48 protein-coding genes and 8 tRNA genes (1 of these 56 running past the window's edge) are annotated in these 57,671 nt (G+C 44.0%); 6 read left to right on the top strand and 50 right to left on the bottom strand.

Annotation, left to right across the window (positions count from 1 at the left end; translation table 11 throughout):
- The 3 genes from CHX35_RS13105 to CHX35_RS13095 form a co-directional block, all read right to left on the bottom strand.
- Positions 1–727, bottom strand: the 5' portion of a protein-coding gene (locus CHX35_RS13105) for a S8 family serine peptidase (RefSeq protein ID WP_091838109.1). It extends 1,973 nt beyond the left edge of the window; the window shows 727 of its 2,700 coding nt (coding positions 1–727); its start codon is at positions 725–727; its stop codon lies beyond the left edge, outside the window.
- Positions 728–995: 268 nt separating this feature from the next.
- Positions 996–1,667: a helix-turn-helix domain-containing protein gene (locus CHX35_RS13100; protein ID WP_091838107.1), complete on the bottom strand. Its 672-nt coding sequence runs from the start codon at positions 1,665–1,667 to the stop codon at positions 996–998.
- A 12-nt stretch (positions 1,668–1,679) separates the two neighbouring features.
- On the bottom strand, positions 1,680–2,942 hold the full coding sequence (locus tag CHX35_RS13095; protein ID WP_176392079.1) for an MFS transporter: 1,263 nt from the start codon (positions 2,940–2,942) through the stop codon (positions 1,680–1,682).
- A gap of 213 nt (positions 2,943–3,155) precedes the next feature.
- Between CHX35_RS13095 and CHX35_RS13090 the strand changes: the two genes are divergently transcribed.
- Positions 3,156–3,527 carry a DUF423 domain-containing protein gene (locus CHX35_RS13090; protein WP_091838104.1) on the top strand — a complete coding sequence of 124 codons (372 nt, stop codon included), beginning with the start codon at positions 3,156–3,158 and terminating at the stop codon, positions 3,525–3,527.
- Positions 3,528–3,572: 45 nt separating this feature from the next.
- Here CHX35_RS13090 and CHX35_RS13085 read toward each other — a convergent pair whose 3' ends face one another.
- The 14 genes from CHX35_RS13085 to CHX35_RS13020 all read right to left on the bottom strand — a co-directional run bounded on the left by CHX35_RS13085 (position 3,573) and on the right by CHX35_RS13020 (position 16,932).
- A complete protein-coding gene (locus tag CHX35_RS13085; RefSeq protein WP_091838102.1) occupies positions 3,573–4,418 on the bottom strand; it encodes a YihY/virulence factor BrkB family protein in 846 nt (281 codons plus the stop codon).
- 42 nt (positions 4,419–4,460) lie between these two features.
- Positions 4,461–5,135 carry an LrgB family protein gene (locus tag CHX35_RS13080; protein ID WP_091838100.1) on the bottom strand — a complete coding sequence of 225 codons (675 nt, stop codon included), beginning with the start codon at positions 5,133–5,135 and terminating at the stop codon, positions 4,461–4,463.
- Positions 5,132–5,509, bottom strand: a complete 378-nt coding sequence (locus tag CHX35_RS13075) for a CidA/LrgA family protein (RefSeq protein ID WP_091838098.1) — start codon at positions 5,507–5,509, stop codon at positions 5,132–5,134. The genes CHX35_RS13080 and CHX35_RS13075 overlap by 4 nt, the downstream gene beginning before the upstream one ends.
- A 151-nt stretch (positions 5,510–5,660) precedes the next feature.
- Positions 5,661–6,131, bottom strand: a complete 471-nt coding sequence (locus CHX35_RS13070; RefSeq protein WP_091838097.1) for a CBO0543 family protein — start codon at positions 6,129–6,131, stop codon at positions 5,661–5,663.
- A gap of 428 nt (positions 6,132–6,559) precedes the next feature.
- The gene (locus CHX35_RS13065; protein ID WP_091838095.1) at positions 6,560–7,411 is read right to left on the bottom strand and encodes a C40 family peptidase; all 852 of its coding nucleotides are present in this window, start codon (positions 7,409–7,411) and stop codon (positions 6,560–6,562) included.
- A 263-nt stretch (positions 7,412–7,674) separates the two neighbouring features.
- Entirely contained in the window at positions 7,675–8,595 is a 921-nt protein-coding gene (locus CHX35_RS13060; RefSeq protein ID WP_091838093.1) for a cation diffusion facilitator family transporter, read from the bottom strand.
- A 152-nt stretch (positions 8,596–8,747) separates the two neighbouring features.
- A complete protein-coding gene (locus CHX35_RS13055; protein WP_245838816.1) occupies positions 8,748–10,361 on the bottom strand; it encodes a DHA2 family efflux MFS transporter permease subunit in 1,614 nt (537 codons plus the stop codon).
- A 42-nt stretch (positions 10,362–10,403) separates the two neighbouring features.
- Entirely contained in the window at positions 10,404–11,039 is a 636-nt protein-coding gene (locus tag CHX35_RS13050; protein ID WP_091838092.1) for an HlyD family secretion protein, read from the bottom strand.
- Positions 11,040–11,071: 32 nt separating this feature from the next.
- On the bottom strand, positions 11,072–11,833 hold the full coding sequence (locus CHX35_RS13045) for an HlyD family secretion protein (protein ID WP_176392077.1): 762 nt from the start codon (positions 11,831–11,833) through the stop codon (positions 11,072–11,074).
- Positions 11,833–12,291: a MarR family winged helix-turn-helix transcriptional regulator gene (locus CHX35_RS13040; protein ID WP_176392076.1), complete on the bottom strand. Its 459-nt coding sequence runs from the start codon at positions 12,289–12,291 to the stop codon at positions 11,833–11,835. Before CHX35_RS13040 ends, CHX35_RS13045 begins: the two co-directional genes overlap by 1 nt.
- Positions 12,292–12,446: 155 nt before the next feature.
- Positions 12,447–13,886: a cardiolipin synthase gene (gene cls, locus CHX35_RS13035; protein ID WP_091838087.1), complete on the bottom strand. Its 1,440-nt coding sequence runs from the start codon at positions 13,884–13,886 to the stop codon at positions 12,447–12,449.
- A 96-nt stretch (positions 13,887–13,982) separates the two neighbouring features.
- A complete protein-coding gene (locus CHX35_RS13030; protein ID WP_140413621.1) occupies positions 13,983–14,708 on the bottom strand; it encodes a GDSL-type esterase/lipase family protein in 726 nt (241 codons plus the stop codon).
- 140 nt (positions 14,709–14,848) lie between these two features.
- Positions 14,849–15,358, bottom strand: coding sequence for a DinB family protein (locus CHX35_RS13025; RefSeq protein ID WP_091838084.1), 510 nt, complete (start codon positions 15,356–15,358; stop codon positions 14,849–14,851).
- A gap of 200 nt (positions 15,359–15,558) precedes the next feature.
- The gene (locus CHX35_RS13020; RefSeq protein WP_091838082.1) at positions 15,559–16,932 is read right to left on the bottom strand and encodes a sialidase family protein; all 1,374 of its coding nucleotides are present in this window, start codon (positions 16,930–16,932) and stop codon (positions 15,559–15,561) included.
- A gap of 526 nt (positions 16,933–17,458) precedes the next feature.
- Between CHX35_RS13020 and CHX35_RS13015 the strand changes: the two genes are divergently transcribed.
- Positions 17,459–18,301: an enoyl-CoA hydratase/isomerase family protein gene (locus tag CHX35_RS13015; protein WP_091838080.1), complete on the top strand. Its 843-nt coding sequence runs from the start codon at positions 17,459–17,461 to the stop codon at positions 18,299–18,301.
- Between the two features lie 95 nt (positions 18,302–18,396).
- Here the strand turns inward: CHX35_RS13015 and CHX35_RS13010 are convergent, their stop codons facing one another.
- From CHX35_RS13010 to CHX35_RS12965, 10 genes are all read right to left on the bottom strand, one after another.
- On the bottom strand, positions 18,397–19,770 hold the full coding sequence (locus CHX35_RS13010; protein WP_091838079.1) for a sialidase family protein: 1,374 nt from the start codon (positions 19,768–19,770) through the stop codon (positions 18,397–18,399).
- A gap of 340 nt (positions 19,771–20,110) precedes the next feature.
- Complete coding sequence (locus CHX35_RS13005; RefSeq protein WP_091838077.1) at positions 20,111–20,941, bottom strand: DUF1259 domain-containing protein; 831 nt, start codon at positions 20,939–20,941, stop codon at positions 20,111–20,113.
- 271 nt (positions 20,942–21,212) lie between these two features.
- Positions 21,213–21,620, bottom strand: a complete 408-nt coding sequence (locus tag CHX35_RS13000) for a hypothetical protein (protein WP_091838076.1) — start codon at positions 21,618–21,620, stop codon at positions 21,213–21,215.
- Between the two features lie 128 nt (positions 21,621–21,748).
- A complete protein-coding gene (locus CHX35_RS12995) occupies positions 21,749–22,153 on the bottom strand; it encodes a hypothetical protein (RefSeq protein ID WP_091838074.1) in 405 nt (134 codons plus the stop codon).
- A gap of 220 nt (positions 22,154–22,373) precedes the next feature.
- Complete coding sequence (locus CHX35_RS12990) at positions 22,374–22,778, bottom strand: hypothetical protein (protein WP_091838073.1); 405 nt, start codon at positions 22,776–22,778, stop codon at positions 22,374–22,376.
- A gap of 170 nt (positions 22,779–22,948) precedes the next feature.
- Complete coding sequence (locus CHX35_RS12985; protein ID WP_091838071.1) at positions 22,949–23,353, bottom strand: hypothetical protein; 405 nt, start codon at positions 23,351–23,353, stop codon at positions 22,949–22,951.
- A 310-nt stretch (positions 23,354–23,663) separates the two neighbouring features.
- Positions 23,664–24,068, bottom strand: a complete 405-nt coding sequence (locus CHX35_RS12980; RefSeq protein WP_091838070.1) for a hypothetical protein — start codon at positions 24,066–24,068, stop codon at positions 23,664–23,666.
- A gap of 250 nt (positions 24,069–24,318) precedes the next feature.
- The gene (locus tag CHX35_RS12975) at positions 24,319–24,723 is read right to left on the bottom strand and encodes a hypothetical protein (protein WP_091838068.1); all 405 of its coding nucleotides are present in this window, start codon (positions 24,721–24,723) and stop codon (positions 24,319–24,321) included.
- A gap of 171 nt (positions 24,724–24,894) precedes the next feature.
- A complete protein-coding gene (locus tag CHX35_RS12970; RefSeq protein ID WP_091838067.1) occupies positions 24,895–25,299 on the bottom strand; it encodes a hypothetical protein in 405 nt (134 codons plus the stop codon).
- Between the two features lie 13 nt (positions 25,300–25,312).
- Entirely contained in the window at positions 25,313–32,389 is a 7,077-nt protein-coding gene (locus CHX35_RS12965; protein ID WP_176392075.1) for a DNRLRE domain-containing protein, read from the bottom strand.
- Positions 32,390–32,625: 236 nt separating this feature from the next.
- Between CHX35_RS12965 and CHX35_RS12960 the strand changes: the two genes are divergently transcribed.
- Positions 32,626–33,153: a hypothetical protein gene (locus tag CHX35_RS12960; protein ID WP_091838063.1), complete on the top strand. Its 528-nt coding sequence runs from the start codon at positions 32,626–32,628 to the stop codon at positions 33,151–33,153.
- A gap of 26 nt (positions 33,154–33,179) precedes the next feature.
- Positions 33,180–33,671, top strand: a complete 492-nt coding sequence (locus tag CHX35_RS12955; RefSeq protein WP_091838062.1) for a GNAT family N-acetyltransferase — start codon at positions 33,180–33,182, stop codon at positions 33,669–33,671.
- Between the two features lie 64 nt (positions 33,672–33,735).
- On the opposite strand, the gene CHX35_RS12950 is transcribed toward CHX35_RS12955, so the two are convergent.
- Together CHX35_RS12950 and CHX35_RS12945 are read right to left on the bottom strand one after the other, a co-directional pair.
- Positions 33,736–34,227 (bottom strand): GNAT family N-acetyltransferase, encoded by a 492-nt coding sequence (locus tag CHX35_RS12950; protein ID WP_091838060.1) that lies wholly within the window; start codon positions 34,225–34,227, stop codon positions 33,736–33,738.
- 76 nt (positions 34,228–34,303) lie between these two features.
- Positions 34,304–35,782, bottom strand: coding sequence for an FAD-dependent oxidoreductase (locus tag CHX35_RS12945; RefSeq protein WP_091838058.1), 1,479 nt, complete (start codon positions 35,780–35,782; stop codon positions 34,304–34,306).
- A 263-nt stretch (positions 35,783–36,045) separates the two neighbouring features.
- On the opposite strand from CHX35_RS12945, the gene CHX35_RS12940 reads away from it, so the two are divergent.
- Positions 36,046–37,845, top strand: a complete 1,800-nt coding sequence (locus CHX35_RS12940; protein ID WP_091838057.1) for a multicopper oxidase family protein — start codon at positions 36,046–36,048, stop codon at positions 37,843–37,845.
- 298 nt (positions 37,846–38,143) lie between these two features.
- On the opposite strand, the gene CHX35_RS12935 is transcribed toward CHX35_RS12940, so the two are convergent.
- The 4 genes from CHX35_RS12935 to CHX35_RS18100 all read right to left on the bottom strand — a co-directional run bounded on the left by CHX35_RS12935 (position 38,144) and on the right by CHX35_RS18100 (position 43,056).
- Positions 38,144–39,436: an MFS transporter gene (locus CHX35_RS12935; RefSeq protein WP_140413619.1), complete on the bottom strand. Its 1,293-nt coding sequence runs from the start codon at positions 39,434–39,436 to the stop codon at positions 38,144–38,146.
- A 357-nt stretch (positions 39,437–39,793) separates the two neighbouring features.
- The gene (locus tag CHX35_RS12925; RefSeq protein WP_091838052.1) at positions 39,794–40,279 is read right to left on the bottom strand and encodes a GNAT family N-acetyltransferase; all 486 of its coding nucleotides are present in this window, start codon (positions 40,277–40,279) and stop codon (positions 39,794–39,796) included.
- Between the two features lie 98 nt (positions 40,280–40,377).
- Positions 40,378–41,997: a HEAT repeat domain-containing protein gene (locus tag CHX35_RS12920; protein ID WP_091838050.1), complete on the bottom strand. Its 1,620-nt coding sequence runs from the start codon at positions 41,995–41,997 to the stop codon at positions 40,378–40,380.
- Between the two features lie 372 nt (positions 41,998–42,369).
- Complete coding sequence (locus CHX35_RS18100) at positions 42,370–43,056, bottom strand: methyltransferase domain-containing protein (protein WP_342743136.1); 687 nt, start codon at positions 43,054–43,056, stop codon at positions 42,370–42,372.
- Positions 43,057–43,252: 196 nt separating this feature from the next.
- Between CHX35_RS18100 and CHX35_RS12910 the strand changes: the two genes are divergently transcribed.
- Positions 43,253–44,764 (top strand): FG-GAP-like repeat-containing protein, encoded by a 1,512-nt coding sequence (locus CHX35_RS12910; RefSeq protein ID WP_091838047.1) that lies wholly within the window; start codon positions 43,253–43,255, stop codon positions 44,762–44,764.
- Positions 44,765–44,914: 150 nt separating this feature from the next.
- On the opposite strand, the gene CHX35_RS12905 is transcribed toward CHX35_RS12910, so the two are convergent.
- The 17 genes from CHX35_RS12905 to CHX35_RS12825 all read right to left on the bottom strand — a co-directional run bounded on the left by CHX35_RS12905 (position 44,915) and on the right by CHX35_RS12825 (position 57,467).
- Entirely contained in the window at positions 44,915–45,373 is a 459-nt protein-coding gene (locus tag CHX35_RS12905) for a GNAT family N-acetyltransferase (protein ID WP_091838262.1), read from the bottom strand.
- 47 nt (positions 45,374–45,420) lie between these two features.
- Positions 45,421–45,708, bottom strand: a complete 288-nt coding sequence (locus CHX35_RS12900) for a Vgb family protein (protein ID WP_091838045.1) — start codon at positions 45,706–45,708, stop codon at positions 45,421–45,423.
- A 137-nt stretch (positions 45,709–45,845) separates the two neighbouring features.
- Complete coding sequence (gene glmS, locus CHX35_RS12895) at positions 45,846–47,678, bottom strand: glutamine--fructose-6-phosphate transaminase (isomerizing) (RefSeq protein WP_091838044.1); 1,833 nt, start codon at positions 47,676–47,678, stop codon at positions 45,846–45,848.
- Positions 47,679–48,137: 459 nt separating this feature from the next.
- On the bottom strand, positions 48,138–49,487 hold the full coding sequence (glmM, locus tag CHX35_RS12890; RefSeq protein WP_091838042.1) for a phosphoglucosamine mutase: 1,350 nt from the start codon (positions 49,485–49,487) through the stop codon (positions 48,138–48,140).
- Between the two features lie 29 nt (positions 49,488–49,516).
- On the bottom strand, positions 49,517–50,716 hold the full coding sequence (locus CHX35_RS12885) for a CdaR family protein (protein WP_091838040.1): 1,200 nt from the start codon (positions 50,714–50,716) through the stop codon (positions 49,517–49,519).
- Complete coding sequence (gene cdaA / locus CHX35_RS12880) at positions 50,709–51,521, bottom strand: diadenylate cyclase CdaA (RefSeq protein WP_091838039.1); 813 nt, start codon at positions 51,519–51,521, stop codon at positions 50,709–50,711. The genes CHX35_RS12885 and cdaA overlap by 8 nt, the downstream gene beginning before the upstream one ends.
- 160 nt (positions 51,522–51,681) lie before the next feature.
- Entirely contained in the window at positions 51,682–52,314 is a 633-nt protein-coding gene (locus tag CHX35_RS12875) for a sigma-70 family RNA polymerase sigma factor (RefSeq protein ID WP_091838037.1), read from the bottom strand.
- A gap of 243 nt (positions 52,315–52,557) precedes the next feature.
- A complete protein-coding gene (gene ppc / locus CHX35_RS12870; protein WP_091838035.1) occupies positions 52,558–55,335 on the bottom strand; it encodes a phosphoenolpyruvate carboxylase in 2,778 nt (925 codons plus the stop codon).
- Between the two features lie 144 nt (positions 55,336–55,479).
- Positions 55,480–56,394 (bottom strand): arginase, encoded by a 915-nt coding sequence (rocF, locus tag CHX35_RS12865; protein ID WP_091838033.1) that lies wholly within the window; start codon positions 56,392–56,394, stop codon positions 55,480–55,482.
- Between the two features lie 417 nt (positions 56,395–56,811).
- Positions 56,812–56,886 (bottom strand) — tRNA-Gly (locus tag CHX35_RS12860).
- A gap of 8 nt (positions 56,887–56,894) precedes the next feature.
- Positions 56,895–56,970: transfer RNA gene (locus tag CHX35_RS12855), tRNA-Lys, on the bottom strand.
- A 4-nt stretch (positions 56,971–56,974) separates the two neighbouring features.
- Positions 56,975–57,049: transfer RNA gene (locus CHX35_RS12850), tRNA-Gln, on the bottom strand.
- A 12-nt stretch (positions 57,050–57,061) separates the two neighbouring features.
- A tRNA-Tyr gene (locus CHX35_RS12845) sits at positions 57,062–57,146 on the bottom strand.
- 7 nt (positions 57,147–57,153) lie between these two features.
- A tRNA-Val gene (locus CHX35_RS12840) sits at positions 57,154–57,229 on the bottom strand.
- Between the two features lie 3 nt (positions 57,230–57,232).
- Positions 57,233–57,308: transfer RNA gene (locus CHX35_RS12835), tRNA-Glu, on the bottom strand.
- A gap of 4 nt (positions 57,309–57,312) precedes the next feature.
- Positions 57,313–57,389: transfer RNA gene (locus CHX35_RS12830), tRNA-Thr, on the bottom strand.
- Positions 57,390–57,392: 3 nt separating this feature from the next.
- Positions 57,393–57,467: transfer RNA gene (locus CHX35_RS12825), tRNA-Asn, on the bottom strand.
- Positions 57,468–57,671: the final 204 nt, after the last annotated feature.

The following is a 57,671-nucleotide window of genomic DNA, read 5'->3' as shown; positions in this document are numbered from 1 at the left end:
CCAAAATGGATGCACCCGGGGCAACTCCCTTTACTTTTCCATTCGCTGCAATCGTACCCGCCACATGGGTGCCATGCCCATCCCCATCTTGTGGGGTTTTATCATGGTCGACAACGTCGTACCCACCCACTACTTTTCCCTTTAAGTCCGGATGTTTTGCATCGACACCCGTATCCACCACAGCCACCCGTATGCCTTTACCGTTAATCGCAGATCCACGGGAATCTTTCTTCATCCAAACATCCGGAGCCCCGATCAATGGAACACTTTCTTTCAAGTTGGCCTTATAACGGATATTGGGCCAAATCCGCTTCACACCAGGTAGTGAGGCTAATTTTTTAACATCTTGACCCGCAAGCGTTGCCGAGAAGCCCGCGAATACCGTTTCATAACTATTTTCAGTAACGAGATCCGTGACTTTCTTCTCCGCTCCATCGATCACTTCATTTTTTTGTACGGTTAATTCCTTCTGCAATTGCGTTGCGGAGGTACTTTTATCAATGGTTGCGAGACTCGTGGGGGAAGCCGCCAACTCTACGATGACCGTGGTTCGCTTTTGGCCAGCAGTCTTCACACCCTTCGCAATTTTATTTTTTAACCAATCTTTCTGCAGTACTTGCGTTTGTTGCTCAACATTCCCCTTCATTGTGGACTGAGCAGCGGCTGTCCCTACAGCCCCTGTGATCAGTGCAAGCGATAAAGCAATCGCGCCCATCTTCTTCTTCAATCGAACTCCTCCAGTTCTTTATACCAATCTAAAATGCACTTCTATTAATTCAACTGGTTCATCCAAAATCCTCCTTCATTAAAAAAAATATTTTTCAAGTTTGCATAGGTTATCGACTCATCCCCCATAAATAGGAATTGCTATCTTGCATTTTCCTCCACACAAAAAAACCCCCTCACCAAATGCAAGGAGATTCTTTCGTAAGGAAACCCTATGAGATGATTTGATCGACGCAGAAAACCCGATATTTCATCTTTTCATATAAGAATCATTTCTTCTTTTTCTTTTCTTCCTCTTCCGCAACCGGTGAAAATATCCCCATCTTAAGCCCATCCTCGATCCGATAACTGATTAATAGAAATTGATACGATCCTTTTTCGTCACCCGTCTCATGGAGCAGATTCTTTACTTCCTCCGGGTATACCGATTGGTCACCATCCTCCGTGTGTTGCCAAGCGTCATGGGTACGCTGAAGTGCCTCCAGCCACTCTTTTTTGGTCAAGTGGTTCGTTCCACTGTCAAACACGACATGGGCAGGAAAGGGGATCGATTCATCCACATCGCCTTTTCGCTCCTTCCATAAAGCCATCGACTTTATCGCTAACTCAAACCCCTGTTTGATATTTTCTTGATACTCTTCAAACACAGTTTGATACTCATTTGCCAACAATGAGCGATCAAGGTAGGATACTTCACCGATATTGCGAGTCCGAAACAGTTTCTCTGTTAAATTGCCATGCTTTCGTGTATCCACCACTTCGAGTTTCTCATAGTCAACCAGTTTCTTGACATGATAGTAGAGACGGGAAGGTTCTTCCCCAAGCTTTTGTGCTAGTTCCTTAACTGATAAAGCTTCCTGTTCACACAAATGCATAATTTGAATGCGCCTTGGATCGGAAATCACCTTTAAAAATTCCACATCGGTGATCTTTTTTGCCATCACTCATCACCCTCAATCCATCTCACGTAAGATTCGATTGGTAAACAGCATCCCACTTAAATAAAGAATCGTCAACAAACTTGCCCCCTGCATAAGGGTCGAAATCGGAACGCCTATTGACACACCTACAGAAGCTAGGCCATAGGAGAGAGGGATCAACCCCATCGATGCGGTCATCAATACGCTCATCACACGCCCGATCTTATCCTCCTCCACCTGCTCTTGCAGAATCGTGAAGGTGATCGTATTCCCTATATTCACTGCTATCCCGTATAACGCTAGTGTCACCATTCCTTGCCATACTGCTGTCACCATACTAAACATCGCCATCGATCCAGCGATCACCATTACTAAAAGACCATTGATCAGCATGCGTTTTCGGCGCAAGGTAAGCAATCCGATAAGCAGTCCCCCTAATACCATCCCAAAGGATAACGCCCCTTCGATGTAACTAAGATCCAAGGCATCTCCCTGTAACTGTTGTTTTACCACCAGGGGTATCCCCATGGTTAAAGGACCCACTAATAAAAGATTCACCAAGAGAGTAATTGGAAGGAGCACACGCAACCAAGGGGTTTTTAACACATAGTGAATCCCTTCTTTTAACTCCTGAAGCGATGAACTCTGCTCCTTCGTTACCCTTCCCTGTTTCTTCAGCGGGGGAATGATGAGTAATGTGATGACAGCGATCAACAAGGCGACTCCAGAGAAAGAAAAGGCAGCCGTAAAGGATCCCCACGTCATCATTACCCCTGCTAGTACTGGACCGGCGATGGTTCCTATGTACTGGATGGTCTGCATCATCGCCGTGGCCTTCATGAGCTCTTCTTTTTTGACGATTTGCGGCAATATAGCTCCCCTTGCCGGCCAAAAAAAAGCATCCAATCCCCCAAAGAATATTGCAAAAATCAGTAGCCAGGGTAACGACAACTGATCGATTCCCAACAAAAATACCATTCCCACTGTCATGATACTGCGCAATCCATTGGTAACGAGCATAATGCGAACTTTATTAAATCGATCGGCGATAACGCCTCCCCACATCATCAAGATCAGGCGCGGAATTGCGGTCACCATCAATACGATCCCCAATGCCCATGGCATTTTCAAGCCTGTCAATACGTACCAGGATTCAGTCGTAAGGTAAGCCGAAATGGATAACCCCGCACACAGTGTTGCCACCCATATACCAACCAATTGATAATTTCTAAATAAAGAAAATCTTGATACGCCAGGTTGCTGTACAATCGGTTGTTCTGCCACTTGGCTCTTCATTTTCCATGATCCCCTTCCCTTCATACCCAGACAATTAAAATAAATTTTATCGCTAAAATTTATTTTAATGACTCGGAAGCCACCTGTAAAGAGAAAAATAGGGAAATCCTAACAAAATCATTTTCTTTTGCAATCGACCTTGTGGCAAAGCCGTGAACCTAGCTGATTTTAAGTAAACCCCAGATTATAATACGGGAAAGGAGTGATCTCGTAATGAAATTGTTTATCGTCCTTGGTGCAATCAACATGTTTTTAGCCATCGCCTTGGGAGCATTTGGTGCCCATGGCTTACAAGGAAAGATCTCAGATCGAATGATTGCCAATTGGCATACCGGCGCGCAATATCATATGATCCATGCCTTAGCCCTTCTTTTCATTGGTTTTCTCGTCTCAAAAGTCGGGTCCTCTCCCCTCGTATCAACAGGAGGATGGCTTCTACTCACTGGGATTCTATTGTTCTCAGGCAGTCTTTATGTGATGGCGTTAACAGGTGTCAAACAGTTAGGTGCGATTACACCGATCGGAGGGCTTGCCTTCCTTGTCGGTTGGGTATGTATCGCGATTGCCGCGATCAAGCAGCTCTAAGGATAAAAAAAAGAAGGAGGCTGAGATCTCAGCCTCCTTCTTTTTTTAACTTCTACGCAAAATCCATCGATGACGATGAATCGCCGCGTTAATGACTCCACCCATAATCAAGAACATCCCCGTAAGATAGAACCAAATCATCAGGACAATGACACCGCCTAAACTACCGTATGTAGCGGAATAATTGCTAAAGTTACTTACATAAAAGGAAAAGCCGAGCGAACTAATCTGCCAACCTGTCGCTGTTACCAAAGCTCCAACAATCACCTCTTTTAAAGGCAACCGTGTCGCAGGGGCAATCTGATAAATCCCCACCAACACAATCACCGTAAGAAAGAGTGAAGCAAACCATTTCATAATGGTAAAGAGTCCGCTTATTTTCTCCAAGGGGATAAAGTAAGCTAAGTGATGGAGAAGCACATCGCCAAATACTGAGAATACCAATAAGATCGAAAGCCCTACCACCAGCCCGACTGTTAAGCTCAAGGATAATAAACGCACCCGCACGATGTGACGATTCTCTTCCACTTCGTAGGCGATATTCAGCATACGAATAATTGCACTTACCCCATTGGATGCCACCCATAAGGTTGCAAGCAGACTAAAGGACAGCAAACCTTCTTGCCGCTGGCTCACAATTTCGCGAATCGTACCATCAATCGACCCTTGTGAAATCACAGGAACAATTCCGTTGACAAAGCGAACCGCTGAATCGGGATCGATCTGTAGATAAGGCAAAAGAGTAACCAAAAAGATCATCATCGGAAACAAGGACAATAAAAAGTAGTAAGCTAAGGCCGCTGCGAGATCCGTGACACCATGTTCCATCACGGATCGATATACATGCCGAATCACTGGCCAAAGAGCCCCACGTGCCTCCCTTGCCTTCATCTCTTCACCTACCTTTTTTCGTCAAATACCTCCATCAACCACCTACAGGATTTCGAGAATCCATATGCTGACTCCTGCAGTGACTAACGCTGTAAGTGTCATTGAAACCGTACTCACTGCTCCAACAACCTCTCCCTCTTCAAATGCTTGGGCCGTACCAATTCCGTGGGAGGCGCTACCCAATCCAATTCCCCTCGCCAAAGGATGATTCACACCGAGCCACCGATAAAGCCATGGCCCCAATACAGCACCACACATCCCAGCAAATACGACCATGACTGCTGTTAACGATGGAATGCCTCCTAATTCTCGAGACAAATCCACTGCAACCGGCGTTGTCACTGATTCTGGTAACAAGGTATGAAAGATTAGGGGTTGTAGTTTGAGGATCTTGGCCCAACTGGTCACCATGATCAAGGTCATTAACACAGCGATCCCAACGCCACTCAATAACGGTAGCCAAAAAAGACGTAGCAGGCGCCGGTGACGATACATGGGATAGGCAAAAGCCACCACAGCAGGACCCAACAAACGATCAATCCATTGTCCACCAACCATATAGGTATGATATGGGACATGGCAGTAAGATAGAAGAAGGATCAGAACAAAACCTGAGGTTGCAATGGGTGAAAGTAGAGGGTGTTTCAGCTTATGGTATAGACTTCTAAATAACCAGTATAGTCCGACAGTAATGCCTCCAAAAATCAATGCCGTCAATCCATCTCCCCCTCTTGACTATATCGTCGCCGAAGGAGCCGTTGGCTCATCAGGGAAGATATCATCATGACGAAGAGTGTATTAACCAAAACGACACCTGCTAACGTCCACCCCTGCTCCTTTAAAAAAGGGAGAACCCCGAGAACCCCTGCGATCGACGGCAGGAAAAAAAGGGGTAACCACCGAAGCAACCACTCCGAGCCAATGGCAAACCAACGTTCAGGAATAATACCCGTCAATAAGAGGCAGAGCAAAAGGATCATGCCAATTAAACTCCCTGGAATAGGAATTTGTAAAAGGTCCTTTATCCAACACCCACTCTTATAAATTCCCCACAGTCCCGTGACTTGTACTGGTATTAACCATGTCCTCACCTTCGCTCCACCTCCTCCATCTCAAGATGCTATCACAATACAGACCTCCCTGCTCGCACGGTTTTATATTACCACCATGATCACCCGAATGTATTCGAATGGGACAAGATTTTATTCTTGCATGGATGCAGGTGCAACAAAGGTTAAAGACTTATCCCCCAGGATGACTAGACTCTAAACTTCCAACGTTACGTTCCACCATAATAAAATGAACCCATAACAACGTTAACAAGATCACATTCGCGATGGCTGACCACCCAATATTCCAACCGTGGTGGTACGTCATGTGACCTAATGAATACAAGTTATATTCTACCGATAAAAGAATAACGGTTCCGGTAAGCACCCAACCAAACCAAGCACGGATTGTCTTAGGTAATCGCTGTACAAAAATCCATGCGCCAACAGGGTATAAACTGATATTGAGGAGGATATTGGGCCATAATCCTTTTAACAAACCATCATCATAACTCCAGAATCCCCCACTGACAAAGGCTGCATCTAATAGAAAGGAGCCAAGGCTTCCCGCAATCGCTGTCGCATAGCCGACTCGCCACTGGTTCCAATCAATATATAAGCCACCAATGATCCACCACACAATTGTCCACCATATAAAGATCACGATTGATTCCTCCATTAACACTCGAATTCATCCCAGTTTTGTTTCACTATCGCTTCACTGACTTCACCATCATTGTTCCCTTCAACATTCCACTGATATGCTCTTCACCGATAACCAATCAAACACAACAAAAAGAAACCGGTAATCAACCGGTTCCAGATAAGAACCATTCTGCCTCTCTACTGCTTCCTATTTAAACTCCCAGATCGAAACTGGGATTTAAACGTATTATTTGAAAATTCATTTATTTTAACGGTGTGATGGGGGAAAGAATCCAGTCTCAGGGAGAAAGGGTTCTTTAATGTTGGTGTTTTTTCTTTAGCCCCTCAGCATTCACTTGTATTGAATCATGATGGAATGGTGGGAGCATCATCAATGCCTTTGGTTAAATCCCATCAAGCGATAGGAATAATGACTGAGATGTTCAATTACCGGAGCACTCGACGTGCAGTTACATACCGCTGACTCCAATACCGTTCGCCCAAGTTACTAATGTTGATATCATCTCGTGGATTGGAAGCGTGAATCATCTTTCCTCCGCCCATATAGATCCCTACATGACTGATCCCACCGCCACCGGTTCGGAAAAACAACAAATCTCCCGCACGAAGATTGCCCTTTGAAATAAATTTTCCAACGGATGCTTGCGCTGAGCTAGTCCGAGGCAGTTGTTTTCCTACAATTTTATCATATACATATTTTGTAAAACCAGAGCAATCAAATTGATTGGGGCCACTGGCACCATACACATAGGACGCATTTAAATGACGCATCGCCTCATTAACGATCGATGCTCCTTTGCCAGTTCCCAAATAAGGGCTTGAAGGCTTTTCTGTTGAGGGTTTCCTGTCAGGAGAGGCCTTTTCTTCAGATTCCTTAGACCCCTTAGATCCCTTGAGAATACGGATTTTTTGCCCAATATAAATCCTAGCCGGATTTTTAATCTGTCGATTCATCTGAATCAGTTTTTCCAAATGCATTTGATACCTTGTTGCAATTTCAGAAAGTGTATCCCCTTTTCTCACAATGTAATACGTCCCCGCCTCAAGCCCTTCCTCATCCACATGCGCCCGAATCCCCGTTGAAGCGACATGATATCGCCATTTCGAAGGTGATTCTTGAACCGCCACCGCCTGATTCACCTGATAAGCCGTCTCTTTGGAACCTGTATCTGTTTGTTCTGGGTTAGCCGAAGCATCTGCTACTTGAGGACTTACCACCAGTAGCGATCCGGCCACCGTCAGAGTCGTCATCACCTTCTTGTCAGGATATACGGACATAAATCAAATCTCCCCCGTTCATCATTTTTAGGTCTTGGGTTGCGCTGCATCGCCCCTCCTTTCACCCCATAAACCCCCTCACCCAGGATTATCATGGAGATCTCCCCCTCGTCGTCACAGCTCAGTCCATGACGTACAGGGGTTACAGTTTCTAGTTTTATTGATGAGACAAGCTAAAAATGCCTTTTTTCGCGAATTCCTACCCAGCAAATTAAAAAAACCCCCACTGGGGGAGTGAAAACTCACAGAAGAAATCGCACCGGTCACACCCATAAGTCCCGATGCTGCAGGTCAGATTTTTCTACTTGAATCGTTGTATGATGGATCCCAAAGTCCTCTTCGATTTTATGGATGGCGGCTTGCAAAACCTGCTGCCCATCATGATCATCTTTGATTTGTAAGTGACAGGTTAATGTATCCATTCCCGATGTGATGGTCCATATATGAAGATCATGTACATCCATCACACCACTGATGCCTAAAAGGGTCTCTCGAACTTTTTCTTCATTGATGGACGAGGGTGTACCCTCCATCAGAATATGAATACTTTGTTTTAATACGCCATACGCACTTTTTAGGATCAATAAGGATACAAGCACACTAATAATGGGATCTGCTATGTACCAAGAAAAGAAAATCATGAGCAATCCCGCTACAAAAGCCCCCGCTGAGCCAAGGGCATCACCAATCACATGGAGATAAACACCCTTGAGGTTTACATTCTCTTTGACATCACCTTTTCGTAGTAAAAACCACGCACTGGTTACATTCGCCACTAAGCCGATCGCTGCCAGAATCACCATCGTTCCACCCGCTACCTCAGGCGGCTTGCGGAAACGATCCACCGCTTCCCACAGAATTACAGCTGCGATAATGAATAGTGTGATTGCATTAAACATCGCAGCCAAAATTTCAAATCGATATAAACCATAGGTTTTTTGTGAAGTGGTTGGCCGATTGGCAAACCCCATTGCTACAAGTCCCAAAACCATTGAGGCCACATCACTCAGCATATGTCCAGCATCCGATAACAACGCCAAACTGTTGATGATCCAACCACCCACGAATTCCATAATCATAATTCCGGTTGTAATGGTAAGCGCAATGATAAGTCCTTTGCGATTGCCCTCCCGTTGTTCCGTAAAGGAGGCACCCTGTTGATCTTGTCCGTGGTGTTGATGCATTCCGATTCTCTCCTTCATCGTATTGGCAATACCCCTATACGATTGACTCCCCTTTACTTTTTACTTTTACACATCCATTCATCCCTCCTGTTTCCCTTCATCCATAAAAAAACCTCGAGCAACAAGCTGCTCGAGGTTTTTTTGCACTGAAGTTAAGAAACCGCCACTTCTTGTTCTTCATTCCGTGTTGATTCCTTGCGTTCCTCAGGTGAAACTTTCTTTTTATCCTTGCGCACATCACGTAAGAATAAGCTGAGTAGGAGTCCGAGTAAAGTAAAGCCAGTTGCCCAATAAAAAGCATCATTGATACCCATGGTAGCGGCGTGTTTCGCTACATCTCCAAAAAATAATGAGGAGAATACTTCTTTTGCTTGATCAATCGGTAACCCAGAGAAGGAAGCAAATTTTTGCAATGCCCCTTGGAAGGTTTGCATAAAGGTCGTATCATAGGTGTTCATTCCTTGCGTCATGGTCGCAAAGTGATTGCTTGTATTGGTAGTATAAACGGTGGTCAAGAGTGCTGTCCCAATCGAGCCAGCAATTTGTCGCATGGTATTACTCATCGCATTCCCATGACTGTTTGAAGTTGCCGGCAACTGATTTAAACCAGCTGTCATAATCGGCATCATCAGCAAGGACATAGCAAAGGAGCGCACCGTATATAACATCACAATGAAAGAGTAACTGGTCTCCAACGTAATCTGAGTAAACTCAAATGTCGTTGCTGCGGTCAATGCCAAACCAACAATGGCTAATGGACGAGGACCAATCTTATCAAAAAGTATCCCCGAAATCGGCGTCACCAATCCAGCAATCAATGCGCCAGGCAAGAGAAGTAGTCCCGACTCAAAGGGAGTAAAGCCACGTAAGGTTTGAAGATAAATCGGTAGCAAAAACATCCCCGCATAGAGTGCCATGGTGATAATCATGTTGATCACTGTGGACAGGGTAAACATATCATACTTAAATACCCGAAAGTCTAACAGTGGCTGCTCGATGCTCAGTTGTCGTATCACAAAGAAGAAAACACCGATTCCACCAACCACTAAGCTAACGATTACTTCCATACTGCTCCAGCCTTCAGGACCTGCTTCACTAAATCCATAAAGAATCCCACCAAAACCGATGATCGATAGCACAACGCCCAGTACATCCATTGGGATTTTACGTTTAGGAGCCACATCCTTCATAAAAAGAATCCCTAGAAATACCGTAATCAACCCCATAACCATCATGCCATCAAACATCAAACGCCAGGTGTATTTCTCCAGTACCCAACCCGCAAGCGTTGGGCCTACCGCTGGAGCAAAAATCATCCCAACCCCTAGAATCCCCATTCCGCGGCCTCTAAGTTCTGGAGGAAATACAAACAATACCACGTTCGTTACAAGGGGAACGATTACGCCTGCCCCCATCGCTTGAACAATTCGACCCATCATCATCACGGAGAAGGAACCAGCCACTCCACAGAGGAGAGAACCGATAGTAAAGAGGCTCATCGCGATGATAAAAAGTTTACGTGTTCCAATCGTCTCCATCATATAGGCAGAGATTGGAATCAAGACACCATTGACCAGCATGTAGCCCGTCAGTAACCATTGTGCGGTATTAGCTGAAACAGCAAAATCCGTCATCAACCGAGGAATAACAACATTTAGAACGGTTTGGTTAAGAATTGCCAAAAACATACCCAAGATACTAATCCCAATCAATGGGGCATGGCGGCCCATTCCCAACCCTTTCCGTGAACCTACCGTTTCACTCATCTGCGTCTCCTCCTTTCGTCAAAATCATTCCCATCCCCTTCATCATCGGTCGATTTCAACACTTGCGTTCAACCCTGGAACTGCTTCACTTGGAATGTTATCCATGGAGATGCGTACAGGAACGCGTTGTACCGTTTTGGTATAATCACCACTTGCATTTTGATCAGGCATAATGGAGAAAGTAGCCGCCGTAGCTAAACCAATCTCTTCTACTTCCCCTTCAATCTTCGTATTTTCATTTGCGTCAATTACGATATCAACATTCGCACCCTTTTTCACATCTTCAAGGTCGGTCTCTTCAATGTTTGCCTCAATGTACAGTTTATCCATATCAGTTACTGAACCGAGATTTTGTCCAGCAGCAACCATTTGTCCTTCTTTGACTTGATTACGAATCATCGTCCCATCAACAGACGCTTTAATTGAGGAAGTACCCGAAGCACCTTTAATTTTTCCAATGACATCCCCTTCATCAAACTTCTTACCTTCTTCGCCTTTCCAAGAAACCAATTTCCCTGCGGTGTGTGCTGCAACGGGGGTAATGTCACCTTTTACTTTGGCATCATCCGTCGATACATAATTCACCGTGTGATTGTAATACGCATATCCACCTAATCCTGCACCTGCAATGATTACCAGAATCAGGATATTGAGCAGGATAATTCGAGAGGTCTTCATGTTAGAACTGCTCCTTTCCCAATCGGGGTCTATTATTTATGAATTTTAACGGTCGCATTTAACCCAGGAATCGCAAACTGGTTATCCAGTTCATCCACTTCAATTCGTACCGGAACACGTTGTGTTTCCCGATCTTTGTTTCCCTGGGATGCTTTGTTATCAATCGCTTGTTGGGTCATTTTGTTACCTGCTTCATACCCAATTTCATCCACTGTTCCTGTAAAGGTTTCACCCTTATCCGCATCCAAGGTCACATCGACTTCCTGTCCTTTGTCAACATCCTCTATATCCTCTTCATCAATATAAGCCACGATATAGGGATGTTTTAAATCAGCAATCAATGCGAGGGGTGTCCCCTTTGCTACTACGAGTCCTTTTTGTCCACTTGTTCCAATCACCGTGCCATCCAATGTCGAAGGAAGGCTAATCTTCTCTGGTTTAGCGGTTTTCGCTTTTAATGCGAGTTGCGCTTTCATGAGGCTCGGGTTACGAAGCCTCATCGATTGGTTCGCCTTTGAAGCAGCCAACCTTGGGTCTTTCGTTTTAGCATCTTCTTCAGTGGCTTGTGCAGCTTCATAGCCAAGCTTGTCGCCGACTTCAACCGTGTCACCGACCTCCACTGACCATTTCGTCACCAACCCGGATTTGGGTACAACGACCGTAGCTGTATCAGCAGATACCTTCGCATTGTCTGTCGAAATGTATTTTTCATGATGAACCCAAGTGACAACGCCTGCCGCCGCCGCTCCAACAACAATCAGGAAACTCAAGGACAGGAGGATCGCTTTCCGCATCATTTTTCCTCCTTTCCACACCGGTTCAATTCTTCTTCCATAAAACGATAAAACTTCTTCAACTGCTCTACAAGTAACGTCACATCTTCCTCAGGCATCCGACGCAACAATTGTTTAAAGTGATCCGAGTTCAGAGCCGGAACTTGACGCACAAGTTCCTTACCTTCATCAGAAAGCTCAATCCAAACCACCCGGCGGTCATTTTCATCACGCCGACGTGTGACCCAATCGTTTGCTTCCAAGCGATCGACAATTCCACTAACCGAACTCGTCGTCATTCCTGCTTGTTCACTAAGGTTAGCTAAAGAATAAGGTCCATCCATCGACAAGGTCTTTAAAATGATGCTTTGAGGGAACGTTAAGTTATATTGTTTTAACTCCTGGAACGAGCGCTGTCTGAACGCTCGTGCCGTCATTCGCATCAGGACAATCAACTCGTCCAGGGTTTCATCCTTCACGGTCATTCCTCCTATTCCAATCGCAACAACAATTTCGCATGCGAATGTTTAGCCGAACTAACTACTAGATTATAATTACTTCGCATGCTAATTGTCAACAACCCGAAGCATCCAAAAAAAACCACACCGAAAGCGGCATGGTTCGTACGATATCTTTATAAGATCGGGGATACTAAGCGGGAGATCGACTCTTTAAAACGAATGGTTAACGAGCGTTGCATATACTTCTCCCATGTCAGAGGAGTGGATTGAATCATATCTTGATGAAAAACATTAGCCAAGTTACCTGCACTCTGTTCATGGTACAAGAAGGCATTCACCTCAAAATTCAAACGAAAACTACGTACATCAATATTGGCTGTTCCCACAGAAGCGATTTTACCATCCACAACGATGGTTTTGGCATGCAAAAAACCGTTTCGATAGATATAAACTCTGCCTCCAATTTTCAATAGCTCTCCCACATAAGAGTACGTCGCCCAGTAAACAAAAGGGTGATCCGGCTTATCAGGAATCATCACCCGGACATCGATCCCGGAAAATACCGCGATGCGAAGCGCATCCAATAAACTATCATCCGGAATAAAATAGGGTGTTTGAATATAAATGTACCGCTTGGCTGAAAGAATCATTTTAATATAGCCATTCTTAATCTGTTCCCACTCCGCATCGGGTCCGCTAGAGACTATCTGTATATTGACATCACCATTTTCCCGCGCTTGTGGATAATAGTAATTTTGAAAAGAAAGGTGACGATGAGAGGCCTGATTCCAATCCAATATAAACCTTGCTTGTAAGGAATGAACCGCTCCACCTTCAATTCGAAGATGGGTATCCCGCCAATAACCAAAGCGGGGATTCGATCCTAAGTATTCATCCCCGATGTTGAAACCACCGATGTAACCTGTTTGACCATCGATGATCACGAGCTTCCGATGGTTTCGATAATTCATGCGCGGATTAATTAATGGTAAACGCGATGGAAAAAAAGCCTCCACTTCTCCTCCAGCTTCTCTCAATTTTCGAATGAACCGCTTGCTTAACCCTCGCGATCCAAGATCATCATAGAGAAGTCGCACACGCACTCCCTCGCGGGCTTTGCGTGCAAGCACCTCACCAATCTCTTGCCCCAATCGATCATTACGAACAATATAGTACAAAAGATGGATATGATCCTCTGCCCTTTCAAGGTCAGCAAGCAAGGCATCAAACTTTGTTCTACCATCCGTAAACATTTGAAGTTCATTCTGATACGTAAGAACCGCCTGATCATGATTTAAGTGCATCCGTATTAATTCACGATACTCTTGTAGAATGGGGTCCCGTTTTGCTCTTTCATTTAACCCTTCTTTTTGTGCCGTTACCACACGTTGTAAACGCAAACGGCTTTGCTTATCCCAAGTAAATATTTTCTTATGGCTTAAGTTCCTCCCGAAGAGTAAATAAAGAATAAACCCGATCACTGGTATTAAGCTAAGAACCAATAACCATGCCCACGTTGAACTCACATCGCGTCGTTCTAAGAAGACGACGACAACCGCCAGCAGGATATTCATAATCAACAGGGTCCCGAATAAAAAAGCGACCACACTCACAGACTCTCTCCCCTTTTCACCTTCGCCGACACCTGTTACTTTTCACAACTCATTTGCGGTTATGGATTCCCTTGTCCCATCCAACATCATTCCCACTTACCCCTTCACGATTCTTCCCTTACGCAATAACTGTTGTACAATGAGCTGATAGCCTTGGTGGTTAGGATGTAATTCATCACTAAACACCTCTCTTTTTGATCGATGTTCAAAAAGGGATTGCGTGGGGACAAATCGTGTTTGGTGATAATGCTTGATCACATTACGACTCGCTTGATTCCATTTAGCGATATAAGGATCACTCACTACGCGATTTGGATAGGGATCATAAAGACCTAACAGTGTAATAGGCGCGTCAGAATTCTGTTTTCTCAACTGAGTTAAAATGCGATGAAGATGGTGTACAAATCTCTTTTCGCCCTTCGCCAGACGATTCCTGTATAGATGTGTCATGTTCCCACCAGTACTTTGGATAAAATCATTTGTTCCAATAAAAAGAATAATTCCATCCGCTTGTTTCACTGATTGGGTCATCTCCGGCTTCGCCAACTGCTTTAGAACCCCATCGGTTCGTAACCCGTAAATTCCAGCATTGGTCGTCCTATACTGTGTGTCGCTATCTTCACGATTTAATGCTCGCTTTAAACCGCCAACATACCCCTCATGCTCCCGATCACCATAACCATACGTGAGCGAATCGCCAAGGGCAAGAATCCTTTTTTCCTTGATCGTTTGGGCTGAAGTCATTGGGTGGTAATGTTCTGCCCACCCGATCGACACAATCACGATGATAACCAAGGGTATCCCCCATCTACGGATATGCAACCGCCTCTCCCCTTCCTTAATAACTTACTGGTTTTTTCCCTTCCTTAAGCAACAATTAACTCAAAAATGATATCTCCTCTTCATACCAAAGGGAGCGGAGGTGCTTCACTGCACCTCCGCTCCCTTTGGTATGAAATTGTTCAAACTGTGCTCTTCTCCGTGGCATAAAAGACATAATCCAGGGATGCCCCTGCTTGATCCATTTGACGGAACATGGCTCCGATATTACCTCGATGGTAAGTACCATGGTTCACCACATGAAAAATCATATCGGATAACTTCATGTCTAATTTCCCTTGGGGATGTTCTAATACATATAAACGATCTAAATCCTCCTGCTCTGAAAAAAAACGACGAAACTCCTCATATAGAGTAGCAAATAAATCCTTTATCTCCCCAGTGCTCTTACCTGCCACTTTTTCTTTTTGTCCTTGTGCAAAGGGGATAATTTGCTCATACTTATCCCCTTTCATGACTTGTAGCCAAATTCGGTCTGTTACATATTGGTGCTCTACTACAGCAGATATCGAGGGGAAGACACTTTTTAGCTCTTGGGTATAAAAGGTTTCTGGTAATTCTTCGAGCCGCTTTAATAGTCGTTCATTTGCCCAGATATGATAATCAAACTGTTCCAATGCCTGATGTTTCATTACGAACACCTCCACAGAATTTGTCCCACAAAGAAAAGAAGCATTTCACCCCGCATGACCCATTACTGGATCAGGGAAATCCTTCCGTTCTCTTATTCTACATTCTTCAAAACCAGGATTGAACCCTTTTTGTAGATACCGAACCCCTTCATTTCTTTGCGATTGCCATCGTTAAGTTTACTTAGAGGAAGATATCGATCCTACTTTTTAAGTTGAACGGTTGTAGAAAACACCTCGACAGGATTTCTGCCCTGGGTCGTCTTAGAGAAAAACAGTTGGAAGTCATCCTTCACCGTCGTTAATCCTTGATAATCTCCTAGAAAAAGTCCATTTGAAGGTGGGAATGATGAAACTGTTACTGGAGCTCGCAACATATTAAAAGGTCCCGTTATATAAAGAGGGGATTTAAAATCGTGGCCCCCATTAAGAGAATGGGTAAAAAAATAGCTGACCGGCAAGTTATTTTTATTACGATTCTCACGCTGTACCTGGTAATAACTCACTCCGACAATTCCAGTCTCATTCACCCTCACCATCGGCGTAAACGCGGTTGTACCTGTCGGTGGATTAACACGCGTCGGTTTACTCCAGGTTCTACCTCGATCGTTGGAATAGGAGATCGCTACTTCATTAATTCGTCCCTTGCTAAATCTCGCATCCTCCCAGACCACAAACAGTCTACCAGAGCGACTGTCAATTGCTATTTCCGGTGATGCATTCCCACCACTTCTTATTCCCATCCCTGTATACGGATCTTTGTAAATAACGGATTTGATTTGCGAAATAATTTTAGCTCGTGTCCAGGTTTTCCCCCGATTCAATGATTGTTGAACGCCAATAAAAATCAGTGGGTTTTGAGGATTTGCCCCAATTAATAAACTGAAAAAGTTATATAATATGCCACTTGCAGGATCAATGACGATTTGATTTCCCAGGGTTTGATTCCCTTTACCTGGATTAAAAATAATTTTAGGCTTACTCCACGATAATCCTCCATTTGTTGTGCGACTAAACCATGTCGGTCCAACTGTCGAAGTGCCACGATCCCACACAATGTAAGCCCATCCACTCTTCACAGGATCCGCTGTTACAGCTTCTTTATCATTCTCCACATTAGGGTTTTGATCGACCTTTATTATGCGAAAATTACGCCAAGTTTGCCCATGGTTTATGGAAGTGACGGCTGCGATTGCACTTGCACTGGAATTGCGCCGAAGGAGGAGTCCTGTAGAATACGCTCGGCCATCAGGTCCAATGGAGATCCAGGGATCCGATGCTCTGGTAAACGGATTTTTGGGAGTCGCACATTTACTAAAAGGTTGTACACTCCTCGTCCATGTTCCCCCTCCATCCTTCGAAAAAGCGGCAACCAAACCTCTTGCACCTCCGTTTGACCATCGGTCTTGTTGCCACGCGCCAATTAAGATAGCCTCTCCCTTCTTATTGATAGGTCCTCTGGCAATGAAAGGCTCTACTGCTGTATTTACAAAAAGTTTTCCCGGACCCCCTATACGACAACCAGGGAATGGGCTTGCTCCTGATACCCTACGCAAACGCATTTTTATAGCGCGCATATTAAAACCCCTTTCATTATCTTCCTCGTTCATTTTTCAATGAACCTGATTTCATAGCTAAACCCCAGTTGTCACAATGTATTCATGTAGGACAAAACATGATTGTATGAAATCCTAGAAAGGACTCGATATATGTTCAAAAGTGAGGTGCAATCCATCTTGACTGACTAAACCCTGGTATTGCAATAAAGAAGAAGGTGATCTCTATGTTGAGATCACCTTCTTCTTTCAAATCAAAAGTCATTCCGCTGGAGAATCGGGCAGTGCAACCGTCTCGCATAAAACTGGAGCTTGGAAGTCGATGAACCACAAATAAACAATAGTACCGACTGTAGGATGATCTGTTCTTGAAGTGATACTTCGTGTGATTGTTATGATTCCACTTGCTCATCGGTCAACCCTTATCGGAAATAATGGTCACTGTTGAAAAGAGCATATTTTCAATTAGCAACACGAGTGTATATTATTAAAAACCAATGGATAAATTAAAAAATGTTATACTAAAATTAATTTATGGAGGTAAATTATGAAATTAAAAAGTATAAAACTCAATGTAGAAAATGCAACTGCTAATGTAATAATCAATCATGGTGAAGTAAATATATTATCTAATGAATTAATTTTAGAATTACAACATGTGATCTCTGAATTGAATAAAGACGCACAGGTTAAGATCGTCATTTTTCGTTCCATGAATGAACATTTCTTTAGTGCACATTTAGATCTCAATCTTATTAATCATGAGAAAGAGGGCATTACTGGGATGAATAACTTTATGAAGCTCATTGAGGATATCAAAAATATGAGGGCGATTACATTCGCTATTGTGAATGGAATCGCACGAGGTGGAGGCAATGAATTTGTGATGGCGTGTGACATTGCTTATGGAACAGAGAATGCTGTGTTCGCTCAGCCAGAGCTAAATACAAATATACCCCCTGGTGGTCAAGGAACTGTTCAAGCAGCACTTCGATTAGGCCGTTCAAGAGCATTGGAATTTCTTCTAACAGGCGCTGACATGGATGCCCCTACAGCAGAACGATTTGGTTATATTACTCGTTATGTTCCTTCACATTCCATTGAGCAAACCTTACAACAAGTGATAACCCCTTTAACCTTTCTTGATCAGCGCAACATTGACATGATTAAGGAAATTATTGATTTAGCTATACATGATGAAAAAGCAGCAATACAGCTTGAAAGGAAAATGTTTATTGAGCGTGCAGAGGAAGAAAAGACACAGTACTTAATTGGGAAGGTCATAAAACACGGGGCTCAAACGTCTCGAGAAATTCATATTGAAGAACTATTAGCAGACGTTGTTGCGGACATTACACAAGACATGATTAAACAACAGAAAAATAACTAAAGGTTCCAGTGTGATGAAACTATAAAACAGGCTGGCTATCATATTGATTTACCGCGTGCCCAGCATCTCCTTAGAGACCACCTTGATCTTGATACCTACTTTTCGAAACGAACCTGTGTTGAGAAAACGTCAACAGGGTTGGCGCCTTTAGTCGTCTTAGAGAAGAACAGTTGAAAATCATTTTTTACCGTTGTTAAGCCTTGGTAATCACCAAGAAAGAGACCTCTGGATGGTGGAAAGGGAGAGACCTCTAAAGGTGCTCGCAACATATTAAAAGGTCCTGTTATAAAAAGAGGGGGTTTAAATCCTTTCCCTCCATTAAGGGAGTGGGTAAAAAAATAGCTGACCGGTAAGTTATGTTTATTACGGTTCTGACGCTGTATCTGGTAGTAACTCACTCCGACAATTCCTGTCTTGTTCACGCTCACCATGGGAGTAAACGCGGTTGTACCTGTTGGAGGATTGACACGCCGAGGCTGACTCCAGGTGTTGCCTTGATCGCTGGAATAGGAGATCGCTACTTCATTTATTCGTCCCTTGCTAAACCTCGCATCCTCCCAGACCACAAATAATCTACCCGAGCGACTATCAATCGCTACCTCTGGTAGGGTATTTCCCCCACTTCTTATCCCCATGCCTGTATATGGATCATTGTAAATCACGGATTTAATCTGTGAAATCATTTTGCCACGTGTCCAGGTTTGCCCTCGATTAAATGATTGTTGGACACCAATAAACACGGGTGGATTCAAAGCATTTAACCCGATTAATAGACTAAAAAAGTTATATAATATGCCACTTGAAGGGTCGATGACGATTTGATTCCCCAAGGTTTGATTCCCTTTACCAGGGTTGAAAATGACTGTGGGCCTACTCCATGATACCCCTCCATTGTTTGTGCGACTAAACCATGTCGGACCAATCGTTGGAGTGTCGCGATTCCATACGATATAGGCCCATCCACTCTTGTTGGGATCCGCTGTTACCGTTTCTTTGTCATTTCCCAAGTTAGGGTTTCGATCCACCTTGATAAAGCGAAAATTTCGCCACGTTTGCCCATGGTCTATGGATGTAACAGCTGCGATTGCACTTGCACCCGAGTTGGGTTCAATAAGAAGGGCAGTCGAATACGCTCGGCCATCGGGTCCAATGGAGACCCATGGGTCTGATACCCTTGTAAAAGGATTCTTTGGGGTGGCACAGTTGCCAAAGGGTTGTACACTTCGCTTCCACGTCTTTCCCCCATCCTGCGAAAAAGCTGCGACCTGCCCCCTTGCTCCACCATTTGACCATCGATCTTGCTGCCAGACACCTATTAAGGTAGCTCTGCCTCTCTTATTGATGCGCCCTTTTGCAATGAAAGGCTCCACAGCCGTATTGACATAGAGCTTTCCAGGACCACCCACATCACAATTAAGGAAAGGACTTGTTCCTGATACCCTACGTAAACGCATTTTTATAGCGCGCAAGATAAAGCCCCTTTCATCATCATCCTCGTTCGCTTTTAATGAACCGATCTCATCAGCTAAGCCCTAGTTGTCATAATGTATTCATGTAGGACAAATCGTGATTGTATGAAACCCCATAAATGGACTCGATATCTATTCAAAAGTGTGCAATCCATCTCGACTGACTAAACCCTGGTATTGCAATAAAAAAGAAGGCGATCTCCGTGTGGAGAACACCTTCTTTTTTTCAATCTACTTAAATCCATCCTTATGGTTCAATTCCAAACTTTTTTCCTCATTCTCATCGTATTGCTGAGAAATCCATTTCATTATTTATCGATTTTCTTTTTGTGTGCTTATCTTAGGTTTTTAACACTCTTATCGCTCTTCTTGCTTTAAGGGCACAGTTAATTGGGTTATCAATTGTAATATAGGTGAATTGATAAATTTGCGGTGTAGTGAGGAATCGCATATACAATTTGGAATAATTGATCCCGCCCAATCTTCGTATTTCATTTAAAAATGGGAATACTTCATCTTTAAGCAATCCAATTTCTCCAATACAAAGTGCTTTCCCCTGTGGATCCAGGGATTCAAATGATATGTTAATAAAATCATTTAATGGACTCAATGATCTTTGTCCTTGTATGAAAATATTCAAATCACGGAATACCCAAGCTTCACATGAGTTACCCAGAACACCCATCGCATCTGCACCTATGATCTTAGAAAAAACACTACATAATTTCCTTAATGATGGAGTTACTTGATCGGGAAGTGTGCGTGAAACATTCGGTAATATATTTAGTACACTTCGCAAGGCTAGCGCAGTTTTAATGGGATTTTCCACGACTTCATAACATACTTGAATCACCCGAGGTCGCATAAACATACTGAAGTCTGTGATGGAAGAGACCGTGATTCCATGTTTGAGTAGTCGATCGACAACGGGTGATACTTCATTCTCTAAAAGTGAAAACCACCCTGTGTTTAATGTTTTATTTTTTATAGTTGTTCGACTAAAGGTGAAAGGGTTATTGGTACCATCGGTTGTCCGTTTTCCTAATATGGTTGCCGAGAAGGTTCTTTGATTACCCACTGTACAATACGTTGGAAAAGAGGAAAGTCCAGTGATCTCATTCGCATTCAGAATGCCCGCTAATTGGTTACACAACTGTTTAGAAACATTCATTGAGCAGAAATCACACTCCTTTTTTTAATTCTTCCTGCAATGATATGTACTGTAATTGGAAACTGATTGTTTGAATATCTCGAGGGGTTTTGGCCCCCTTAGTGCAACAATCACAAAGGGAATATTGCAAGATCGATCCCAACGGTTTTTATTTGGCACCGAATAATAGGGACTTTCACGTATCATGATCTTCACCTAGATATAAAGAAGGCGATCTCCGAGTAGGGATCGCCTTTCCTTTTTAACCATCTTTGATGTGATTCTTCTGGTTTCATCCACGTTTCTTTAACTCTTTGGAACGAGCCAATACTTGCTGCATCCGTTCATACCATTCGGGAAGCTCAAATAAGCTCTCTAAGTCTAGGTTGGTTTCTTCCATGAGGATTTTGATTGTATCCCTCGAAGTACCCAATCGATCGATTAAATCATGATCTTGATAAGGAATGCCTTCTTTTTGTTTGATACTCCGATTCAAATTCTCGAGTAGGCTTTTTACATTCTCATGTATGGTTTCAGAGCATCTTACAGTGATCGATTCATACTCTTGTTTACATACAACAAATATAAACTGGTTTATATCCTCGTTACTTCGTATTGCATAAACATTCATACCATAGTCGGGATTGGATCTGAAAAACCTTCCTTTTGTTGCATCCAATCTCTCCTTATCCGTGATCATGAACCACCTAACTCATAGCTTCATTGGTCCATTACAAAAGGACAGGAATCGGGCAAGCATCATTACTTGTCAATTTCAGTCCTTGCTTATTAAACTACCTTCTCCCTAGGCAATTCCTGCGCGGCAATCTACAAACCATTACTCTTAAAAATATCCTCCAGACTCCAATTGTTGCTCACCATTAATCTTTGTACCTTATCATTTTCAGTCCCATACTGATTTTTAACCTTATGAATCAATGGTTCCTGTTTTTTTTCGCGGATACGTTTATCTAAACGTATCATTAAGGATTCTACATCCTGATAAACGGATTCACCGCATCTCACTGTGATCGAATGAAATTCACTGGGGAACTCTACAATGAGAAAGTGATTCGGATCTTCTTTACTCCGAGCAGCGTAAACGGCTACAGAACCCCTTTTTCTCTCCAATCGCTGACGATCAAAGGGAAGGTTCATATACCGACTGACGATCCTCGTAACGGCTCCTGTATACTCATCCGGAAATTCAATGGTGTATTGATAGCACTTCATGACTTCCTACCTCCTCCTGCTTTTTCTTGCTCTCTCTACCTTAACTTCACCTAACTCATAGATTCTTTGGTCCATTACGAAAGGACAGAAATCGGGCAAGCATCATTACTTGTCAATTTCAGTCTTTGCTTATTAAACCTACCTTCTCCCTAGGCACACTCTTTCACAGTCGCAACCCATTAATTCTAATCCAATCACTAGCAATTCCTTCGGGGGCAATCTACAAACCATTACTCTTAAAAATATCCTCCAGACTCCGTTTGGTTCTCACCAATAATTCTTGTACCGAATCATTTTCAGTCCCGTACTCATTCTCAATCTTATAATGCAATGGTTCCTGTTCTTTTTCGCGGATGAGCTTATCTAAACGTATCATTAAGGATTGTATATCCTTATGTACTGACTCACTACATCTCACTGTGATCGAATGAATTTCACAGGGGAAATCTACAATGAGAAAGTGATTCGGGTCCTCTTCACTCCGAGCAGCGTAAACATCTATAGAACCCCTTTTTTTCTCGTATCGCTGCCGATCAAAGGGAAGGTTCATACACCGACTGACGATCCTCGTAACGGCTGTTGTATACTCATCCAGAAAAGCAATTCCGTATTGATAGCACTTCATGACTTCCTACCTCCTACTTCTTATTCGAGCTCTCGCTACCTTCACTTCACCTAACTCATAGCTTCATTGGTCCATTACAAAAGGACAGAAATCAGCAAGCATCATTACTTGTCAATTTCAGTCTTTGCTTATTAAACTACCTTCTCCCTAGGCAATTCCTTCGCGGCAATCTACAAACCATTACTCTTAAAAATATCCTCCAGACTCCAATTGTTGCTCACCAATAATTCTTGTACCCAATCATTTTCAGTCCCGTACTGATTCTCAATCTTATAATGCAATGGTTCCTGTTCTTTTTCACGGATGCGTTTATCTAAACGTATCATTAAGGATTGTATATCCTTATGTACTGACTCACTACATCTTACTGTGATCGAATGAATTTCACAAAGGAACGTTACAATGATAAAGTGATTCGGGTCTTCTTCACTCCGAGCAGCGTAAACATCTACAGAACCCCTTTTTCTCTCCAATCGCTGACGATCAAAGGGAAGGTTCATATACCGACTGACGATCCTCGTAACAGCACCTGTATACTCATCCAGAAAAGCAATTCCGTATTGATAGCACTTCACGACTTCCTACCTCCTACTTCTTTTTTCGTGCCCTACCCGCCTTCACTTATCTCATTCCCATCACCTTCCGTAGTCGGGATTGGATCTGAAAAACTTTCTTCGTTGCATTCAATCTCTTCTTATCCGTGATCATGAACCACCTAACTCATAGCTTCATTGGTCCATTACGAAAGGACAGAAATCGGGCAAGCGTCATCACTTGTCAATTTCAGTCTTTGCTTATTAAACCTACCTTTTCCCTAGGCACACTCTTTCACAGTCGCAACCCATTAATTCTAATCCAATCACTAGCAATTCCTTTGGGGGCAATCTACAAACCATTACTCTTAAAAATATCCTCCAGACTCCAATTGTTGCTCACCATTAATCTTTGTACCTTATCTTTTTCAGTCCCATACTCATTTTTAACCTTATGATTTAATGGCTCTTGTTCTTTTTCGCGGATGCGTTTATCTAAACGTATCATTAAGGATTCTACATCCTGATAAACGGATTCACCGCATCTCACTGTGATCGAATGAAATTCACAGGGGAACTCTACAATGAGAAAGTGATTCGGATCTTCTTTACTCCGAGCAGCGTAAACGGCTACAGAACCCCTTTTTCTCTCCAATCGCTGACGATCAAAGGGAAGGTTCATATACCGACTGACGATCCTCGTAACGGCTCCTGTATACTCATCCGGAAAAGTAATTCCGTATTGATAGCACTTCATGAATTTCTACCTCACTTCTTTTTTCGTGCTCTCGCTGCCTTAACTCATCTAACCGTAGTTCTTCTGAATCCCAATTACGATCCGTGATTAAGGAACACCCAATTCATAGTTTCTTTGATACCGAAATTGGGCGAGCATCATTACTTGTCAATTTCAGTCCTTAAGTGAAACAAATTTCTTATTGGCACTCTCTTTCACAGTCGCAACTCATTGATTCTAATCAAATCACCAGCAATTCCTATGCGATAATCTACAAACCATTACTTTTAAAAATATCCTCCAGACGCCGTTTGGTTCTCACCAATAATTCTTGTACCGAATCATTTTCAGCCCCGTACTCATTTTCAACCTTATCACGCACTATTTGCAGTTCCTTTTCGCGAATGAGTTTATCTAAACGTATCATTAAGGATTGTATATCCTTATGAACGGATTCACCGCATCTCACTGTGATCGAATGATATTCACTGGGGAACTCTACAATGAGAAAGTGATTCGGGTCTTCTTCACTCCGAGCAGCGTAAACGGCTACAGAACCCCTTTTTTCCTCCAATCGCTGACGATCAAAGGGAAGCTTCATACACCGACTGACGATCCTCGTAACGGCTCCTGTATACTCATCCGGAAAAGCAATTCCGTATTGATAGCATTTCATGAATCTCTACCTCCTACTGCATTTTTCGTGCTCTCGCTACCTTCACTTCACCTAACTCATAGCTTCATTGATCCATTACAAAAGGACTGAAATTAGCAAGCATCATCACTTGTCAATTTCAGTCCTTGCTTATTAAACTACCTTCTCCCTAGACAATTCCTGCGCGACAATCTACAAACCATTACTCTTAAAAATATCCTCCAGACTCCAATTGTTTCTCACCATTAATCTTTTCACCTTATCTTTTTCAGTCCCATACTCATTTTTAACCTTATGATTTAATGGTTCCTGTTCTTTTTCGCGGATGCGTTTATCTAAACGTATCATTAAGGATTCTACATCCTTATGATCGGATTCACCGCACCTCACTGTGATCGAATGAAATTCACTGGGGAACTCTACAATGAGAAAGTGATTCGGGTCTTCTTCACTCCGAGCAGCGTAAACGGCTACAGAACCCCTTTTTTCCTCCAATCGCTGACGATCAAAGGGAAGCTTCATACACCGACTGACGATCCTCGTAACAGCTCCTGTATACTCATCTGGAAAAGCAATAAAGTACTGATAACACTTCATGACTTCCTACCTCCTACTTCTTTTTTCGTGCTCTCGCTGCCTTCACTTCATCAAACCTCATACCTTCACCTTTTTTATAACCCAACTGTATCTCATTGGAGTACACTTCGATCTTCACATTGGGAAAGTGATGAGAGAATTGCCTCATGACGTTGTTGCAACTGATACAAGGGACTCTCTCTGTAAACATTTTGATTGCCCCCGTCACCGAAAAATTTCTGACATTCTTTTTCATCCCAAGGTTTCGCGAAATCTCTTCGAAGATCTTCGCCTCGGAATCTCTTGATCTAGACCAACCTCCTTCTCCGTTAATAACTCCCTCCCTATCCACAAATTTAGTATCAAAAAGGGGATCGCTAAATTCCTTCGCCCAACCATCTTTGTCCATTATAGTAGAGTGAGATTTTATACTTGTATTTCCAGTGTAGCCTTCCACCTCGACAGTAGCAAACCCTATATTCCCATTATTCCCTCTAGTACTCCCCAAGTCCTCGACACGAATTCTAAATGCTTCATCAGACCATCTTTGGGCCCTATCCATATCAGAACCTACTGCATATTGATTGCTAAGGTTCTCTATTTCCTCATCGGTTAGGTTAGCGAGTTCCTCTTCAAGTAGTTCCTTTATATCCTCATCGTCACACTCATCTGATGAGCCGCTGGAATCACCGGAGGAGGAGGGTGCTGGTGATACTCGTTTAGCGACTGATTTACTTACCGACTGTTTCGTCTTACACTCTTGTCGCCGCTCTTGGCGTTTTTGTTGCCTTTTCTTCCGTTCAACTTCCCGTTTCACCCGGTTCTTCTTAGGCGCCTTGGTCGTAACCTTCTGCTTCTTAGCTGTAACCTTCTGGCTTTTCTTTACTTTTCGTTTTCCGCTGGAATAGGATCGTTTTGTACTTTCTCTCGATCGTTTCCCGGAGTACTTGCTCTGCTTACTTGAAGATTTCCGCTTGACGGTTTGCTTCTTGGTAGATTTATATTTTTTGCCTGCTTGATAGCGACGTTGGTTAACTTTCTTTACCTTTTTTGTCGAATGGGCTTTCTTCACTTTCTTTTTACTTACTTTTTTCTTGACTCGTTTTATATATTTTTTTGTGTACTTGGACGCTTTTTTGGAATACTTATATGCTTTGTACCCATACTTTGCAGCTTTAAAGACACGGCCGATCGGGATTGCATCCATCACGGCTTGTTTGCCACCCGCCCAAGCTGCTTTTTTCAAGCTTCCCGTCTTTTTATATACTTTGTAACCACGATAGAGTCCTGAAGCAATCCCAATCGCAACATTGATCCAGTGTCCATCTGGATCAGTGTATTTAAGCGGGTTGTTGCTACCATAGACGTAGGCATTTTGCGTTTGTGGATCGTCTTCATCCCCTGGATCAGGGTCTGCCGATAGGAATGTCCCTTCAACAGGTTGATAGTAACGCGCCATCAAATAGTAAAAGCCGGTCTCATTGTCATAGCGATATCCCGCATAACGATAGGGGTTTTCCTCGGCGAATACTCCTTCTTTGGAGAGAATGTTCCCCCAGGCATCGTAGGTATATTTCGCAACTTCCTTCTGATTCTGATCCGTTACAGCAATGACATCCCCATGAGAATTGACCTGGTAGTAATAGGTCTCCCCATTGGCTTTGGTCATGCTGAGGAGTTGACCTTCTTCGCTATAAGTATAATAGCGTGTCAGTTGATCATCGCCATCCGTTTCATAGAGGACACGGATACTTCCTCCATCGTAGAAGTAGTTGGTGACTTTCCCATCTACCTTCGAACGAATGCGACGACCATCTTCATCATACTCATATGTGGCGACTACTTTATCCGAATTCTTTTCTTTTATCTCGGTTAAGCGATCACCGGCATCCCAACTGTAGAGGTACTTCCCATCTTCCAGACGGTTCCCGTTTTTGTCGTAGGTGTAGGGTGTATCCTCTTTTTTGATTAATTGATTCCCTTCGTTATAAGTAAAGGCAGTGCTGGAAATCACTTTTCCATCTGCGTCTTTTACTTCTTTCTTCGTCCGATTTCCTACCGGATCATATTCATAAGAGAAGGTGTTATCGCTAGTGGGATCGCTCTCAGATGTCAGCTGATCCAGTACATCATACGTGTACTTTAGGTCCTTATTTTGAATGAGGTCTTTTATCTTGGTGGTGTTGCCATTCTTGTCGTATTCGTACAGATACTTGGCAATGGATGTACCATCCTCTTTACCAATCGCAACTTCCGTCACATTGTCGTTATCATCGTAGGCAGCGGAAATTCCAACCTTGTTGGCATAGACAGCGGTACGAATATTACCTTTTTCATCGTAGTCAAAGCGATACACCTTGCCAGTATGGTCTTTCACTTCGGTGTTTTGTTCAGATTCATTGTACTTATAGGCGAAGCTCGCTTCGGTCTTCCCATGGACCAGTTTTAAACTCTCAAGCTCATCATTGGAGTTATAGCTCCAGGTTTGCGTACCAGCACCTTGTACCAATTGAGTCAAACGATCACTGATATCAAATAGATGGGTTTTAGCTAGATTGAGCTTCAGATCTTCAATCTTTGTCTCATTGCCCTTCGTGTCATAGTGAATCCGATAGCGGGCCTCTTTATCATAGAGGATATCCACGCTACTCCCATCTTCAGCATCAATATTCTCAACGGTCTTTCCATTCGGTGTTGTCGTAGAAATGACATCGCCTTCAGTATCGTAGACAAATTGTGTCGTATGACCGAGCTCATCGGTGGAAGCAACCAGCTGATCATTTTCATAGGTGTATTTCACCTTGTTATACACGGTCTGCCCGTCGCCACTTGTCACTTTCTTTTCAATAACATTGCCGTTTATATCATGGTCGAAATCCACTTTTAACCGATGACCTGGCAAGGTGATGGTTTGAAGTTGATTGGACTTATCGTAGGTATACTCGGTTTTTAGACCTCTCGCATCGGAGATCTCAGTCTCGTTCCCATAGGCATCATATTTGATGGATTCGGTTACACCCGTGGGATCTGTCACCTTGGTCATGTAATTGCCAGTCGAATCGTATGCATATTGCTCGACCGCACTACCTTCTTTGACGCGAATGTTATCGAACCAAGCGGTTCCCGTGTTGTTGCCTCGGAACAGGACATACACACGAACTTCCTTCAATGGCTTGTCCGGTTTTAATGTCACAGCACTTCGTTGCCAATCATGGGTACCTAATGCAAAGTTAGCCTGGTCAGTCTTATAACTGGTTTTACCGCCACCCTCATCTTGAATACCGTCGACATAGATGGAGTAATCTTTGTTGGGTGCTTTATCCGTCTTATTTGCCACACCCGCTGCTTTACTTAATCCCGTCACCGTAATCGGACTTGCGGTTTTTTGATTTAGGGGGATCACTTGGAGATATTGAATAGCCTTTGCATCCGTTGTACTCCGTGCCATCTTGATCGACTGACTTCCATCAAAAGATTGGGTAGAGTCGATGGTAGCTGGGCTCGGAGAGGATCCCCAAAAGCTAAGCCCCTCTTCAAAGCTACTATTCTCAATCGCATTATAATCTGTGGTAACATCGCCCTCTTCAAGTTGCACCTGGTCAAACCAAGCGGTCCCCACACCCGCGGTACTTAGGTGATCGACTTCGAGGTAGATACGAACCTTTTCTGTATCCGCTGCCGTTTTAAAACTAAGTTGTCTACGTGTCCAATCCTCCGTTCCACTGACACGGCTATATCGGTTATCTGTCCATCCCCCAGAGGATTTCTTGCCCTCTGCGTTTAGTTGTTCGGTGTTAAGAAATGCCCCCGCATGTTTTAGATCTTGGGTTTTTATCATCGAACTGATGGTGTAGGTGGTGTTAGGTGCTACGTATAGCTCTTGGATTGCTCCAACATAACCCAGATCCATACTGGTTGATTTGGTGGTCATCTTGACCGATTGATTACCACTATATTTGACGCTGGTATCCACTTGGGTGGTTCCATTGTCATATAGCTTTTTCGCTGTCCAGTCGGACGGCATGCCAGAGGTGGTTCGCTCGAGACCCGAGTTTAATACGAGATTCTCGCTGACAGCCATCTCATCGGTCGTTGCGACAATATTTCCTTTTTCGTCAGTAACCTGCGCTTCACTTACTTTATCGGGATCGATCTCGGATACTTCATTTCCCTTGTCGTCGTATACATACTTAAAGGGATTACCATCGGCATCCTTATATTCGACTAGGTCATTATTCTCATTGTATTTAAAGGTTTCAGTCCCTGTCGCATCTTCTGCCTTCGTCATATTGCCATTGGAATCATACTGATAGGATTCCGTCGCTTTAGTACAGCCGGTTTTATTGGCTTCAGGGTCACATACTTTGGTGAGGTTATTGTGATCAAAACTATAGGTGGTAACGAGATTTAGACCTTCTGGATCTTCTACTTCTTTGACTGGATTCCCTGAGTCATTGTAGTAGTAGTCCATCACATTCTCATCAGAGTTAATCACCGTCGTCTTTTTCTCTTCAGGTGAGTACTCTATGTTGGTATACGCTTCCTCTGGGTCAATCACTTCGATCAATTGACCTGCCTGGTTGTATGTATACCAGGTCTCTCGATCATCTGCTTCCATGATGGCCCCGAGTTGACCATCCTCGTAATAACCGTATTTTGTAGACGTTTGAGTCTCATCCGTCACTTCAATCAAGTAATCTTTTTCATGGTTGTACTTATAAGTCCAGGTGCGATTCTCAGGTCCTTCTACCTTGGTAATCTTGCCATCGGTGTAGGTCAGGTTAAATTCACGCTTACTGGGATCGGTGATTTTAATTAGCTCTTTTTGCTCATTGTAGGTAAGGGTGAGTTTGTTCTTGTTGATATCTTCAATCTCAGTTAATTTTCCAAGGGTGTTAAAGCGATAGATTGTTTGATCTTTATCCGTCAGAGTCCAACCTGACGCCTTTGATCCCTTGAGCTCAAGGTTGACACCTAATGGACTCGCATAAGATCCATCTGCTTTTTTCTGATAGGAATGAAAGCCTCCATCCATATCCTGTTCAATCACATTCCCTTTGTTATCTTCGGTAAGGCTCATCCCATAGTTAAAGGACCAGCCTTTCCCAAAGGGACCTGTCTCCTTTGCCCGGCTATTGTACGTCCGGTCAATGGACATTTCCGGTTCGCGACCCTCCAGTTCCAGATCCGTCTCATCGAGCACCATATTACCGGTTACTGCATTGACATCCCCACCTGGAATTTCAGCAAACGTCCAAAACTCTTCTGTCCCTAAATCATCTGCACGATCTGGGATAGCGATTTTAAGTGCCTCAGAGGGCTCTGTCTCCCCACCAGGGGTCTTTGCACTGATTCGTATTAGGTATTCAGAGTACTGGGTACTCCCGGCATTCTTATAAACAGGAATCGGGCTTTTCGCTAATTCTGCGCCTTTCCCATCCAGCTTGCGGTTATCGTCGATATGGAGTTGATACTTCCCAGCCTCCACTTCCTCAGGAGTGGGCCATATGTTTTTGTTATAGGTCGAAAAGCTAGTGGCATTCCCCACATCGATTTTCTGATATGTTTTTCCGTTATAGATCCAGACATAATATCCTGTCGCTGTCTGCACAAGATCCCATTTCAAATCGATAAATCCATTGTCACTGCCCACCCAATTGGAGTAAGCCAACCCTTTTGGCACATTGGGTTTGGGGGCGTGATAGGTCACTGATAGATAGGGCTTATTACTCGTGCTCTCAGATGAACCTAACTTTTTCCAGAAGGTTTGTTTGTTGCCATTGGTATGAAACTTAAAACCATAATTGGTTTTTGTCCCATTGGCCCAATTTTGCACTGTACTTTTCACATCAAAGGCAACATCTTGTCCACGAGCAACATTTTGCATGCCGATGTTCTTAGATGTAATTTTTTTATCTTGTTGTACCTTCCATGTCAGGCTAGATTCGGACCAATCTCCACTTACCTCATCCAACCATAAACCATTCGCAGTGGGAGCAAAGTAGTATGCATGATCGACGTGCACATTGAACTTCGCAGAATCAATAATCATGCCTTTTAAACTACTAACATCTTGCTTTAGATACGCATAGTTGGTACCCGTATTGGCATCATAGTACCCCACTTTCAATTGCGTATCCGAACCGTAATTGGTTGTTGGATAACGATCCGATACATGAGTATCCCCATTCGTCGAAACATTGGTTGATGGATCGATATAAACAGGGTACTTTCGCGATCCGTCCTTTAACCATTTTTCGTCGGCTTGAATCGAAAGTATCGATTTCCCATCTACTTTCGTTATCACATACTCCACGTCATCAGATTGGGCAGGTTCATCTGATTTGGGATCTACATTGGAGTCATACATATAGGGCTTATTCAGTATAAAAACGTCTTTATCATCGTGATCTTTAAAAAGGATATTGCCGTCCTTGCCCTTCTGCATCGTTAAATCAGAGTCAATTTCGAAGTTAAATGAATCAAATCCCGTGTATTTTTCTAATATAATATCTTCTTTTATTTTCGTATTGTAGACTTTGTTTCGTAAATGAACCGAAGGGAGCACATTGGGGTAGGTAACTTCATTTTGATCTACCTTGGCCTGGGCATCCTCCGCTTGTGCTTCCTTGACACCTTCGGATTCTTCCTTCGATTCTGGTGTCTCTTTGCTTTCTGGCTGACTCGTTGCTTTCGCTCCTAAAAAGCTATAGGAAAGGGTATGCTCATCTGCTTGGATCGTGGCATACTTTCCTTCCTTCGTAGCCGTTTTGAACGCCACATCAATCCAGGTATTTTTCGGCTTGAGTAGATTTCCTGACGGAGTCAGTTCCGTGGAGATCTCTTTCCACTCTGAGCCCACTTTATTATGAATGGGTTCTGAATAGATCTTTTTTGTAAACGTTCCATTTCCATTGTCAATCAACTTGGAATCATCGGTACGCTTCTTTACCAATTCTTTCGGTTTGACCTGGCTTACTTGTGGTGATTTCGCTATCGCTTCACGCGGATTGACTGGCCATAAAGTCAAAATAAGGGCAACGATGACCATAATCGTAAGCCATCGACGCACGGTACCATATTTCTTTTCGTAAAAAACGCCCATCTTCATTCTCCACTCCATTAATATTTATCAGATAAATCACCATCTTTAATCTTTTTTTAAATGGATCATTTTTACCCTGACAATTAATTATTCGAAGGGTGAACTCATTTTATGGTCACTTTTATGAGAATTTGATGAGAAAATTTTTTTAACCCCCTAATCCAAAAAAAATGAGCATCCGAGATAGACAGGAATGCTCACTGTGTAATATATTATTCAAGAATATTAGGAGGCGCAGGCAATTGATAAAGAAACGACATCGATCTTTAAAATGGATCATCACTTCATTTGTTATTTTTTCTCTTTTAACAGGTTGTGGAGGGTATGAAGATCTAGACCCTGCTGAAAAAGTGGGCGTCGATTATGTGATCGAGATGTACACGTCTTCCAAACGCGATCTCACACACCTCTCCCAATTAACCGGACGCAATAAATCCAAAGAAGGAATCGCCCATATCAAACCTTTCCTAAAAACAACCGGAACTGTGTGGGTGGGCTCTTCACCAACATCGAATAAAGAAAAGCGTGCAGTGTATGTTTATTTCTCACCAGAGATATCCTCATCCTCGGTTATCAAAGGGGTATATGTCGAACAACGGGGAAAAAACTGGATCTATGCTGGAGACATCGCTTTAAAACCCTTCCCTCACGAACCGTTTGAAAAAGCGCAAGAGCAATCCTCTATAAAAAAGCTCTCTGTCGATGAATGGGAAAAGGTTGAAGTCACTAAAGAGAAAAAATCTCATCAGCAAAACCACGAAAGTGATTGACGGATACCATCTAGGGAGACGATAGGATGAAGTCACCTCGTGTTACATTACAACCCGTCACGAAAGACAATTGGAAGGAAGTTGTCCAATTAAAAACAACCGAGGATCAAGCCACTTTTGTTTATTCAACTGCCCTCTCTTTAGCAAAGGTAACGATCAAACCCGACGGGGAAAACGTTACCTATCTACCCTTTGCAATATATGATCATGATGTGATGGTAGGCTTTGTCATGCACGCCTACGAAGCGGATACCGCCAACATGTATTGGGTGGATGGATTTATCATTGATCAAAAATATCAAGGACGCGGCTATGGAAAAGCCGCGCTGACGGAAATTGTCTCGTATATTATGAGTCAATTTGACCAATGCGAAGAGATCCAATTGGTTGTGAAGCCGAATAACGCGATTGCGATTAAGCTATATACGGATTTCGGCTTTGAACAAACCGGCGAAACCTACGATGATGAAGGCGACCGGTACCGATACAAAGTTAACAGACCTTCAAGAAATCGTTAAAGCATCTTCCATAACGAATGAAAATAAAGCAGGGTAGGCACCCTGCTTTTATCGATGGAATCCATTATTTATCTAATTGTAAGAGATACTCTGCAACATCTTGATTCCGCGAATAGGAGAATCCTTCATCTTCATCAACAATCACAAATCCGCACTTTTCCAGAACACAAATGGATGCAATGTTATCCTTCGCTACCCGGGCATAGAGGGGACGTTTATCGACTTGGTGTAAAAACTTAGTCAATGCCGTAGTTGCTATCCCTCGCCCCCAAAACGCCTCCCCAATCCAATAGCTGATAGAGGGATGGCCCAATTGATTAAATTGGGTCAGGTGTCCAACAAGCTCTTCCTCATACAAAATTGCCTTCTTTATAATGGATGCGTCAGTTAGGATATTTGTCCAATGTTCAAAAAACGATTTCCAATTATTAGGATCCCTCACCGTAAACGCCGCCATCTTATTCGCGGCGTTACTTTGTTGGTGTTTGAAAAAAGTAGGAAGATCCTTTTCCTTCACATCACGCAGCTGAATAGTGCTATCGTATGATGGCTTCATCGAGACACCCCCTTTTCTTGACCCATCACGATCGGTTGGGTTCTCAGTTAATGGAGCTGGCATCATTCTTTCGACATCATTTGTTTATATTCGATAGCGGTTCATAGTAGGCCTGGGAGAATGTTGGGACCAATTGCTCCCAGTGTTGTTCACTCGCTTCCTCCTTGGGATTGGAGAATTCTTCGAGTAACTTCATTCCTTCAGCGGATGCATGAAGCGTCGCTGTGATCATCTGCGAATTAAAAATTGCGTGGGGTGAAAGAGATAGGGTATTTACACCCCAATACAGCCCATAATGCTTAAAATCCTGCTTGATTGTTAGCTCTTTTAAAAATAAATCCATATACTGTTGCCCAAATTGAATCCCATGTAAGGGTTCCGAGGCGATATATTCGACACCTTCACACCGTAAATCCGCCGCACAATTTAGCCACCAAGCGGGTTCAATCACACCTTCAAATTTTTGAAGCACCTGTTGTTCAAATTGCGGATGCGGATGAAGCTGCTGTTCTCTTAGGCAGGATGCCAGCACTTCCGCTTCCATGGCAGCCACAGTCATTCCTTGACCAAAAATAGGATCAAAGATGCAGTATGCATCCCCCAATACTAATAACCCCTTCGGCCAACGTTCCATTTTACTAAATTGATAGCGATGGAGATACGGTACACGATAAGCACGCGGAGGGGTCAGAGGCTCTAGATTTTGAAGAATGCTTGCGATCAGTGGACTCGGAAGTTGAGAAAGTGCTTCTTCATACCCTTTGATGTCAGTCGGAGGATAAACCCCCCCTGGTTTATACAAGGCAACTTCAACAACCTGATTTTCGATGAAGGATAAGACGCCTGTAAAGCAATTGGGCATAACATGACCCGAAATATTAATCGTATCCCATTCCTTGATCAAAGCGACTTGATCATCGGGTACACGATACCGTCTTGTACTATATCCAAGGTTCACTTTTAATAAGTCGGGTTTGGGTACATCATAGCCCCCATCCTTTAACCATGCCGCAAGTTTAGAAGAGCGTCCACTGGTATCGACAACCAAATCTGCTGCAATCGGCTCCCCTTCTCCTCTCCCATCACGGCGCCTTACACTTACCCCAGTCACCCTTGTCTGGTCATCATTGGTGAGCAGACCCACTCCATCGGTCTCGGGAAGAAGCCTTACATTTGAAAGGGTTTTGACATGCTCACGAATCACCCACTCCAGTACCGCCCGACTAAACTTGACATCATCCCGTGGAAATTTCGCCTCCATACTTCCATATGGGTTCATGTGATGCATCTTTCGATGGAGTGAGGATAAACCTCCCTGGGCAAGTAAGTCTTTTTCAAAGCCCGGAAATAGGCGATCGGTAATCACTTTCCCACGCTGGGTAAAACGATGGGGATGAAAAGCCTGAGGAGTCCCTTTGCGATGAGCCGGATTATTCGGAAACTTGTCTTTATCAATTAGAAGAACTTCCCTGTAAAATTCGGACAAGACCTTGGCTGTATACAGCCCTGCAATTCCACCCCCAATAATAACTGCCCGTGTCGCAATTGTCTCCAATGTAGCTACCCCTTTCCGACCCCTATGTTTGATTAATCCATTCCGTCGGTTTTAGAATATTTCGTTTTTCTACAGAATGTCAAGAAGTGGAATACGTCAATTCCAAGAAGGTCCGTCTTCACCGCTTACGGAAGACACAAGAATAAACGGTTAATTTTTATAATTTTAGCCCTCTACCCATACACTCTCAACCCACTCACGTATACTGCACTCATAATACGAAAAAGACCCATTGCTACACTATACTAAGAAGAGAAAGGGAGATGTTTGCTCTGACAAGTCGATTGGATCCCAAAAAGATCCCTCAATTTGTAAACCCGTTATTTATTCCCCCTGTATTGAAACCGATTGTTAGAAGAAGTGGAACGAGAGAAGTCCATCATTACTCAGTAAGAATGAGTGAATTTAAGCAACAAATGTTACCGCAACGCTATCCAAAGACCACCGTTTATGGATTCGAAGGACTTATCGAAGACCCCGTTACTGGAGAACTCCGGATTTTTCGTAGTTCACCGGGTCCAACCTTTGAAGCAACTCGAGGGATCCCTGTCCGAGTACAATGGATCAATAATCTGACCAAAAAACATCTATTCGCCGTAGATCCAACGCTCCATTGGGCAAATCCTAATCAGTTTCCTCCTCCAAAACCGCCATTTAAGCCATTTCCCTTCGGTTATGCCCGCGCGCAATTCCCTGTTCCCAGTGTTATTCACTTACACGGTGGGGAAACCCGATCCGACTTTGATGGGAATCCAGAAGCGTGGTTTACCCACATGGAGAAAAAGAAGGGAGCCGCATTTTCCACATCCCTCTACACGTATTTAAACAGACAACAACCCACTACACTTTGGTACCATGACCATACCCTTGGAATTACGCGCCTGAATACAGCGGCTGGTCTATCCGGTTTTTATCTCATTCGCGATCCTAAAAACAAGATCGAACCCTTGTTGCCACAAGGGAACTTTGAAGTTCCGTTGGTGATTCAAGACCGTTCCTTTAACACCGATGCTTCACTCTTTTTCCCGAGTCTAGGGGTGAATCCTGATGTGCATCCCTATTGGGTTCAGGATTTCATTGGCGATACCATTATGGTTAACGGAAGAGTATGGCCCAAATTGAACGTGAAGCGGCGCCAGTATCGGTTCCGGATTCTTAATGGTTCCAATTCTCGTTTTTACAATTTGAAGTTACAACATACAGGATCGAATAAGGCATATCCATTTATCCAAATTGGTACAGATGGAGGATTTCTTCGTTCCCCTGTGAAGTTAAAGGAACTATTGCTTGCACCAGCAGAACGAGCCGATATTCTAATCGATTTTTCCCCTTTCGATGCAGGAACGAAGCTAATCGTTACCAATGATGCGATTGCACCCTTTCCCGGAGGAGATCCTCCTGATCCCGACACCACGGGGAAAATCATGCAGTTTTCCATTCAAGGTGCACCATCCATTAAACCAATTCGACTCCCATCCAAACTAAATAACATCCCGAAACTTGTTCCCAATGTGCCCCCAAAAACTTTTGTTCTCAATGTGATACAGGGAGACAAAGGCCCTCTACAATTATTACTAAATGGACAGCCATTTAGGAATCCAATATCCGAGTTTCCTATTATCGGATCCACAGTGGAATGGATATTTGCCAATACAACAGCGGCAACCCATCCCCTTCATATTCACCTCATTCAGTTTCAAATCGTCAGTCGTCAAAGATTTAATAGCATGCCGTATTTAAAAGCGTGGACCAAATTAAATGGTACCCCTCCCTTCGACCGTCAACCCAAACCGCTGCCTGTAAATTCCTTCTTACTAGGTAAACCACGAAAACCTGATTTAAATGAGCAGGGTTGGAAAGATACCATTCGCGTGAATCCCAATGAAGTTACGCGTTTTCGACTCCGTTTTACTCCACAAGATGTCAACCCTAACGACGCGAAACCAGGTGTTAACCTATTCTCATTTAATCCTCTATTCGGACCTGGTTATGTATGGCATTGCCACCTATTAGACCATGAAGATAATGATATGATGCGACCCTTTCAAGTTAGAAAAAAATAATATTACTCCATTTCTTGCACACCCTTCCCTAACTAGATAACCAAATGAATGATTCATATGAGGAAAAAAGGAATGAAAAACCGCCTCCATACAGAAAAAAGCAATCCTTCCTATGCAACTTAGAAGGATTGCTTTTTTGATATGAAGCGGCAGCAAGACGAAGCGAGTACTTCTTTTAATCGATTACTTACCTAACTATTACTCAAGCATGGTGTTATAAGCCAGGGCTCTTTAGTCCAGCCTTAGTTCCTGTGATGCGTCTTTTGATTCAAAGAAGGTTCATCCTTCAAAGGCTTATCTACTCATCCACACGCTTTCCCAACTGCCTTGTATGGGACAACCAACGAATCGTCCAAATGATTGCTACCAGCAAGAAGGGAATGGTACTCATCCATAGTAATGTCTGTTCATCGGTAAACTTCACCCATTGGGGTATGATCACCATCACACTGATAAACAGCATCCCATCAATTGCATCAGCAAATGTCATCACTTGCCCACGAATTGCATTGGGAGTTTGTTGTAGCTCCACAGTAAGCAAATTGCTTGGTAGCATGACAGCCATCCATAACAAAAAGTAGGCAAGGTACCCGATCGTCCATGGCCAAAGTGCCAAAGCGATGGTACTCAATGAGGCAACAAGCAATGGGACGGCAAACCCATCGGACAAAAGTCCATCATTGGCAAATTTTCTATGCCAATGCACAGAAAAGTACGAACCAAAGGCCATACCCATCGTTGCAATAAACCGATAGATGCCGTAGGTTTTTTCTCCTCCATGAGTTGCTTCAGCCAGAATCGGAACCAATAACACATCAGATAAGCTTAAGCACTCCCAGAGGAGCGTTGAACCAAGGACTAGAAATTTAAGTGTTCGTTGCTGCCATAAATAGCGAAGACTCACTCCAATTCCTACTCCCTTCAAACCCGCCCCTCGTCTTTGCGAGACTACCTCCTGGGATACTTCCTCTTGTTTAATACGGTCTTCATTTTTTGTTGGTAGCGATATCCAAATAACGATAGCAGAAATGAAAAAGGTTCCCGCGTTAAACAATAGGAGCCACACAATCCCCTTTGTCAACAACCCTAGCGCTGCCAACCCTGCACCTACCATCCGTGCACATCCGCTCAAAACACTCATGATCCCATTGGCCTTCGGTAAATGTTCCTGTCGCACCAATGAAGGAATACTCGCTAACAGTGCCGGTTGATAAGGCAATTCCACCACACCCGCGAACAACGTCAAGAGCATCATGACAACAAGATGCTCAGAACACCCTGCCATGGCTACCGAAGTAATCCCTAAGAGGATTTGAATCAAGGTCGTTACATAGCGTCTTGAGTAACGATCAACCAACTTCCCCACCCAGAATACGAAAAGAAATTGTGGCGCAAAGCGCACGAGTAACCAGATACCATACAGCTCCACAGAGTGAGACAACGTATAGATATAGGCAGCCAGAACAATTCCTTGGGCCATATTACCAAGGTGAGAAAATGCTTCGGAGACTGCAACCATGGTAAAACTACGGTTTGCCCACAGTGGATTCCTCTTTGAAGACGGCCAACTTGGCCTGGATGAAGGGTACAATCAATATCCTCCTGTTCATTTCCTATTACTTGTTATGCAACAATATAAGCTTGAAATAGGAAACGGAGGATCCATTGATCGATTCGAATTTATAGTATTAACTAACTAAAATTCACTCAACAACGTATGGGTGATCTTAGATTCATCCGTTTCCCACAGGGAATGGGCTCTTCATAAGCCACCCCTCCTTAAATTAATGGTAATTAATTATATCATATTAATTAAATTTATAATGATTAAACTTCATAATATAACCCTATAACCCAATATCGATTGCTAATTGGGTTAACGGGATTGCAATCCCGTTAACAAATGAAAGACCTACACTACCTACACTGGCGAAGGATAAATGGTATTCTACTCGATGCAGGAAATCGTCTTTTGAAAAACCACTCGGTCTTGACCTTGACCATCGTAGTCCGGATGGATAGAGATTCCCTCCTGAACCACTGACCCGGGTATGATCGTAAAGCCAACCTTCTGGTGAAAAGCGATGGAGGATTTGTTCACTGGGGATGTAACACAGCGGATGGTAACCGGTTCGAATTGTTTCAACACTCGTTCTTCAAATTGCTGATATAACCTTCGAGCCACCCCCTGCGCCCGATAATCAGGATGCACACCCACGAAATGAATATAAGCCTCTTGGCGATGGGATGGGGATATAAACCCAACAAGAAAGCCTACCAGCCGATCTTCCTCTTCTACTATGAAACTGGTATCCTCAAAATGGCGAAAGAACAACCGCGGTAACATATCCGACATCGGACGACCGCCCCACCAATCGTTTAGCACTGAAATAATCACAGGGTAGTCGCTTTCTTGCAAATGACGAAGTTGCATCGTTAACCATCATCTCCGATTGCTTAAAATAAAAGCTTTCTTCAATCATTATCAATATCAACATTTTCATCCAACTATCTGATTCTGTTTAATTATCCCTATTCATGATCATATTTAAAGGCAAATTGATGAATGGTCTCCGCAGAAAACCACTCCTTCACCTCATAAAAACCCTTTTTCAACTGTTGTTGTTTTTCAGCACTCATCGCTATAAAGAAGTCCATATTGTAGCCATGGATCCAGGAGATGATATAGTTCATCGCTACTTTACGGGTTTCTTCTTCTTGGGTGTTACATGCTCGAATGAAATAAAAGATATTGTCTGCTTTGCTCAATTTGGAAAACAAGTAGAGGATGTTTTTCTTAGCATGTAGGGGGAGATCTTTCAAATAAAGGTCCTCGAGTAAATTAGCATGGCCCAGGACTACGTGATCGGCGAGAATGTCCCTCGCTTCACGGGATAACCCTCGTTTATCGGATTGTAGCGCCTGAAAGAAAACCTCCATGTACCCTTTAGGATCAAGCACTCCAAGTACTTTGATCGCAGAGCGATGTACCCTCGCACGTTCATGATTGACAAAAGCGGCAACCCACTGTGAATCCGATTTTGTCCCTGTCTCACCTAAACCCATGATGGCGTTGGGTAACCGCCGCAGCTCTATCTCTTTTAATTTCCTTCGATAAAAAGTAGGGAAATCGACCGCTTCCCCTTGCAAATAGTAACGCGCCATTTGCCGAATCGTTTTATTTCGATCAAGTAAAGCAAGATGAAGCTCTGCTAAGGACTGATCGGGAAAACGTTCGACACTGGTTTGTAATGCTAATTGCCTTACCGGAGGGAAAGTATCCCTTTTGATTCGTTCCAGCCAAGGCATTACCTCATCAATTTGATCGATTTTGCAAATATACTTCGCCACCTGTAACCGTATCATCCCATCATGCTGGCGCAATGCTTCGGAAATAACAAAGTGATGATCCACCTCTGGAAGGCTGATTGCTAGTTCATATGAGAATCGCCGAACCGCCTGATCCTGTTCATAGAACCCACTTATCAAAACATCCTGACTATCCGGGTGACGAAGAAGGGAAAAAATCTCTTCCACCAACGCGCTGCAGTTTTCTCGATGGTAGAGTTTAGCTAAGTGCTTGACCAGATGGATGAACTTTAGAAAATACTTTGCAGACCCCATACGTATACGCACGTTAAGAGCGAGATGAGCCTTATATCGAATGTTGGGCACACCATCGTTCATTCGCAAAAGTAGAAACGGGATTTCCTTTCCTGAAAAATGACCCGCCAAACTTTCAACCGCAGCTTCTCTTACGTATCCATTACGGTGAAAGCTACATAGCCCTAAAAAACTAACATCTGCTTCCTCTATGATCGACATCGATCTCACAACCGTTGGCGATAGTTGATGCCATTTTATCCACATGCTTAAGTTCTTGTAGTAGAGATAAGGATTCAATCTTCGTATGTATTGGTCAAGACCAATCCACTCTCCTCTACACTGCTGAAAAGCAATGTGGTCAATGGTTTCCCTTGCTGCATTTTGTATGGTTTCATCGCTTTTGATAGCAAAGGGGATTAAATATATCAGCGTATCCAAACTTTCAGTATTGGCGAATGCATGCAATATTTCTTGTTTTCGCTTTTCACACGGAGTTCGATATAGTTCATCGAATCGTTCATGTTCTTTGGTTGATAGCCCTTTCACGCTTACAGCCTCCTCATTCGAGATAACGTTCATTTCATCAAACTCTCTGAATCACTGGTGAAATCATTAAACAAAAAGTTGATAGTTAGCGATCAAGCAAGTATCTTCCAAGTGAGAATAGCCATTCCGATGTCTTTTTGAATAAGTTCTGAGCAAGGCCTTGAAACCTAACCTCTAACCTACTTCCCATCACTTCTCTATCCTATCAATGTAAAAGCCTATTCATTACTTCTCAACCTGAGGTTCACATGAATAAATCCTCTATTCCGATTTTACCATTCACTTTATGTATAATTCGTCAACCTAAACTTGAAGGGTTGACGAATTTTTGATAATCCAAACTAAACGATCACTCGTCTTCACTAACAGCTCTTATCCAAGTGTTTTCCATGCGAGGATGGCATCAATGGGAGGATGATCTTTTCCATAGCTTTTGATAAACGAGAGATTTCGATTATCGTGAAACCCTTTAAACAGGGTGACGGTATACCCCCGATTGATAAAGTCCTCTACTTCCCATCCACTACGATGCGCTTGAAATTGCTCTCCTCCCAATTGGAAGAAATCGTAGTTTTGTTGATGGAAAAATCCTCGAGGAGTAAATACGACCACTCGTTTTCTTGCGATTCTTTCAGCCATTTCTAACAGCTTAGTTGCTTCTTCTTTATCAAAGTGTTCAAGGCTATCATTAAATAGCACAGTAGAAATCGATTGATCCAAAAATAATTGACCCATATTCAAAGCGTTTTCGCAAATGGGTATGATATGAGGAAGTCTATTTTGACGATGTTCTAGATAGGGACGATGAATTTCCAATGCAATGATCTGCGCGCACTCAAATAGATGGAGTTGTTGGCATAAACCTGATCCCACATCTAACAAGCTATCGGAAGAATTGATTAGTTTTTTAAGGTGAAAAGTTACATCTTGATCATAGGTTTCATGCAGAATGAAAATCAGCTCATTTCTCAAGAGATAGCAAAAGCGTGATTCAGTTGATTCGCACCAACTAAACCACTCATACGAAAAAATACTACATATATTTATGTTTATGATCATTTGAGAAATGTGTGCTAGATTATGAGACTATTTTTAAAGACATTCAATACGGTCTCACCCACACCAACACATCAAGTTTCCCTCTCACCATAAGACCTCAGAGCCCCTATCCGATGCATGAGTTTAATCACGACAAACAGAACAAGCACCCTTTTTCTATAGGGCCATATTCTGAGAAAAAGGAGGGAAGCAGCTTATGGTGTGTCCCTATTTTACAACGCAAATCACTTATGAAGTGGGCACTGCTCCCCTTACTATCCTCTCGGCGGATTTTAATGGCGATGGATTCCTTGACCTTGCTAACACTAATAATTCCGATGCTTCTATCTCCGTGCTACTGAACAACCAGGATGGCACTTTTAGTCCGCAAACCACTTATGCTGTCGGAAATAACCCAAATGGAATCACTGCGGCAGATTTTAATGGCGATGGGTTTAATGATCTAGCCGTTGCCAATCTCGAGATGCCAGGCACCGTCTCCGTGCTACTGAACAATCAGGACGGTACATTCAGCCCGCAAACCACTTTCGCTGTCGGAAATAACCCAAGTGGAATCACCTCCGCAGACTTTAATGGCGATGGGATCATTGACCTAGCCGTTACCAACTTCCTTGATAGTACGGTCTCGATCCTTCTTGGCAATGGCGATGGCACCTTCCAGGCGCAAACCACTTATGCCGTTGGAGATAATCCCACCTCCATCACGAGTGGTGATTTTAACAGTGACGGATTTCCCGACTTAGCGCTTGTCAATTCCTTTGATGATACCATCTCTGTACTACTGAACAATCAAGATGGCACTTTCGGGACGCAAATTACCTATGATGTGGGCACAGATGCCCAATGCATCCTAGCTGCCGACTTTACTAACAATGCGATCCTCGATCTAGCTGTTACCAATTTCCTTGATAATACGGTCTCCATTCTTCTTGGCAATGGCGATGGCACCTTCCAAGCCCAAACCGCTTTTGCTACGAGTACCGGACCCAATGGAATCACGAGTGGCGATTTCAATTGCGACGGAATCCTCGACCTTGCTACGACTGCTAGTCTTGTTAATTCGGCCTCCATCCTTCTAGGTAATGGCGATGGTACCTTTGGTTCTCCAACAAACTTTGCAACAGACAATACACCCAATGCACTCACAGCAGGCGATTTTAATAACAATCATACGTTGGACCTTGCCAGTGCTAACCTTGATTCTGAGACCCTTTCTGTTCTTCTTAATGCTTGTGTCAACCCACTTACCTGCCCCGACCTTACCCTTACCAATGATCCCGGTACCTGTGTAGGAACCGTCCCCCTACCTACCACAAACCAATGCCCCAATGTGACGATCACCTGCGATGTTACTGTTGTTCCCGTTGGCTCAACCTTGGTTACATGCACTGCCACCAGTGACGTGGATACGACCAATATAGAGAGCTGTACTTTTACTGTCACGGTAAGGGATACCGAACCCCCCTCGCTCCTGGGGCTAAACGATGTTGATGTGGAGACAAATAATCCTATGGGCACCATCGTCAATTATCTGGATCCCACAGCGGTGGATAACTGTCCCGGGAAAATTACGATCTCCTGTACCCCTTTTTCAGGTTCTTTCTTTCCGATTGGCACAACCCTTGTCACTTGTACGGCTACCGATAACAATGGTAACTCTGCTACGGGTACCTTCTCGGTCACCGTCGTTCCCTTTCAGGAGGAGTGAGGCATCCTCTTCCTTTTCCTAACATCACTATCCCAAGTGTATGGAGTAAGTAACTAAAGCCAAGCAAGTAGAGGAACCCAAGAAAAAAATTGCCGTATTACAATAGAAAAACCCTCTTTATGAGGGTATCAATCAGCCAATGAATTTATATTAAATTTTTTTATAGTAAAATACAGTCGCTTCTAACCTTCCATTTGCCGATATGGCGTAATCGGGGATGGTACCGGCTTCAACGTATCCGTGAGACTTGTATAGCGTGTTGGAGGGATCACCCGAACGAGTATCCAATACCAATAGACTTTTTTCCTCTACCTTTGCACGATTTTCTAAGGTAGCCATTAAAGTACGTCCAATCCCTTTTCGGCGTTGGAGAGGATGAACCATCAACTTAGCCACTTCCGCCCGGTGAGCCCCATTCGCCTTTAACGGCAAGTGCATTTGAATAGCTCCACATACCCTGTGATTGCATTTAGCCATCCACAAGATAACATCCGGTTTACATACGCTTTCCCAGTACGCTTTTGCCTTGTCCCTACTTAACGGAGGTAAAAAACCGATGGAAGCCCCTTCGGCCACCACATCAATTAGCAGATTAATCAAATCTTCCATTAATGCATCGTCAATGGATGTAACCTCTGTAACCACTATGGACTCCCTCACGCTTCAACCCCCTTCCCATCGTTCACACCATGTTGAATATGGCCGATCTTGTTACACTCTAATGCAAACCAGACATTCCCTTTTGGATCACAGGCAATCCCATGAGGCTCAGCGGATGGTGTCGGAATGTCATACTCGCTTATGCTGCCATCGATAAGCGAAAGGTGGCCAATTTTGTTTGCATGATGCTGTGTAAACCATACCTTCCCGTCCCTTGTCGAAACGATCCCATACGGACCAGAATCCACCCTCGCCACGTTATACTCTTGTATTTTTAAGTTCAAAAAAAGACCTCCTCACACTAATTGGTGTCCAATACTTACAACCTTAAATAAAAAAGCACACGGTTCGATTCATTGATTATAATCGATCACGTGTGCTTTATGTTTTTTATGGAATCAACATCAATGAATCGATTCCCTTACTCCACCGTTACACTCTTGGCAAGGTTGCGTGGCTTATCTACATTAATACCGCGGGAGACTGAGGTATAGTACGCCAGAAGTTGCAGTGGGATCACTGCAAGAATGGGAGTAAACAATGGAAGCGTGTCGGGGATGGTGATCACCCGATCCACCGATTTCTTCAGTTCTTTATCCCCTTCAAGACCAAATCCGAGTAGGTGAGCCCCCCGGGCTTTTACTTCGATGATGTTAGAAATGGTTTTTTCCATCACATCGTGCTGGGTAGCCAGAGCAATCACTGGGATTCCTTCTTCGATCAGAGCAAGTGTCCCGTGTTTTAGTTCACCTGCAGCATAGGCCTCTGAGTGAATATAGGAAATCTCTTTTAGTTTCAAAGAGCCCTCCATCACTACTGCATAATCCAGCCCACGACCGATGAAGAAGAGGTCTTCATGTTTGGCAATCTCCTTCGCCAGTGCCTCAATCGCACTCGTCTTTTCTTCCGTTAACAGTTCTTCAACTTGTACTGCCAACTGAACAAGTGCCTCAGTGGACTGCTTCAGTTCGTCCTCTGTTCGAGTCTCCAGCACACGCGCCATGTAAAGACCTAGCAGGTAAATCGCAATTAGCTGTGAAGTATAGGCCTTGGTTGAAGCCACCGCAATCTCAGGGCCTGCCCAGGTCATCAATACTTCGTCTGCTTCCCGTGCAACTGAACTTCCCACCACATTGGTGATACCAAGGGTTTTTGCCCCCGCTTTTTTGGCTGCCCGTAAGGCAGCAAGTGTATCAGCGGTTTCACCCGATTGACTTACCACAACAACCAAGGTAGAAGGTGTGATAATGGGGTTCCGATAGCGGTATTCCGAAGCAACATCCACTTCAACTGGCACGCGAACCAACCGCTCCAGGACCGATTTTCCAATTAAACCAGCATGGTATGCCGTACCACATGCTACAAAGTGAACGTGATCAAACTTTTTCAAATCCATCTCTGTCAAAGAAAGATCCTGGGACAGGTCAATTAATCCCTCTTTGATACGTCCAGCTAACGTATCTTTGATCGCTTTAGGTTGTTCGTGAATTTCCTTCAGCATGAAATGCTCGTAACCGCCCTTTTCTGCGGTAACCGCATCCCATGTCACATGTAGTATCTCTTTTTGAAGCGCTTTTCCATCCAAGGTGGAAAGCTCTACTTGATCTGAAGTTAATACCGCCATTTCCCCATCTTCCAACACATACACATCCCGCGTATGCTCAAGGATCGCAGGAATATCTGAGGCGATAAAGTTTTCATCTTTACCAAGACCGATAATCAAAGGACTTGCCAGGCGGACCGCTACCAATTTTTCAGGCTCACGCTCACTTGTGATCGCCAGTGCGTATGCGCCCTCTAACCGTTGGATCACTTTTCTTACTGTAGAAACGAGATCGCCATCATCCATCTCTTTCAATAGCTGTGCGATGACTTCCGTATCCGTTTCAGAAAGAAAGGTGTATCCCTTCGCTTGCAGTTCTTCTTTGATTTCGATGTAGTTTTCAATGATGCCATTATGAACGACAGCAAATTGATGATCGGCATCCAGATGGGGATGGGAATTTTCATCTGACGGTTTCCCATGAGTCGCCCACCGCGTATGTCCGATCCCAATCGTACCTGAGAGAGGTTGGCGAGTTAATTCATCTTCCAACGCCGCCAAAGGCCCCTTCGTCTTTTCAACCGCTATTTTATTCTGTTGAATCACAGCGATCCCCGCAGAATCATACCCACGATATTCTAATTTACGAAGACCTTCAACCAATAGGTGCTGTGCATTTTTCGCTCCAACATAGCCAACGATTCCACACATAGATTGTCAAACCCCCTGGTTATTGGGGAGGCACTCCCCAACCAATACAACAAACGTCATCTTGGTGGCGCCCCCCTTTTTTTATCTGATGATCTGGGTCGCTACCAGCCGTTCTCTCTCGTTTAAACACCTTCTGTCCTATACACAGCATCGCGCCAACACTTTTGTCAGATGAGTCACCTCATCGATTTGTGCGTTGGCTCCACGGCTTCGATGCATAAGCCGGGAGGTATCCGCCGAAGGATCGATTTCCCTCCACCTCGTCAACTGCGTGTCCCGCAGTCCTGGCGCTTAACAACAGTTTGTACTAAGCTTGTGTACTTTTTTTCCTATACTTCACCCCCTTAACAAACATATCCCTATCTTATGCAAATATTTCAGACTTGTAAAGAATACTACCAAAAAATGTTGAAGGAAGAGGACGATTCCTCCGCCCCCTCCTTCATGGTCTGATGTTCTTTAGGCTAATTCCGTTCGAATTGCCTCTGCAATTCCGTTCACATACTCATTGAGCTGATCAGCATCAGGACCTTCAGCCATCACCCGAATTAATGGTTCCGTTCCTGATGGCCGTACGAGCACACGTCCCTCATCACCTAACGCATGCTCGACTTCCTTGATCCTTCCTTGAATGACGGTGTTGTTCTCCCAGCCGTTTTTCTCCTTGACTGGTACGTTCACTAAGGTTTGTGGATATTTTTTCATTTCTTCTGCCAGAAGATGAAGGGTCGTCCCTTTCTCCTTGACTACACGGCACAATTGCAATGCCGTCAACATCCCATCGCCAGTCGTATTATGGTCCAGGAAGATAATATGCCCCGACTGTTCGCCGCCGAGGTTAAAACCACCCTCACGCATGGCCTCCATGACATAGCGGTCGCCAACCTTGGTCTTCTCACTTTGTATTCCCAATGCTCCGGTGGCTTTAAAGAAGCCGATATTACTCATCACGGTCGTAACGATGGTATTTCCCTTCAATTCCTCCATCTCACGCATAAAGCTACCACAGATATATAAAATCTGATCCCCGTCGACGAGCTCTCCACGCTCATCCACTGCAATTAATCGATCAGCATCCCCATCAAAGGCAAGACCCAAATGAGCTTGTCTCTGTACGACTTCATGTTGAAGGCGTTCAGGATGCGTCGATCCTGAATCGACATTGATATTGATGCCATCGGGGTCGGCATGGAGCGCTGTTACATCGGCACCTAAATCGCGAAGTAAGATCGGTGCTAATTTAGAGGCTGCGCCATTGGAACAGTCCACGATAATATCCATTCCACAAAGATCGGTCTGAATGGCTTCCCGCAGATGTTCCAGATAGCGTTGATACGCTTTGGGTTGGCTCTCTACGCGACCAATCTTGGCACCTTCCGGCCTTGGAAGTTGATCTACTTGTTCAAGGAGGGATTCAATTTCTTCCTCCATCTCATCCGATAATTTAAAGCCATCGGCGCCAAAGAATTTGATGCCATTGTCCTCAAATGGATTATGGGAAGCTGAGATCATCACGCCTGCACTAGCAGTTCCCTCTCGTGTCAAATATGCCACACCAGGCGTTGAAATTACCCCCAATCGAATCACATCGACACCGATGGAAAGCATTCCTGCAACAAGGGCTGCTTCTAACATCTCCCCTGATAAACGGGTATCTCTACCGACTAAGACACTCGGTCGGGTTCCTGCCTCTTCACCATTCTTCGTCAATACATAGGCACCCACACGACCTAATTGATATGCTAACTCAGGGGTTAATTCACGATTGGCAACCCCTCGCACCCCATCTGTTCCAAAATATTTGCCCATGGTTTCCTCCTTGCTACCCATTACTCTATCTATTTGATACGTACTAAGACAGAGGGTTTCTGATTATCTTGAAGCCGGATATGGAGAGGAAGGTTTACGTGTATTGGAACACGATGTTCCCCTGCTGATAAGTTGGATACATCGATGAACGCTTCCACATCGGACTTTTCCACCTTCTTTAGTAAAGAAGGTGCCCCATATAATGTGAGGTCCAAGCGATCCAATCCCTTTTCAAGCTCTACCTTCTGTTCTGAATCCGTGCCCTTAATACGTATTGGAATCTCTTTCATTCCTTTAGTTTTCCCTTTAACAATGTGCACAGTGACATCTGTCACACTGGGTTCCACTTTCACTGCATCCCCTGATAGGGGTATGGGCAATTCAAAGGTACGATCCCCTTTCGCCTTGGACAGATCAGGCTTTGGTCCTGGGTATACATCCAGACCCTCCACATAACTTTTCGGGCCATAGACCGTCACCTGTTTTGCCCCTACCGTCACCTTCTCTACCGCATACCCTTCAGGGGGTTCTTTGCCGATTTCTACTTTTAAAGGGACCACAGCATTGGGGCCCGCGATGGGCAAGGTTACATCCACTACCCGTGGATTTACTTCAAGCCCATTGAGCACCCCATTTTTCCCGTATATTTGTAACGAGGCTGAACGGGAAATGGTTTCTTGAGCTCCGTCCGCATTAATCACCGCTTTCACCGCTGTGACTCCATCTAATGCGGATTTTCGTCCCTGAACCAGTACCTTGGAAGGTTTAACCACTGGGGCTCCGACTTTATATTGGTTATCCGGCTTACCAATGATATCCACATCGACTGCCATTTCTTTTTGTTGCTTTTCTTCAATATCCACGTTCACTTCATTGGGATCAGCCTTAACATCCAGTCCTCGTAACCCCTCAACTTTTACCGGTACATGATCATGTTTTCCCGCCCCTAACTCCCGCAAGTCAATATAGGCTTTATATTGACTGGGATTGGCCATCTTTAAAAAATTAGGGTCGCCTTGCAAAATGAGGTTGACGGTCTTTGGCATTTGGGTAATTTCATATCGATCTTTATTATAGAGGGCTTGTAGTGTCACATTATTAATGATGGAACGATCCTTCTCCCCCTTTAAGTTGCTAAAGGAAGCATCGTTGACCGACATCCACAACATAATCGCGAGGGCCAAGGCAATCAGCTTGATCACGTTGTTATTTTGTAGCCATTTATCCATCACGATCCCCCCTCCGGTTCCAGAATAAAGCGTTCCGTTCCGGGGGTTTCAGCTCTTCGTACAATCTGGAGATCAACTCTTCCTCTGATAATCCCCGTTCCAATTCGCCATGAATCGCGAGAGATATCTGACCCGTCTCTTCCGAGACAATAATCGTCAACGCATCAGATACTTCACTCATTCCCATCCCTGCTCGATGACGCGTCCCTAACTCTTTACTAATAAATGGATTCTCTGATAATGGAAGATAACAACCAGCGGCCATAATTTGCTCACCACGAATGATCACAGCCCCATCATGTAAAGGCGTATTGGGTAAAAAGATATTGATCATCAGCTCTGAACCCAATTTGGCCTCAATCGAAATTCCTGTCTCAATATAATCAGATAAGCCCGTTCGCCGTTCAATCACAATCAATGCACCAATTCGCCGTTTGGAAAGGTGAGTGACTGCTTTAATAAGCTCACTCGCGATCTTGGTTACCACTTGGTCTTCAACCTGACTCCCACGACTAAAGAGACGGCCACGACCCAATTGTTCCAATGCACGGCGTAACTCAGGCTGAAAAATAATAATAATCGCGATAACGCCCACAGAAAAGAGGTTCTCCATCAACCATTGTAAAGTGGTTAACTGGAAAAAGCTCGATACCATCCACGCAACGATGACAATCGAGATCCCCTTTAACAACTGAACTGCCCGTGTGCCCCGCAGCAGCATTAATAATTTATAGATGACATACGAAACAATCAGAATGTCAACGATATCATTTACGTATTGGGTCAATCCATCCAGTGCTTGCATGAGGCCCCTCCACAGTCAATTCCTTTCGTTAGTATGCTTCCGGTCGGCATCACCAAATTCCTCCCTCTTTAAACCATTATGCGATAACTGAAAGCAAAAAGAAATGGTCATGCCGAGGAAACCGATTTTCATTCATACGAAAGGTTAGGAAACCATGGAATTAAAGGGTGGCAGCTAATTGATGTTGTAAGGCTTTTCGGCCTCGATAAACTCTTGTTTTAACGGTAGTCACTGGTAAATGAAGGATCTCGCTGATATCGGATAAAGGAAGATCACCCATGTATCGTAACATCATCACCATGCGATAACGTGGAGGTAATCCATTAATGGCACGGCTAACTTCTTGCTCTTGCTCTCTTTTTAATAATAATTCCTCAGGGGTTAATTCAATGGATAACACACGGTTATACATATCCCTTCTCATCCCCCCTGTGCCTGGATCATCTAAGTGAAAATCAGCCTTCTTTTTACGCAAGCGATCAATGCATAGATTAAGGGTAATCCGGTAGATCCAAGCTGAGAAAGATTGAGAAGGTTGAAATCGATGTAAATGCAGATACACACGAAGAATCACATCCTGCACGACATCTTCCGCCTCTTCCGTTTGGTTCAGTTTCCTTCGTGATACCAAAAATAATCGTTTGCGGTAGGGATGTATTAACTCGACAAAGGCTTGATCATCTCCCGATTGGGCGCGGTGGATTAGTTCTCTTTCTTCTTCTTCCCTCAAAATTTTTCGCCTCACGGTTCCTTTAGACGGTTGTGGATCACTCAAAGCTGACCCTTTGTACAACGCGTCTCCACCTCTCTATACTGAATTAGAGTTGTTTTCATTTCTTTACCATCTTATCTGATGGTTCGACCATTTTCTACAATTTTTCTCATTCATACCGGGAGAACCCTTAATATAGATCAAAGAACCTATTATGATTAATCGAAAGGTACTAGACTGTTGGCTGATTTCCATAAAACAAAGAGCCCTTATTTTAAAATAAGGGCTCTTTGTTTTCTTTCCTATGGTCCCTTCGCATTGCAATTAACCGGTATTACGTAATCCTGCGGCAATTCCATTAATAGTGAGCAATACTTGCTCTAGTTCCTCTTCCCGCTTCGCTGGATCCTTTTCAGTACGAGATGAACCAAGTAGGTGCACCTGGATAAAGCTTAAAGGATCAACATAGGGATTTCGCAAACGAATGGATTCTTGAATCACGGGGAGGTGATCCAAAATTTCCGTTTGTCCCGTGATTGCCAACACAATATCCTTTGTTTTCTTATATTCTTCCTCCATTTGCTGGTAAATCGAATCACGAACCTCAGGATCCGTTGCCAACGTGGAGTACTCTCGTGCAATGACCAGGTCAGCTTTAGCCAAAGCCATCTGCAAATTATTAATTAAGGAACGGAAATAGATCCAGGATTGATACATTTCCTGTAAGAGATTCAGACCATCAGGTTGAGAAACGATGGTCGATAGCCCAGAGCCCGCTGCAAACCAAGCAGGAAACAAGTTTCGACTTTGCGTCCATGAAAATACCCAGGGAATGGCACGTAGATTTTCAAATGCACGGCTATTTTTGCGACGAGTCGGGCGGGAACCAATTTTTAATTCCCCAATCTCAGGTAGCGGTGTCGCATCATTAAAGTAATCAAGAAAACGCGAATCACCAAAGACCAGTTCTTGATAGGTAGTTAGGGAATGAGCGGATATGTCCGTCATCGTCTTGATCCACGTTGACTGTGGCGTCCCCTGTTCCCCTTGTCTTGAAGAGGCGTGAGAAAGGAGTAAAGCAGAAGTGGCTTGTTCCAAACTCCGAAAAGCAATGGGCTTTAAGGAATAGCGAGAGGATAGGACTTCCCCTTGTTCGGTGATTTTCACACCTCCTGCTAGGGTAGAAGGGGGTTGTGCCTGGATGCTTTGATTAAGCGGACCTCCTCCACGCCCTAAAGCGCCTCCGCGCCCATGAAAGAAACGTACATCCAATCCATTTCGTTTCGATAACGCATAGAGCTCTTCTTGTGCCCGATACAACTCCCAGTTCGCTGTTAACATCCCGCCATCTTTATTACTATCCGAGTACCCTAGCATGATTTCCTGGTAGGGCTTCTCTTTCATCAGTCCGGGCACATACGCAGGATGACGATAATAAGCTTCCATGATCTCAACGGAGCGGTGTAGATCATCAATGGTCTCCAACAACGGAGCGACATGGAGTCGAGAAGTAGGGGAACCATGATGTTGCCGCCACAATCCTACCTCTTTAGCAAAGAGTACCACTTCGAGCAGATCACTGGTGCCCTGGGTCATACTGATCAAATAATTTCGGATGGATTCCTCGCCAAACTCTCTTTTCGCACGAACAATTACAGCGAATAAATCTAGGCACTTGCGAGTCTCCTTAGAAAAATCCATAAAACTTGAGGTCAACGGTCGTGGATCCTGTAGTAAGTCTGTCAACAGATCAATTTTCTTCGCCTCGGATAACTCACTATAATCATCGACAATCCCCTGGGAAGAAAGAATCTCTGTCAACGCGCTTTCATGCTCCCCACTATCCTGACGGATATCAAGGGTCAACAAATGAAAGCCAAATAGTTCTACCTGACGAATGAATGTTCCCAAATCTCCATCAGCGATCGCATGAGCGTTGTGTCCACGTAAAGATTGATCGATCAATTTTAGATCGTCCAGCAATGCTTCTGCGTTCTCATAGGAACCACGATCTTTTTGTCCTAACCGAGTATGTTTCAACCGAGCCAACATAAAAGTGCACTTACAACGATAGGGCTCGTCATCGTTTCTCCATTCGCCTTCGCCAATATCATCCAAGGTAACTTCACCTTGATCCTTTTCCATGGACGCCAGCAATGCAGGAGAAAATTTCACAACCCGTGTAGAATGACTTAGTTTCTTAACCAGTTGGTTGAGGCGATTCTCATACTTACGAATCACCGTCTCTCTCTGTAGTTGCAACGTATTCCAGGTTACCTCGGGTGTCACCCAGGGATTTCCGTCCCGATCCCCACCAATCCATGATCCGAAGGTAAGATAGCAGGGCACATGCCAATCTCGTTCGGGATAAACATGATGCAATTGATGCTCTAATTCTCGATGCACCTGGGGTATCACATCAAATAAGGTTTCATCGAGATAATAAAGGCCATTGCGGACTTCATCCATCACCGTGGGTTTTCGTTGGCGCAATTCATCACTTTGCCACAGCGTAATGACCTCACCCTTAATTTCTGCGCGAAGATTTTTGTATTCTTTCTCGGTTAGCAAAGGGTTGTCCATCGCTACTACCCTTTGAGAAATCCGATGATGAATGTCGAGTACGGTTCGTCTCACTGCTTCAGTAGGGTGAGCCGTCATCACCAGCTCAAGAGAAAGTTGATCTAATATTTGTGCGACATCTTCGGCATCCATCCCTGTCTCCTTCAAGGAACGAATGGCACGTTCGATAGACCAACGCTGGGCATCTTGGTCGCGTCGATAGGCTCGATGTCGGCGAATTCGGTGATTTTGTTCAGCAATATTCACCAATTGAAAATAAATCGCAAAGGCACGAATGACATCTCGACGCATCGGTGGAGAAAGTTGTTTGATCTCCTCTTTACATTGCTCCAATAACTCAGGAAGGTCAGCGGTTCGCAATTCCTTGGTCATCTCCCGAATCTTTTCGACTCGGTCTAGAAGTTCTTGGCCGCCGTGCATTACCAATACTTCCCCCAAGATATTACCTAAATAGCGAACATCCTTCCGTAGAGGCTGATCCTTCTCATGTTGCTCAAGCTCATGTAAACCACTACTCATCGAGTCGTCACCTCACTGTTTCACATTTCCCATGATAATGAAATGGATTGTCCCCTATTGTAACAAAAGTTGATGAAAATTGTGTGGATTCCCCGGATATCCATTCATTACAAAACACCGCCCTTTAACCAGGCGGTGTTTTTCTCATAATATTTTTTCACCAAAAACGGAACCAATTAAGGCCACAGCGGCTTCTGCTGTGCAATTTTTCCGATCAAGAATGGGGTTCACCTCAACAAATTCAGCCGAAGTCAATATCCCTGCATTACTTAACATTTCCATCGCCAAATGACTTTCGCGATAACTAATCCCGCCTGGAACAGGCGTCCCGACTCCTGGAGCGTCTTTAGGATCCATTCCATCTAAGTCAAGACTAAGATGGACGCCATCCGTTCCATCCGTCACAATGGCAATCGATTCTTCAATGACACGACCCATTCCCATCCGATCAATGTCATGCATTGTAAACACACGAATGCCCTTATCCCTTATTAATTGGCGTTCTCCTTCATCTAATGAGCGTGCTCCAATCACTACAATATTTTCCGGGTGAACTTTGGGGGCAAATCCACCAATGTTCACAAGATCGGGATGGCCAATCCCCAGGCTTACCGCGAGCGGCATTCCATGAATATTGCCAGTAGGGGAGGTATCGGCAGTATTTAAATCCCCATGGGCATCAAACCAAATCAGCCCCAAACGCTGCCGTCGTTTGGCTACACCTGCCACTGTACCAATGGCAATGCTATGGTCGCCGCCTAAGACAAGGGGAAAACGCCCGTCTGATACAATATCATCTAGAATCTGGGTCAATTCTTCACTGACGGATGTAATTTCACTGAGATATTTTAATTGGTTCTCTCCAGCATCATAGGTCTCCGGCGTTGGTACCTGAAGGTTTCCAATGTCCTTCACATCAAAGCCGAGCATGGACAGCTTCTCCTGCACAGAGGCATAACGAATCGCACTCGGTCCCATATCAACACCTCGTCGGTCTGCACCCAAATCCATGGGTACACCCACGATGGTTATTCCTTGACGTTGTTTATCCTTCTCCATCAGTTAATCCCACCTCAAATATGGATCAATATACTCTTCTTATTTTACCACATAAAGCGTATTTATCTCAGCCAGAGCACTTCTTATCACGCTTACTCACACATCTATGCAGTCATTTGCAAACCAATAAGTATAAGGGAGAATACATGAATAACAATGAATTTATGAACTCACTTGATAAACTGATTATCACTATTCATTCCCTAAAATTCATCCGCTTGCTCTCATTATTCCCATTCGCAGTTTTTTTGCACCGGCCCATTTGCATGAATATGCTTCACAATTGTTGAAGTTCTGCTTATTGATAGACCTTTCCTATTGCTTAAAATCGCTCGTTTCTAATCCGTTATCGATCCCGCAGTTAAACAACACAAAAAGATCCAAGGTATGAAAACCTTGGATCTTTTTGTGCTCATTTGGAGCGGAAGACGGGAATCGAACCCGCGACCCTCGCCTTGGCAAGGCGATGCTCTACCGCTGAGCCACTTCCGCAAGAAAAATGGTGAGCCATGCAGGATTCGAACCTGCGACACCCTGATTAAAAGTCAGGTGCTCTACCAACTGAGCTAATGGCTCTTAATGGCTGGGGCGGAAGGGATCGAACCTTCGCATGACGGAGTCAAAGTCCGTTGCCTTACCGCTTGGCTACGCCCCAACAGGGTAATAATGGTGGAGGGAGTAGGATTCGAACCTACGAAGGCGGAGCCGGCAGATTTACAGTCTGCTGCGTTTGGCCACTTCGCTATCCCTCCGAAATAATGGTGGACGATGACGGGCTCGAACCGCCGACCCTCTGCTTGTAAGGCAGATGCTCTCCCAACTGAGCTAATCGTCCATGTGGTGACCCGTAGGGGATTCGAACCCCTGAATGCCAGCGTGAAAGGCTGGTGTGTTGACCGCTTCACCAACGGGCCGTTCTGGAGCTCCCAACCAGACTCGAACTGGTGACCTCTTCCTTACCATGGAAGCGCTACTACCGACTGAGCTATGGGAGCATATGGCTCCTCAGGCAGGACTCGAACCTGCAACCTACCGGTTAACAGCCGGGCGCTCTACCATTGAGCTACTGAGGAACAATGGGAATATAGCTAACCTCAAAAGCGACAAGATATATTATATACCCTATCTACTTTCTAAGCAAGAGGCTTTCAAAGAGTTACACCCTGAAAACCGGATTGGAGTAAGCGTTTAAGAATGAATGCAGGAGAAGTCCTCGACCGATTCGTATCTGTCAGCTGAACACATTGCTGTGCTTACACCTCAGACCGATCTACCTC

This window comes from Marininema halotolerans (genome assembly GCF_900116235.1).
GTDB lineage: Bacteria > Bacillota > Bacilli > Thermoactinomycetales > DSM-45169 > Marininema > Marininema halotolerans.
This window is presented reverse-complemented; position numbering and strand designations above follow the sequence as displayed.

What these genes read in the sequence shown, in the direction of transcription:
- CHX35_RS13100 (WP_091838107.1), bottom strand. Translation starts at nt 1,667, where the DNA reads ATGGCAAAAAAGATCACCGATGTGGAATTTTTAAAGGTGATTTCCGAT.
- CHX35_RS13095 (WP_176392079.1), bottom strand. Translation starts at nt 2,942, where the DNA reads ATGAAGAGCCAAGTGGCAGAACAACCGATTGTACAGCAACCTGGCGTA.
- CHX35_RS13090 (WP_091838104.1), top strand. Translation starts at nt 3,156, where the DNA reads ATGAAATTGTTTATCGTCCTTGGTGCAATCAACATGTTTTTAGCCATC.
- CHX35_RS13085 (WP_091838102.1), bottom strand. Translation starts at nt 4,418, where the DNA reads ATGAAGGCAAGGGAGGCACGTGGGGCTCTTTGGCCAGTGATTCGGCAT.
- CHX35_RS13065 (WP_091838095.1), bottom strand. Translation starts at nt 7,411, where the DNA reads ATGTCCGTATATCCTGACAAGAAGGTGATGACGACTCTGACGGTGGCC.
- CHX35_RS13060 (WP_091838093.1), bottom strand. Translation starts at nt 8,595, where the DNA reads ATGCATCAACACCACGGACAAGATCAACAGGGTGCCTCCTTTACGGAA.
- CHX35_RS13055 (WP_245838816.1), bottom strand. Translation starts at nt 10,361, where the DNA reads ATGAGTGAAACGGTAGGTTCACGGAAAGGGTTGGGAATGGGCCGCCAT.
- CHX35_RS13050 (WP_091838092.1), bottom strand. Translation starts at nt 11,039, where the DNA reads ATGAAGACCTCTCGAATTATCCTGCTCAATATCCTGATTCTGGTAATC.
- CHX35_RS13045 (WP_176392077.1), bottom strand. Translation starts at nt 11,833, where the DNA reads ATGCGGAAAGCGATCCTCCTGTCCTTGAGTTTCCTGATTGTTGTTGGA.
- CHX35_RS13025 (WP_091838084.1), bottom strand. Translation starts at nt 15,358, where the DNA reads ATGAAACATCAGGCATTGGAACAGTTTGATTATCATATCTGGGCAAAT.
- CHX35_RS13020 (WP_091838082.1), bottom strand. Translation starts at nt 16,932, where the DNA reads ATGCGCGCTATAAAAATGCGTTTGCGTAGGGTATCAGGAGCAAGCCCA.
- CHX35_RS13015 (WP_091838080.1), top strand. Translation starts at nt 17,459, where the DNA reads ATGAAATTAAAAAGTATAAAACTCAATGTAGAAAATGCAACTGCTAAT.
- CHX35_RS13005 (WP_091838077.1), bottom strand. Translation starts at nt 20,941, where the DNA reads ATGAATGTTTCTAAACAGTTGTGTAACCAATTAGCGGGCATTCTGAAT.
- CHX35_RS13000 (WP_091838076.1), bottom strand. Translation starts at nt 21,620, where the DNA reads ATGATCACGGATAAGGAGAGATTGGATGCAACAAAAGGAAGGTTTTTC.
- CHX35_RS12995 (WP_091838074.1), bottom strand. Translation starts at nt 22,153, where the DNA reads ATGAAGTGCTATCAATACACCATTGAATTTCCGGATGAGTATACAGGA.
- CHX35_RS12990 (WP_091838073.1), bottom strand. Translation starts at nt 22,778, where the DNA reads ATGAAGTGCTATCAATACGGAATTGCTTTTCTGGATGAGTATACAACA.
- CHX35_RS12980 (WP_091838070.1), bottom strand. Translation starts at nt 24,068, where the DNA reads ATGAAGTGCTATCAATACGGAATTACTTTTCCGGATGAGTATACAGGA.
- CHX35_RS12975 (WP_091838068.1), bottom strand. Translation starts at nt 24,723, where the DNA reads ATGAAATGCTATCAATACGGAATTGCTTTTCCGGATGAGTATACAGGA.
- CHX35_RS12970 (WP_091838067.1), bottom strand. Translation starts at nt 25,299, where the DNA reads ATGAAGTGTTATCAGTACTTTATTGCTTTTCCAGATGAGTATACAGGA.
- CHX35_RS12965 (WP_176392075.1), bottom strand. Translation starts at nt 32,389, where the DNA reads ATGAAGATGGGCGTTTTTTACGAAAAGAAATATGGTACCGTGCGTCGA.
- CHX35_RS12955 (WP_091838062.1), top strand. Translation starts at nt 33,180, where the DNA reads ATGAAGTCACCTCGTGTTACATTACAACCCGTCACGAAAGACAATTGG.
- CHX35_RS12950 (WP_091838060.1), bottom strand. Translation starts at nt 34,227, where the DNA reads ATGAAGCCATCATACGATAGCACTATTCAGCTGCGTGATGTGAAGGAA.
- CHX35_RS12940 (WP_091838057.1), top strand. Translation starts at nt 36,046, where the DNA reads ATGTTTGCTCTGACAAGTCGATTGGATCCCAAAAAGATCCCTCAATTT.
- CHX35_RS12925 (WP_091838052.1), bottom strand. Translation starts at nt 40,279, where the DNA reads ATGCAACTTCGTCATTTGCAAGAAAGCGACTACCCTGTGATTATTTCA.
- CHX35_RS18100 (WP_342743136.1), bottom strand. Translation starts at nt 43,056, where the DNA reads ATGATCATAAACATAAATATATGTAGTATTTTTTCGTATGAGTGGTTT.
- CHX35_RS12910 (WP_091838047.1), top strand. Translation starts at nt 43,253, where the DNA reads ATGGTGTGTCCCTATTTTACAACGCAAATCACTTATGAAGTGGGCACT.
- CHX35_RS12905 (WP_091838262.1), bottom strand. Translation starts at nt 45,373, where the DNA reads ATGGAAGATTTGATTAATCTGCTAATTGATGTGGTGGCCGAAGGGGCT.
- glmS (WP_091838044.1), bottom strand. Translation starts at nt 47,678, where the DNA reads ATGTGTGGAATCGTTGGCTATGTTGGAGCGAAAAATGCACAGCACCTA.
- glmM (WP_091838042.1), bottom strand. Translation starts at nt 49,487, where the DNA reads ATGGGCAAATATTTTGGAACAGATGGGGTGCGAGGGGTTGCCAATCGT.
- CHX35_RS12885 (WP_091838040.1), bottom strand. Translation starts at nt 50,716, where the DNA reads ATGGATAAATGGCTACAAAATAACAACGTGATCAAGCTGATTGCCTTG.
- cdaA (WP_091838039.1), bottom strand. Translation starts at nt 51,521, where the DNA reads ATGCAAGCACTGGATGGATTGACCCAATACGTAAATGATATCGTTGAC.
- ppc (WP_091838035.1), bottom strand. Translation starts at nt 55,335, where the DNA reads ATGAGTAGTGGTTTACATGAGCTTGAGCAACATGAGAAGGATCAGCCT.
- rocF (WP_091838033.1), bottom strand. Translation starts at nt 56,394, where the DNA reads ATGGAGAAGGATAAACAACGTCAAGGAATAACCATCGTGGGTGTACCC.